This window comes from Paraferrimonas haliotis (assembly GCF_002282895.1).
Lineage (GTDB): Bacteria > Pseudomonadota > Gammaproteobacteria > Enterobacterales > Shewanellaceae > Paraferrimonas > Paraferrimonas haliotis.
In genome coordinates this window covers 230,687-285,385 of the sequence record NZ_NRRB01000004.1, presented here as the reverse complement: position 1 = coordinate 285,385, position 54,699 = coordinate 230,687, and the positions used below count along the sequence as shown (strand labels likewise).

65 protein-coding genes, 7 tRNA genes and 1 pseudogene (2 of these 73 only partly in view) are annotated in these 54,699 nt (G+C 46.4%); 41 read left to right on the top strand and 32 right to left on the bottom strand.

The genetic code is table 11. From position 1 onward, the window contains the following. Positions 1–2,511, top strand: partial view of a TonB-dependent receptor plug domain-containing protein gene (locus tag CLC91_RS10425; RefSeq protein WP_095500392.1) — the 3' portion only. Its footprint begins 90 nt before the window's first position; the window shows 2,511 of its 2,601 coding nt (coding positions 91–2,601); the start codon falls outside the window, past its left edge; it ends in the stop codon at positions 2,509–2,511. 65 nt (positions 2,512–2,576) lie between these two features. On the opposite strand, the gene CLC91_RS10420 is transcribed toward CLC91_RS10425, so the two are convergent. After that, entirely contained in the window at positions 2,577–4,277 is a 1,701-nt protein-coding gene (locus CLC91_RS10420; protein WP_095500391.1) for an ammonia-forming cytochrome c nitrite reductase subunit c552, read from the bottom strand. A 403-nt stretch (positions 4,278–4,680) separates the two neighbouring features. Beyond that, on the bottom strand, positions 4,681–5,862 hold the full coding sequence (locus CLC91_RS10415; protein WP_095500390.1) for an MFS transporter: 1,182 nt from the start codon (positions 5,860–5,862) through the stop codon (positions 4,681–4,683). A gap of 110 nt (positions 5,863–5,972) precedes the next feature. Between CLC91_RS10415 and CLC91_RS10410 the strand changes: the two genes are divergently transcribed. Then, on the top strand, positions 5,973–6,515 hold the full coding sequence (locus CLC91_RS10410; protein ID WP_095500389.1) for a DUF924 family protein: 543 nt from the start codon (positions 5,973–5,975) through the stop codon (positions 6,513–6,515). A 57-nt stretch (positions 6,516–6,572) separates the two neighbouring features. Here CLC91_RS10410 and CLC91_RS10405 read toward each other — a convergent pair. Together CLC91_RS10405 and CLC91_RS10400 are read right to left on the bottom strand one after the other, a co-directional pair. After that, a tRNA-Val gene (locus CLC91_RS10405) sits at positions 6,573–6,649 on the bottom strand. Between the two features lie 99 nt (positions 6,650–6,748). Continuing rightward, on the bottom strand, positions 6,749–8,104 hold the full coding sequence (locus CLC91_RS10400) for an MATE family efflux transporter (protein ID WP_095500388.1): 1,356 nt from the start codon (positions 8,102–8,104) through the stop codon (positions 6,749–6,751). Between the two features lie 95 nt (positions 8,105–8,199). Between CLC91_RS10400 and CLC91_RS10395 the strand changes: the two genes are divergently transcribed. Beyond that, positions 8,200–8,805: a riboflavin synthase subunit alpha gene (locus tag CLC91_RS10395; protein ID WP_095499745.1), complete on the top strand. Its 606-nt coding sequence runs from the start codon at positions 8,200–8,202 to the stop codon at positions 8,803–8,805. On the opposite strand, the gene CLC91_RS10390 is transcribed toward CLC91_RS10395, so the two are convergent. Both CLC91_RS10390 and CLC91_RS10385 read right to left on the bottom strand, forming a co-directional pair. Next, positions 8,802–9,005: a CPXCG motif-containing cysteine-rich protein gene (locus CLC91_RS10390; protein ID WP_095499744.1), complete on the bottom strand. Its 204-nt coding sequence runs from the start codon at positions 9,003–9,005 to the stop codon at positions 8,802–8,804. The genes CLC91_RS10395 and CLC91_RS10390 overlap by 4 nt on opposite strands. Next, entirely contained in the window at positions 9,005–9,748 is a 744-nt protein-coding gene (locus CLC91_RS10385) for a pteridine reductase (protein WP_095499743.1), read from the bottom strand. The genes CLC91_RS10390 and CLC91_RS10385 overlap by 1 nt, the downstream gene beginning before the upstream one ends. A gap of 267 nt (positions 9,749–10,015) precedes the next feature. On the opposite strand from CLC91_RS10385, the gene thrS reads away from it, so the two are divergent. From thrS to rplT, 4 genes are all read left to right on the top strand, one after another. Further along, positions 10,016–11,950, top strand: coding sequence for a threonine--tRNA ligase (gene thrS, locus CLC91_RS10380; protein WP_095499742.1), 1,935 nt, complete (start codon positions 10,016–10,018; stop codon positions 11,948–11,950). A gap of 27 nt (positions 11,951–11,977) precedes the next feature. Continuing rightward, positions 11,978–12,496, top strand: coding sequence for a translation initiation factor IF-3 (infC, locus tag CLC91_RS10375; protein ID WP_095499741.1), 519 nt, complete (start codon positions 11,978–11,980; stop codon positions 12,494–12,496). 84 nt (positions 12,497–12,580) lie between these two features. Further along, positions 12,581–12,778 carry a 50S ribosomal protein L35 gene (gene rpmI / locus CLC91_RS10370; protein WP_095499756.1) on the top strand — a complete coding sequence of 66 codons (198 nt, stop codon included), beginning with the start codon at positions 12,581–12,583 and terminating at the stop codon, positions 12,776–12,778. A 17-nt stretch (positions 12,779–12,795) separates the two neighbouring features. After that, positions 12,796–13,152 carry a 50S ribosomal protein L20 gene (gene rplT, locus CLC91_RS10365; RefSeq protein ID WP_095499740.1) on the top strand — a complete coding sequence of 119 codons (357 nt, stop codon included), beginning with the start codon at positions 12,796–12,798 and terminating at the stop codon, positions 13,150–13,152. A 40-nt stretch (positions 13,153–13,192) separates the two neighbouring features. Here the strand turns inward: rplT and CLC91_RS10360 are convergent, their stop codons facing one another. Beyond that, on the bottom strand, positions 13,193–13,999 hold the full coding sequence (locus CLC91_RS10360) for a DUF1853 family protein (protein ID WP_158220726.1): 807 nt from the start codon (positions 13,997–13,999) through the stop codon (positions 13,193–13,195). A gap of 80 nt (positions 14,000–14,079) precedes the next feature. Between CLC91_RS10360 and CLC91_RS10355 the strand changes: the two genes are divergently transcribed. After that, positions 14,080–14,838, top strand: coding sequence for a Nif3-like dinuclear metal center hexameric protein (locus tag CLC91_RS10355; RefSeq protein ID WP_095500386.1), 759 nt, complete (start codon positions 14,080–14,082; stop codon positions 14,836–14,838). 22 nt (positions 14,839–14,860) lie between these two features. On the opposite strand, the gene CLC91_RS10350 is transcribed toward CLC91_RS10355, so the two are convergent. The 5 genes from CLC91_RS10350 to CLC91_RS10330 all read right to left on the bottom strand — a co-directional run bounded on the left by CLC91_RS10350 (position 14,861) and on the right by CLC91_RS10330 (position 16,954). Beyond that, positions 14,861–15,190 (bottom strand): TusE/DsrC/DsvC family sulfur relay protein, encoded by a 330-nt coding sequence (locus CLC91_RS10350; protein WP_095499737.1) that lies wholly within the window; start codon positions 15,188–15,190, stop codon positions 14,861–14,863. Positions 15,191–15,192: 2 nt separating this feature from the next. Further along, on the bottom strand, positions 15,193–15,477 hold the full coding sequence (tusB, locus tag CLC91_RS10345; protein ID WP_095500385.1) for a sulfurtransferase complex subunit TusB: 285 nt from the start codon (positions 15,475–15,477) through the stop codon (positions 15,193–15,195). After that, positions 15,477–15,833, bottom strand: a complete 357-nt coding sequence (gene tusC / locus CLC91_RS10340) for a sulfurtransferase complex subunit TusC (RefSeq protein ID WP_095500384.1) — start codon at positions 15,831–15,833, stop codon at positions 15,477–15,479. The genes tusB and tusC overlap by 1 nt, the downstream gene beginning before the upstream one ends. An 8-nt stretch (positions 15,834–15,841) precedes the next feature. After that, entirely contained in the window at positions 15,842–16,231 is a 390-nt protein-coding gene (gene tusD / locus CLC91_RS10335) for a sulfurtransferase complex subunit TusD (RefSeq protein WP_095500383.1), read from the bottom strand. A gap of 63 nt (positions 16,232–16,294) precedes the next feature. Further along, on the bottom strand, positions 16,295–16,954 hold the full coding sequence (locus CLC91_RS10330; protein WP_095499733.1) for a Bax inhibitor-1/YccA family protein: 660 nt from the start codon (positions 16,952–16,954) through the stop codon (positions 16,295–16,297). Between the two features lie 221 nt (positions 16,955–17,175). On the opposite strand from CLC91_RS10330, the gene CLC91_RS10325 reads away from it, so the two are divergent. The 7 genes from CLC91_RS10325 (at position 17,176) to CLC91_RS10295 (ending at position 21,009) form a co-directional block, all read left to right on the top strand. Next, positions 17,176–17,266: transfer RNA gene (locus CLC91_RS10325), tRNA-Ser, on the top strand. 153 nt (positions 17,267–17,419) lie between these two features. Beyond that, a tRNA-Ser gene (locus tag CLC91_RS10320) sits at positions 17,420–17,510 on the top strand. A gap of 140 nt (positions 17,511–17,650) precedes the next feature. Next, positions 17,651–18,295 carry a response regulator gene (locus tag CLC91_RS10315; RefSeq protein WP_158220725.1) on the top strand — a complete coding sequence of 215 codons (645 nt, stop codon included), beginning with the start codon at positions 17,651–17,653 and terminating at the stop codon, positions 18,293–18,295. Further along, positions 18,295–20,127, top strand: coding sequence for an excinuclease ABC subunit UvrC (gene uvrC, locus CLC91_RS10310; RefSeq protein ID WP_095500382.1), 1,833 nt, complete (start codon positions 18,295–18,297; stop codon positions 20,125–20,127). Before CLC91_RS10315 ends, uvrC begins: the two co-directional genes overlap by 1 nt. 44 nt (positions 20,128–20,171) lie before the next feature. Beyond that, positions 20,172–20,720 (top strand): CDP-diacylglycerol--glycerol-3-phosphate 3-phosphatidyltransferase, encoded by a 549-nt coding sequence (gene pgsA, locus CLC91_RS10305; protein WP_095499730.1) that lies wholly within the window; start codon positions 20,172–20,174, stop codon positions 20,718–20,720. A gap of 122 nt (positions 20,721–20,842) precedes the next feature. After that, positions 20,843–20,916: transfer RNA gene (locus CLC91_RS10300), tRNA-Cys, on the top strand. 6 nt (positions 20,917–20,922) lie between these two features. Next, positions 20,923–21,009: transfer RNA gene (locus tag CLC91_RS10295), tRNA-Leu, on the top strand. 39 nt (positions 21,010–21,048) lie between these two features. Here CLC91_RS10295 and CLC91_RS10290 read toward each other — a convergent pair. Further along, entirely contained in the window at positions 21,049–21,996 is a 948-nt protein-coding gene (locus tag CLC91_RS10290) for a gluzincin family metallopeptidase (protein ID WP_095499729.1), read from the bottom strand. A 186-nt stretch (positions 21,997–22,182) separates the two neighbouring features. On the opposite strand from CLC91_RS10290, the gene CLC91_RS10285 reads away from it, so the two are divergent. The 8 genes from CLC91_RS10285 (at position 22,183) to CLC91_RS10250 (ending at position 25,665) form a co-directional block, all read left to right on the top strand. Continuing rightward, positions 22,183–22,256 (top strand) — tRNA-Cys (locus CLC91_RS10285). Between the two features lie 6 nt (positions 22,257–22,262). Next, positions 22,263–22,349: transfer RNA gene (locus CLC91_RS10280), tRNA-Leu, on the top strand. Positions 22,350–23,020: 671 nt separating this feature from the next. Continuing rightward, a complete protein-coding gene (locus tag CLC91_RS10275) occupies positions 23,021–23,293 on the top strand; it encodes a hypothetical protein (protein WP_095499728.1) in 273 nt (90 codons plus the stop codon). 103 nt (positions 23,294–23,396) lie between these two features. Continuing rightward, positions 23,397–23,693, top strand: coding sequence for a hypothetical protein (locus tag CLC91_RS15225; RefSeq protein WP_095499727.1), 297 nt, complete (start codon positions 23,397–23,399; stop codon positions 23,691–23,693). A gap of 84 nt (positions 23,694–23,777) precedes the next feature. Continuing rightward, entirely contained in the window at positions 23,778–24,119 is a 342-nt protein-coding gene (locus tag CLC91_RS10265) for a hypothetical protein (protein WP_095499726.1), read from the top strand. A 219-nt stretch (positions 24,120–24,338) separates the two neighbouring features. Beyond that, positions 24,339–24,593 carry a type II toxin-antitoxin system Phd/YefM family antitoxin gene (locus CLC91_RS10260; protein ID WP_095499725.1) on the top strand — a complete coding sequence of 85 codons (255 nt, stop codon included), beginning with the start codon at positions 24,339–24,341 and terminating at the stop codon, positions 24,591–24,593. Beyond that, a complete protein-coding gene (locus CLC91_RS10255) occupies positions 24,586–24,852 on the top strand; it encodes a Txe/YoeB family addiction module toxin (RefSeq protein ID WP_095500381.1) in 267 nt (88 codons plus the stop codon). The genes CLC91_RS10260 and CLC91_RS10255 overlap by 8 nt, the downstream gene beginning before the upstream one ends. Positions 24,853–24,900: 48 nt before the next feature. After that, positions 24,901–25,665, top strand: a complete 765-nt coding sequence (locus CLC91_RS10250; RefSeq protein WP_095500380.1) for a DAPG hydrolase family protein — start codon at positions 24,901–24,903, stop codon at positions 25,663–25,665. Between the two features lie 64 nt (positions 25,666–25,729). Here CLC91_RS10250 and CLC91_RS10245 read toward each other — a convergent pair whose 3' ends face one another. From CLC91_RS10245 to CLC91_RS10230, 4 genes and pseudogenes are all read right to left on the bottom strand, one after another. Then, complete coding sequence (locus CLC91_RS10245) at positions 25,730–26,029, bottom strand: type II toxin-antitoxin system RelE/ParE family toxin (RefSeq protein ID WP_095499015.1); 300 nt, start codon at positions 26,027–26,029, stop codon at positions 25,730–25,732. Beyond that, the gene (locus CLC91_RS10240) at positions 26,026–26,268 is read right to left on the bottom strand and encodes a type II toxin-antitoxin system ParD family antitoxin (RefSeq protein WP_095499016.1); all 243 of its coding nucleotides are present in this window, start codon (positions 26,266–26,268) and stop codon (positions 26,026–26,028) included. The genes CLC91_RS10245 and CLC91_RS10240 overlap by 4 nt, the downstream gene beginning before the upstream one ends. A 99-nt stretch (positions 26,269–26,367) precedes the next feature. Beyond that, positions 26,368–26,660: pseudogene (locus tag CLC91_RS10235) on the bottom strand (type II toxin-antitoxin system RelE family toxin). Beyond that, positions 26,650–26,898 (bottom strand): type II toxin-antitoxin system Phd/YefM family antitoxin, encoded by a 249-nt coding sequence (locus CLC91_RS10230; protein WP_095499017.1) that lies wholly within the window; start codon positions 26,896–26,898, stop codon positions 26,650–26,652. The pseudogene CLC91_RS10235 and the gene CLC91_RS10230 overlap by 11 nt, the downstream one beginning before the upstream one ends. A 195-nt stretch (positions 26,899–27,093) precedes the next feature. Between CLC91_RS10230 and CLC91_RS10220 the strand changes: the two genes are divergently transcribed. The 16 genes from CLC91_RS10220 (at position 27,094) to CLC91_RS10145 (ending at position 39,749) form a co-directional block, all read left to right on the top strand. Next, positions 27,094–27,372 (top strand): hypothetical protein, encoded by a 279-nt coding sequence (locus CLC91_RS10220; protein ID WP_095499019.1) that lies wholly within the window; start codon positions 27,094–27,096, stop codon positions 27,370–27,372. A 336-nt stretch (positions 27,373–27,708) separates the two neighbouring features. Further along, entirely contained in the window at positions 27,709–28,425 is a 717-nt protein-coding gene (locus tag CLC91_RS10210) for a hypothetical protein (protein ID WP_095499021.1), read from the top strand. Positions 28,426–28,463: 38 nt separating this feature from the next. Beyond that, positions 28,464–28,898: a hypothetical protein gene (locus CLC91_RS10205; RefSeq protein ID WP_095499022.1), complete on the top strand. Its 435-nt coding sequence runs from the start codon at positions 28,464–28,466 to the stop codon at positions 28,896–28,898. A 13-nt stretch (positions 28,899–28,911) separates the two neighbouring features. After that, entirely contained in the window at positions 28,912–29,382 is a 471-nt protein-coding gene (locus CLC91_RS10200) for an energy transducer TonB (protein WP_095499023.1), read from the top strand. Positions 29,383–29,423: 41 nt separating this feature from the next. Beyond that, positions 29,424–29,564: a hypothetical protein gene (locus CLC91_RS14980; RefSeq protein WP_158220724.1), complete on the top strand. Its 141-nt coding sequence runs from the start codon at positions 29,424–29,426 to the stop codon at positions 29,562–29,564. Between the two features lie 133 nt (positions 29,565–29,697). Then, complete coding sequence (locus CLC91_RS10195; RefSeq protein WP_095499024.1) at positions 29,698–30,054, top strand: nuclear transport factor 2 family protein; 357 nt, start codon at positions 29,698–29,700, stop codon at positions 30,052–30,054. A 39-nt stretch (positions 30,055–30,093) separates the two neighbouring features. Beyond that, on the top strand, positions 30,094–30,477 hold the full coding sequence (locus tag CLC91_RS10190; protein WP_095499025.1) for a VanZ family protein: 384 nt from the start codon (positions 30,094–30,096) through the stop codon (positions 30,475–30,477). A gap of 153 nt (positions 30,478–30,630) precedes the next feature. After that, positions 30,631–31,410: a Rossmann-fold NAD(P)-binding domain-containing protein gene (locus tag CLC91_RS10185; RefSeq protein ID WP_095500379.1), complete on the top strand. Its 780-nt coding sequence runs from the start codon at positions 30,631–30,633 to the stop codon at positions 31,408–31,410. A 153-nt stretch (positions 31,411–31,563) separates the two neighbouring features. Then, entirely contained in the window at positions 31,564–31,902 is a 339-nt protein-coding gene (locus CLC91_RS10180) for a hypothetical protein (RefSeq protein WP_095500378.1), read from the top strand. A 29-nt stretch (positions 31,903–31,931) separates the two neighbouring features. Continuing rightward, complete coding sequence (locus tag CLC91_RS10175; RefSeq protein WP_095500377.1) at positions 31,932–32,765, top strand: class I SAM-dependent methyltransferase; 834 nt, start codon at positions 31,932–31,934, stop codon at positions 32,763–32,765. 71 nt (positions 32,766–32,836) lie between these two features. Next, on the top strand, positions 32,837–33,382 hold the full coding sequence (locus tag CLC91_RS10170) for a GNAT family N-acetyltransferase (protein WP_095499029.1): 546 nt from the start codon (positions 32,837–32,839) through the stop codon (positions 33,380–33,382). A gap of 28 nt (positions 33,383–33,410) precedes the next feature. Then, positions 33,411–34,013 (top strand): DsbA family protein, encoded by a 603-nt coding sequence (locus CLC91_RS10165; RefSeq protein WP_095499030.1) that lies wholly within the window; start codon positions 33,411–33,413, stop codon positions 34,011–34,013. Between the two features lie 24 nt (positions 34,014–34,037). After that, the gene (locus tag CLC91_RS10160; protein WP_095499031.1) at positions 34,038–34,952 is read left to right on the top strand and encodes a glutaminase; all 915 of its coding nucleotides are present in this window, start codon (positions 34,038–34,040) and stop codon (positions 34,950–34,952) included. Between the two features lie 98 nt (positions 34,953–35,050). Next, positions 35,051–37,171, top strand: a complete 2,121-nt coding sequence (locus CLC91_RS10155; RefSeq protein WP_095500376.1) for a TonB-dependent receptor plug domain-containing protein — start codon at positions 35,051–35,053, stop codon at positions 37,169–37,171. Positions 37,172–37,227: 56 nt separating this feature from the next. Then, entirely contained in the window at positions 37,228–38,448 is a 1,221-nt protein-coding gene (gene gltS / locus CLC91_RS10150) for a sodium/glutamate symporter (protein ID WP_095499033.1), read from the top strand. Between the two features lie 107 nt (positions 38,449–38,555). Next, positions 38,556–39,749, top strand: a complete 1,194-nt coding sequence (locus CLC91_RS10145; protein ID WP_095499034.1) for an amino acid aminotransferase — start codon at positions 38,556–38,558, stop codon at positions 39,747–39,749. A gap of 56 nt (positions 39,750–39,805) precedes the next feature. Here the strand turns inward: CLC91_RS10145 and CLC91_RS10140 are convergent, their stop codons facing one another. From CLC91_RS10140 to potA, 4 genes are read right to left on the bottom strand one after another with little or no spacing between them, the layout of a single operon-like run. Beyond that, complete coding sequence (locus tag CLC91_RS10140; protein ID WP_095499035.1) at positions 39,806–40,843, bottom strand: extracellular solute-binding protein; 1,038 nt, start codon at positions 40,841–40,843, stop codon at positions 39,806–39,808. A gap of 4 nt (positions 40,844–40,847) precedes the next feature. Beyond that, a complete protein-coding gene (gene potC / locus CLC91_RS10135) occupies positions 40,848–41,642 on the bottom strand; it encodes a spermidine/putrescine ABC transporter permease PotC (RefSeq protein WP_095499036.1) in 795 nt (264 codons plus the stop codon). Then, positions 41,642–42,484: a spermidine/putrescine ABC transporter permease PotB gene (gene potB / locus CLC91_RS10130; protein ID WP_095499037.1), complete on the bottom strand. Its 843-nt coding sequence runs from the start codon at positions 42,482–42,484 to the stop codon at positions 41,642–41,644. The genes potC and potB overlap by 1 nt, the downstream gene beginning before the upstream one ends. Continuing rightward, entirely contained in the window at positions 42,477–43,586 is a 1,110-nt protein-coding gene (potA, locus tag CLC91_RS10125) for a spermidine/putrescine ABC transporter ATP-binding protein PotA (protein WP_095500375.1), read from the bottom strand. Before potA ends, potB begins: the two co-directional genes overlap by 8 nt. A gap of 242 nt (positions 43,587–43,828) precedes the next feature. On the opposite strand from potA, the gene CLC91_RS10120 reads away from it, so the two are divergent. Both CLC91_RS10120 and CLC91_RS10115 read left to right on the top strand, forming a co-directional pair. Continuing rightward, the gene (locus CLC91_RS10120; protein WP_095500439.1) at positions 43,829–44,626 is read left to right on the top strand and encodes a glucosaminidase domain-containing protein; all 798 of its coding nucleotides are present in this window, start codon (positions 43,829–43,831) and stop codon (positions 44,624–44,626) included. Between the two features lie 83 nt (positions 44,627–44,709). Continuing rightward, the gene (locus CLC91_RS10115) at positions 44,710–45,342 is read left to right on the top strand and encodes a DUF2987 domain-containing protein (RefSeq protein WP_095499039.1); all 633 of its coding nucleotides are present in this window, start codon (positions 44,710–44,712) and stop codon (positions 45,340–45,342) included. Here the strand turns inward: CLC91_RS10115 and ttcA are convergent. From ttcA to ccoN, 11 genes are all read right to left on the bottom strand, one after another. Beyond that, complete coding sequence (gene ttcA / locus CLC91_RS10110) at positions 45,339–46,268, bottom strand: tRNA 2-thiocytidine(32) synthetase TtcA (protein WP_095499040.1); 930 nt, start codon at positions 46,266–46,268, stop codon at positions 45,339–45,341. The genes CLC91_RS10115 and ttcA overlap by 4 nt on opposite strands. Before the next feature lie 127 nt (positions 46,269–46,395). Next, complete coding sequence (gene uspE / locus CLC91_RS10105) at positions 46,396–47,319, bottom strand: universal stress protein UspE (RefSeq protein WP_095499041.1); 924 nt, start codon at positions 47,317–47,319, stop codon at positions 46,396–46,398. 85 nt (positions 47,320–47,404) lie between these two features. Continuing rightward, entirely contained in the window at positions 47,405–48,148 is a 744-nt protein-coding gene (etrA, locus tag CLC91_RS10100) for an electron transport transcriptional regulator EtrA (RefSeq protein WP_095499042.1), read from the bottom strand. Between the two features lie 58 nt (positions 48,149–48,206). Continuing rightward, positions 48,207–48,887 (bottom strand): sulfite exporter TauE/SafE family protein, encoded by a 681-nt coding sequence (locus CLC91_RS10095; RefSeq protein ID WP_095499043.1) that lies wholly within the window; start codon positions 48,885–48,887, stop codon positions 48,207–48,209. Positions 48,888–48,892: 5 nt separating this feature from the next. Continuing rightward, positions 48,893–49,093, bottom strand: coding sequence for a cbb3-type cytochrome oxidase assembly protein CcoS (gene ccoS, locus CLC91_RS10090; RefSeq protein ID WP_095500374.1), 201 nt, complete (start codon positions 49,091–49,093; stop codon positions 48,893–48,895). A gap of 12 nt (positions 49,094–49,105) precedes the next feature. Further along, the gene (locus tag CLC91_RS10085) at positions 49,106–51,490 is read right to left on the bottom strand and encodes a heavy metal translocating P-type ATPase (RefSeq protein ID WP_095500373.1); all 2,385 of its coding nucleotides are present in this window, start codon (positions 51,488–51,490) and stop codon (positions 49,106–49,108) included. A 3-nt stretch (positions 51,491–51,493) separates the two neighbouring features. Further along, on the bottom strand, positions 51,494–51,973 hold the full coding sequence (locus tag CLC91_RS10080; RefSeq protein WP_095499046.1) for a FixH family protein: 480 nt from the start codon (positions 51,971–51,973) through the stop codon (positions 51,494–51,496). A 57-nt stretch (positions 51,974–52,030) separates the two neighbouring features. Beyond that, positions 52,031–52,972, bottom strand: coding sequence for a cytochrome-c oxidase, cbb3-type subunit III (gene ccoP, locus CLC91_RS10075; protein ID WP_095499047.1), 942 nt, complete (start codon positions 52,970–52,972; stop codon positions 52,031–52,033). Continuing rightward, positions 52,972–53,148, bottom strand: a complete 177-nt coding sequence (locus tag CLC91_RS10070) for a cbb3-type cytochrome oxidase subunit 3 (RefSeq protein WP_095499048.1) — start codon at positions 53,146–53,148, stop codon at positions 52,972–52,974. Before CLC91_RS10070 ends, ccoP begins: the two co-directional genes overlap by 1 nt. Before the next feature lie 16 nt (positions 53,149–53,164). After that, positions 53,165–53,770, bottom strand: coding sequence for a cytochrome-c oxidase, cbb3-type subunit II (ccoO, locus tag CLC91_RS10065; protein ID WP_095499049.1), 606 nt, complete (start codon positions 53,768–53,770; stop codon positions 53,165–53,167). 12 nt (positions 53,771–53,782) lie between these two features. Further along, positions 53,783–54,699, bottom strand: the 3' portion of a protein-coding gene (ccoN, locus tag CLC91_RS10060) for a cytochrome-c oxidase, cbb3-type subunit I (protein ID WP_095499050.1). The gene runs 529 nt beyond the window's last position; 917 of the gene's 1,446 nt are visible here — the last part of the coding sequence; the start codon falls outside the window, past its right edge; its stop codon occupies positions 53,783–53,785.

The following is a 54,699-nucleotide window of genomic DNA, read 5'->3' as shown; positions in this document are numbered from 1 at the left end:
GAATCTGGGGTTAAGTCATCGGTAGAGCGAATAGCGGTAACGGGTTCGCGCATTCAGCGTCAAGATATGGAAACTGCGTCACCAGTAACCGTTATTGATTCCGTAGAGATTAAAGCGGAAGGGCATAATTCAGTAGAAGAAATTCTGCAATCACAACCTGCCATGGCCGGTATGTCCATTGGCAGTACAACCAATAATGGCTCAAACGGTCGCGCTACCGTGAATTTACGGGGCATGGGCGTTAATCGTACCTTAGTGCTGTTGAATGGTCGACGCATGGTGAACTCTGGTGCGGGCGCTGATTCGTCAGTGGATCTTAATACCATCCCAGTTGCCTTGATTAAGCGCGTTGAAATTTTGAAAGATGGGGCTTCTGCGGTTTACGGCTCCGACGCCATTGCCGGTGTGGTGAACATCATTACCAAAGACGATTTTGACGGTTTATCACTGGAAGTGAGTGGAGACACAACCGCGTCAAGTCACCATGTTGATAATCAAACTAAAGGGCAAGGATTTGATGGTCAGAACATCAACCTTTCCGGGTTGTATGGCTTTAACTCAGAGTCCGGTAACATTACTCTAGGCGCTTCTTATCAAGAACGTAAAGGCATTCGCTTATCGGATCGCACTTGGGTAGCACCTGGCGCCAGCTCCTTTATACCGGGGGGCAGCATTACCGGCAGTGGCAGCGATGCTGATGGCAATCCGACCAATCGTACACTTGTTCCTGATTTTGATGATCAGGGTAATTTCATTGGTTATCGCGATAGAGATCCGGCCAATGACGTATACGACTACAACCCAGATACGTGGTTACAAACCCCAAGTAAGCAATATTCGTTTTTTGCCAACTCTAACCACAGTTTAGGTAGTAACTTGCAGCTGCAAACGGACCTGTTATACACCAAACGTCAATCGTTTCAGCGAATGGCGCCGCAGCCGGCCAGTGTTGAACTGGATGTGTGTAAAGCCGATGGCAGTAACGCAGGACGTTGCGTGGATCTCACAGGCATGGGTATTGGTGCAAACGAGCGAGGGCAGGTCACTTATAAAAGACGGATGACGGATGTGGGTCCACGGATTTATGAGCAAGACATCGATACCCTAAGAGCGTCAGCAGCCCTGTCGGGGATGCTTGATATGGGTAGCGGTTACGATTGGGAAGTGTCCTACACCTATGGTCGTAACGATGCCAAAAGCTATGTTCATAATTCGGTGAATGCCAAAAACATGGCAGAGTCAATTTATAACAATCAACAGCATTGGTTTAACGGTGGCCCTCTATCACAAAGCGTGATTGATGACGTATCTTTTACTGAGCGCAATAGCGGTGGCAACCAAATGCACATAGCGTCAGCGGTTATCAGTGGTGACCTGTTTGATACCGATGCCGGCGCCGTTGGCTTTGCATCCGGTATCGAATATCGCCATGAAAGTGGCTTTTTCACGCCAGATGCCGTAATCCAACGCGGTGAGGGTACCGCTGCACAACAAGATGCTACTAAAGGCGATTATAACGTTGCCTCGGGTTACGTTGAGGTGTCTGCGCCAATAACTGAAGCACTAACCGGAGAGTTTGCAATACGCCACGATCATTACAATACCTTTGGTGGAGCAACCACTTGGAAGGCGGGGCTTACCTATGAAGCCAGTGACAGCTTGATGTTTCGAAGTGTTGCGGCTACCGGTTTTCGAGCGCCCAGCGTTGCTGAGCTGTATGGCGGTGGCTCAGGCTCTTATGAATACTTAACCGACCCGTGGGGGCGTGCTCAAGACAGCCAAATTTTGGTACGCCGAGTATCGGATCCTAACTTGAAACCAGAGAAATCACGTTCATTTACCTTAGGTACCGTGTTCTCGCCACAATCGGTTGATGGTTTATCGTTCACTTTGGATTATTGGCAGTTTGACGTTAAAGATGCCATTGCAAGGTTAGATGTTCAGGCGGGACTCGACGCTTGTTATAACGGAGACCAGAATGCATGTGATATCCACCAAATTGGCCCGGATGGCGATCTTCGTACGCTCACCAATCCCTTAACCAACGTCGGCGAGCAAAATACTAAGGGGATCGATTTTAATACTCAATACACCTTTACCAAGAACAATGTGGACTGGTCGATTAATAATGATCTCACGCGGTTACTTGAGTTTAAACAAGACGGAAAAGAGTATACCGGTACTATTGGTCAAACCTACGGCGCTTTTGCTAAATACAAAAACAATTTCCGAGTTACGGCGCGACTTGAAGACTGGTCATTCAATTATTCCAATCGATTCATTGGTGAAATGACGGATTTCAATAGCGGTGATACTGTGGGCTCTATCATGTATCACAATGTCTCTGCCAGTTGGTATGCCACCGATTCCATCGTAGCCAACTTTGGTATTAAGAATCCGACCGACGAACTGCCACGCCATGTCAGTAATGGTAATACCGGTGGCACGGTTCCTGAGGTTTATAACACCATAGGTCGGCAAATATTTGCTGGGGTCAATATCACCTTCTAATTGAATTTTAGGCAATAAAAAGCCGAGGCATAGGCCTCGGCTTTTTCAGTGGTTAAACCTTTTGATTACTTAAGGTCAACAGGCCACTCAGTTTCAACGCGGTTTTCGATGAAATCTGCTTTGGCGTCTTGCATGCCTTTAAGGTCTAGACCGGCAAGAGGCTGTACTTTAGCTTTGCTGTCGTAGTTAGCAGCATCGTAAACGAACGTAGAGTTGTATTTAACTAACAAGGCATCGGCTTCAGCGATGGCATCTACCAAGATACCGTTAGCTTTGTTCAGTAGACGTTTAGCTTCCGCTGGGTTGTGAGCGTGAATACCGTGCGAAGCGGTAGCGCTGTCCCAGAACCATTGTGCGTTACGTACTTTAGTAAGCAAGCTGTTCATTTCGTCAGCTAGCACGTTACCGGCTTGCAGGGCACCTTCGTAGTTAGCTTTTGCTTGACCGATGGTTTTACCTTCAACAAGACCTTCAACGCCGTTTGCAGACCAAATGGCTTGGGCTTTGAAGTGCACTTCGTTCAGCATTGGGTCAACACCGTTAGCGCCGAAGCGAAGGTCGTTGATCTCAGCCTTACGGGCTTTTAAGAGGCTGTCCATGGCATCGGCATCGTGACAACTCTGACAAGAGCTAGGCATTTTGTTCATGTCGAAACGAACGTTGTGCGCAGAGTACTCTTGGCCTTCGCTGTTTTGTGCTTTAGGCATGTGACAAGTGCTACAGCCAAAGTCTAGGTGAGAAGACATGGTGTGAGTTGTACGATCTTCTAAGTTTTCATACTCAGGGTGCTGTGCTTTAAGCATAGCGGCACCAGAGATGGCGTTGGTCCAGTCTTTGAATCCGCGGTAGTCGTAGTAAGCCAACTGTGCTTCGGCGGTGAAACCTTGGTATAGACCGTCGCTACCTTTGTAGTCAACAACGTCAGCGTAGTCGGTATCAACGGCTGGCTTCCAGTAGTCCCATGGGTATTTAACTTTCTTAGAGTCGCTGCCGTCGAAGTAGTATTCTACGTGGCACTGAGCACAGGTTTGGTTGGCTTTTTCAACGTCGCTGGCTGCGGCGAAAGTACGGCCAATTAAGTCAGTTGCACGGTCAGTGTGTGGACGAGATAGGCGTAGAGTGTCGTCGCCCAATTCGTGACAGTCAGCACAACCAATGGTGTTAGCCATTTCGTGGCCCCAGGTTGACCAGCTGTTGTCAGCAAAGTTCGCTTCACCAATTTCATCATACAGACGAGCCGTGTCAGGAGACTTACAAGACCAGCAGCTGGCCGCCATGGCTTCACCTTGAACTGCACCGTTTTCGTCAACCATTGGATGACCGGTACGCAGTGATTTGATGACGTCAGTTAGTGCAAAGTGGTGACCACGAGCTCGGTTATAATCTTTAGCGAAGCCATAACCTGCCCACGCAGTTACTAAGGCAGGGTTAGCGGCTAACAAGTCGTCCAAACCGTCTGCAGGCGTGTTTTCAACAGTTTCCGCCCATGAAGCGTGTTGTGCCGGGAAGTCTTTTGCCCAGTTATCGCTGTTGTAGAAATCAACAGGACCTGTTGACGGTGGAATAACACAGGTGTTGCTGTCTGGATCTAAAACAGTGCCGTCGCCACACTCAACAGGCGGATCGATTGGATTAACTTCACAGATATTTGTATCTGGATTCAAGGTTGAACCGTCGCCACAGGTAACATTGTTACCGTCATCATCATTACAGCCAACTAATACGGCTGATACTGCTATTGCGATAGCGAGTTTTTGTAGTTTCATTTCCCGTTCCCTTACTTAAGGATGCATAGATAAAATTTTATAATTTGTTTCCGTCGCCATGGCTGCAGGAAGACCATAACGACTGGATGGCTAAGATATAACTACGACGGGTTATGCAAATAAATGCATAATATGATGATTGAAGGATACTGTGATCTAGCGCACATCGATGCAGAGTGGACTAACCCTAAAGGGTAGTAGAGCATTCTAAAGTATACCCCTAAAGATATACCGATTAATGGCGATTTAAAACAAAGTGTTAACCTGCTGGCAACCTAGTTAACATACAGGTGATTTTTATAGTGTGATGTCGCATTAATCGCGTAGAACAGTTGCTTTGCAGGGTGTGAACTTGATCACCTTATTTGCGATACTCGTTTTCTAATAATGACTATATATGCATTTACCATTGACTATTATGCATTTCCGATTGAGCGGCTTTTGCTAACGTCAGCGCTATTATCATGACTAATACAATCAAAGTAATACCAATGGACAGTTGTCCATGCATTGGCATCAAGCTCATGATGAGAATAATAACGCCCGCGCCCAAGTTTTGAGCACCGCCAAGCAACGCACCAGCTACACCCGCTTGACGGGGAAACGGCTCAATCGCTTTAGAGGTAAAAGTGGGGAATAGGGCACCTGCAGCAAAGAAGACTAAAATAGAGCCCAACAGCAGACTCAAGGTAGCTACGGTGGAGAATAACGCGGGTATTAGGATAACCAAGCCACCTGACAAAGCGGTTGTGATGGCGATCCGAGAAAGCTTTTTGCGGCTTTTGCAACGGCTGGCGTAATAAGAGCCGGCCAACGAGCCTGGAATGGGTAATATAAACAGTAAACTCACGAGAAACGGGTTGAGGTTTAACACATCGCCATAAAGGATGCCGGCAACCGACTCAAAGGCGACAACCGCACCTAGGGTTGCCATTAAACAACTGCAATACAATACAAATTGTCGACTGGCTAACACGTGCCGATACAAAGACAGTGGATTTTCAAAGTTTCGTTGCTGCACGGGTAACGACTCCTTGAACCGAAACACTACCACCGCGATGACCAGCAAGGACACGCTTAACAACACCCAATAGACCGAGCGCCAACCTAAATAGGCTACACACAGACCACCCATTAAGGGTGCTAGCAATGGGGCGAACATAACAGCCATGGAAATAAAGGCGTTGACGCGAATGAGTTGTTCAGAATTGAAATGATCGCGCGGGATCGAACGGCATAACGCACCGGCCGCAGCGGTTCCAGCACCTTGTACAAAGGTAGCCAACAAGAGCGTATTGATGTTTGTCGCCATTACTGCCAGCAAACAGCCGGTCGCGAACAGCGCCAGTCCAAACAGCAATGGCGGCTTTCTACCAATGCGGTCACTCACCGGGCCATAGATAAATTGCAGTAAACCGTAGGGAATAAGATAAGCCGCCATTAAGGCTTGCAGTTGCTCAGGGTCCACTTGCAGTCCATCGGCCATATCTGGGATGGCAGGGACGAATATGGTTTGGGCCATTTGACCCACACCAATAACAGCAACAATGGTAGCGATAAAGGAGAGGAACTGACGTTGATTCATGATTTGCTATGGCATTAAAACAGGTGGCTATAGTAATGTGAGCTAACGCCAATGCAAGCCTTTAACGGCTAAAACGTGAAAGTAAACGTGACAGTAACTGTGGGAATATAATGGATAAATATCAACAAGTATTCGATTTTTGGTTCAAAGAGCTCGAGCCTAGCCAATGGTTCATCAAGGACGAATCGCTGGATCAAATTATAACTACGCGATTTAAAGACCTGCACCAACAAGCGCTTAATGCAGAGCTAGCCCATTGGCGCGAGCATCCCCACGGTGCGCTGGCGGAAATCATAATGCTGGATCAGTTTTCCCGTAATATCTACCGAAATCAGGCGCAGGCTTTTAGCGCTGATGCCATGGCACTGGTGTTGGCGCAAGTGGCGATAAAACGAGGCTTTGATGTGCGCTTAAGTACTCATGAACGGGCTTTTATGTATATGCCGTTTATGCACAGTGAGTCGCCGGTTATTCACGAGCACGCGGTTGAGCTGTTTTCGCAATCGGGTTTAGAGCAGCAACTAGACTTTGAACTTAAGCATAAAGCCATCATCGACCGCTTTGGTCGCTACCCTCATCGAAATCAGTTGCTTAGTCGGCAATCGAGTGCTCAGGAGTTGGCGTTTTTAGATGAGCCTAACTCGAGCTTTTAAAGGGTTAACATCCCAGAAAGCAAAAAGCCTGCTATATAAGCAGGCTTTTCTAAAATTTGGTACAACCGAGTGGATTCGAACCACCGACCCCCACCATGTCAAGGTGGTGCTCTAACCAACTGAGCTACGGTTGTACTGTGCCGTTAGGCGAGTTGCATAATAGCGAAACCAGCGCTGATGTCAACAGTAATGCATGGGGTTACCGACTTTATGCGCAATAGTTGAGCAAAAGGCTAGGCGTTAAGCCGTTTTAGCTGGTTTTGTAACCACAGCACCCGCGCTCCGAGCAAAGCACCCGCGGTAGTTAAGCCGGTAATAAAGCCCACCCAAAAACCGGCAGCGCCCATGGCCGGGATAAGCCAATCGGTTAGCCCGAGAATGCAACCGGTAGGCAAGCCAACCAGCAGGTAGCTAATAAAGGTGATCACAAAAATGGCGTTCATGTCTTTATAGCCACGCAGCGCGCCCGCGCACACCACTTGTACCGCGTCGGACAGCTGATACAAGGCTGCAAAGAAGAGCAAGCTTGCGGCAATGGCAATGACCTCGGCGTCATTGGTGTATAACGAGGCGATATCTACCCGCAACCACACGGTAATGACACCGGTAACTCCTGCAATGACTAATCCAGTGAATAGCGCGAGTTTGGTAACATAGCGGGCCATGTGCGGTGCGCCTTTACCCATAAAGTAACCCACTCGAATGGAGGCGGCGATACCAATGGACAATGGCAACATAAAAATAATGGAGCTGAAGTTAATGGCAACTTGGTGTCCTGCCACAACCGTTGTGCCTAATGGCGCAATTAATATGGCAACGGCGGCAAATAAGGCCACTTCCATAAACAAGGACATGGCCACGGGTGTCCCGAGTTTGGTTAAATAGCCGATGTAGCGCCAATCCATTCGAGCCATTTGGGTAAATAGCTTTAACTGTTTTAAGCGCTTGTTATAGGCAATGTACAAGCCCATGGCGATGAACATAGCCCAGTAAACCAGTGCTGTGGCCAAGCCGCAACCAGCGCCACCCATGGCTGGCATACCCAAATGGCCGTTAATAAAGATGTAATTAGCGGGAATGTTTACCGCCAAGCCAACAAAGCCAATGATCATCGTAGGTAGCGTATAGGACACGCCTTCAGACGTATTGCGCATGACTTGATAAACGGCATAGGCCGGCGCGCCTAACGCTATCCAGAATACGTAATCACTTGCTAAGGCCGTGAGATCGGTTTCGATGTCCATAAACCCCAGAAGAATTGGGGAAAAGTTTAGCAAAATGACTGCAATAACGGCGCAAATAAGCGCCAAATAGCAACCTTGAACAAAAATGGGGGCGACCTTGTCTCGGCGATTTTCACCGTCGGCATTGGCGACTAAAGGGGTAATGGCCATTAATATGCCGGTTAGAAACATCACAATGGGCAGCCATAAACTTGAACCCACAGCAACCGCAGCCATGTCTAAGGCACTGACTCGACCCGCCATTACGGTGTCGATTAAGCCCATCATGGTTTGGGTTACCTGCGCGATTAAAATGGGCGTTGCCAATTTAATGAGCGTGGTTAACTGTTTGCTAAATTGCGACATGGATTTGTGATACCAAGACAGCACGGCAGTTGAAATTGATGGCAAGCATACAGGATAATCGGGCAATCATGAATCACTGACACACAGAAATTGCCATGTTTACAGGAATTGTTCAGGGAACGGCGCAAATTGTTGCGATTGAGCGACGTCATAACTTTCAAACCCATGTGGTAAGGCTACCGGAAGCTCTGCTGGACGGTCTTAGCATTGGCGCTTCGGTGGCTCATAATGGTTGCTGCTTAACGGTTACCCACATTAACGGCAGCGACGTAAGCTTTGATCTTATGGAGCAAACTCTAGCGCTGACCAATCTTGGCACACTTGAGGTAGGGGATAAGGTAAACGTGGAGCGAGCTGCACGTTTTGGTGATGACATTGGCGGGCACAGCATGTCTGGGCATATCTATACCACCACGGTTATCAGCGACATCGAGCGCTCACCGGATAACTGCCGGGTTTGGTTTGAAATTCCATCGTCGTGCAACAAGTTCTTATTCGACAAAGGCTATGTGGGCATTGATGGCTGCAGTTTAACCATAGCCCAGATCAGCGATACGCATTTTGCCGTAAACTTGATTCCAGAAACCTTGCAGCGCACCAATTTAGGTTGGCGTGAAGTAGGGGACATCATTAACTTAGAAATCGACCCGCAAACTCAAGCGATAGTTGAAACGGTTGAACGGGTGCTGGCTAAGCGTTAGTAAAACTGCTCATCGTCGGCGTCTATGTGTATCTCAAGTGTACGTGACAGTTCGTTAACGTGCAGTTTGCAGTGAATGCTATTACAGCAATTTGGGCAATCCTCGCTGTAGTCTTGATCCCCCATACTGGCGTCTAACTGCATATGAAAATGATGCCCACAATGTGGACAGGAGACGCGCTGATTTCTAAGTTCAAACATTAGGCACCTCGATAACCCACCGCAGTTCTGCCACCATCAACTGCAATGATTTGGCCGCTTATGTAAGGCGCCTCATCCACCAAAAAGGCAATGGTGTTGGCAATGTCTTGTGGATCTCCGCAGCGTGCTAACGGTATTTCTGATAATACGCTATTTTGCGAAGATGGTTGGCTTTGCTCTGGCCACAAAATGGCGCCCGGTGATACTCCATTCACTCGAACCTTAGGTCCAAGTTCCCCAGCGAGCGCCAGCGTAGCGTTGGCCAGCGCTGCCTTAGACATAGAGTATAGAACATGATTGGCCAAAGGTTTTTGGCTATGTATGTCGATGAGGTTAATAATGCAACCGTTGTACTGAGACAGTGCGTTGGCGGCGTAACTGGCTAGCAGAACCGGTGCGAGCGCATTGCTGGCCAGCATTTGCTGCGCGGTGTCCACGCTTAATGTCTTCAGTGGCGTTGGAAAGAATGCGCTGGCGTTGTTAATCAGCACGTCTAAACGACCGTAACAGTCATGCACTTGTTGATATACGCTTTTTAGCGAATCAAGGTCTTCCAAGTTGGCCTGAACCAGCTTAGCACTGTTGGTTCTTGCCTGATTAAAGCGTTCGCACAAAGCCTTGGCCTCATCTTGAGACTTATGATAATGCAGCACAATGTCATAGCCTTTGCCATGCAGGGTTGTTGCGGTGGCAGCGCCTAGGCGTTTGCTGGCTCCGCTGATAAAGGCGACTTTGTTATCCATTATAATCCTCAGTAAATTGCTAATTTTTTGGGCTTTGGTCAGTCTTTAAACCATGCTAGCCAGTTTATCGATCAGTTACCAACAAAACTGTCGCAGGAAGCTAGCATCATCGCCGAAGTTTGGGTATGATTCGCCTTTGTTGCAACGCACTGCCAATGGCAAGCTGTGCCGCCTAGCGTAAAGGCGACGGTTGGCGTTGTTAACCTCACTTTTTGATTAGAATCTATGTGATCCTTGGTAGGGGTCACCACTGGAGAAAGGAATACAATGCCTATTATTACTCTTCCTGACGGCAGTCAGCGCAGTTTCGAAAACGCCGTTTCAACTTACGATGTAGCCGCCGATATCGGTCCTGGTCTTGCTAAAGCCTGTATTGCCGGACGTGTTGATGGCAAGCGTGTCGATGCTCATGATATCATTGAAAACGACGCTGCTTTAGAAATCATTACCGCCAAAGACGAAGACGGTCTTGAGATCATTCGCCATTCTTGTGCGCACCTATTAGGGCACGCCATTAAGCAAATGTTCCCAGAGGTCAAAATGGCCATTGGGCCGACCATTGATAATGGTTTTTACTATGACATCGATTTAGAGCACAAGCTTACACAGGAAGACCTGGATGCGCTGCAAAAGCGCATGCAGCAACTGGCGAAAACCAACTATCAAGTGGTTAAGAAAGTGGTTAGTTGGCAAGAAGCCCGGGACGTGTTCGTTGAGCGTGGTGAAGATTATAAAGTCGAGATTTTGGACGAAAACGTTGCCAAAGACGACAAGCCAGGCTTGTACTATCACGAAGAATACGTCGACATGTGCCGTGGCCCGCACGTGCCGAACATGAAATTCTGCCAGCACTTTAAGCTGATGAATGTAGCCGGGGCGTATTGGCGCGGTAACTCAGATAACAAAATGCTGCAACGCATTTACGGCACCGCATGGGCCGATAAGAAGCAATTAAAAGCCCATTTGGTTCGCTTAGAAGAAGCGGCTAAACGGGATCACCGTAAAATTGGTAAAGCTTTGGACTTGTTCCATTGGCAAGAAGAAGCGCCGGGAATGGTGTTCTGGCACAACGACGGTTGGACAGTTTACAAAGAGCTAGAAGACTTCATGCGTGGCCAATTACGCAAATTTGAGTACGAAGAAGTACGCACGCCTTTGGTCATGGACCGAGTGATGTGGGAGCGAAGCGGTCATTGGGATAAATACCAAGACATGATTTTCGCCACTGAGTCGGAAAAACGCACCTACGCGGTTAAGCCAATGAACTGCCCAGGTCACCTGCAAATCTTTAAGCAAGGCCTTAAGTCTTACCGTGATTTGCCGTATCGCATGGCGGAATTTGGTCTTGTGCACCGTAACGAGCCATCGGGCTCTTTGCACGGATTAATGCGGGTACGCAGCTTTACTCAAGACGATGCCCACGTATTTTGTACCGAAGACCAAATCTTGGATGAAGTAACAAGCTGTATCCAAATGGTGTTCGATACTTATAAAACCTTCGGCTTCGATGAGATTGAGATTAAGTTGTCGACTCGCCCTGAGCACCGTATTGGCTCTGACGAGTTGTGGGACAAGGCCGAGCAAGGCCTAGCCGACGCCCTTAAAGCCAACGACTTAAGCTTTGAAATGCAACCGGGTGAAGGGGCGTTTTACGGTCCTAAAATCGAATTCACTTTGCACGATTGTTTGGATCGTGAATGGCAATGCGGCACCATTCAGTTAGACTTCTCCATGCCTCAACCTGAGCGCTTGGACGTGAGTTATGTGGCCGAAGATAACACCCGTAAAGTGCCGGTTATGATTCACCGTGCCATTTTGGGTTCACTGGAACGTTTCATCGGAATCTTGATTGAAGAGTATGCCGGTCGCTTCCCAACTTGGTTGGCACCAACCCAAGCTGTGGTGATGAATATCACAGATAAACAAGCCGATTACGTCAAAGATGTGGTCAAACAACTGAATGATAGTGGTATTAGAGCAAAATCGGACTTGAGAAATGAGAAGATAGGCTTTAAAATCCGCGAGCATACTTTAAAGCGTGTTCCTTATCTTCTTGTGGTCGGTGACCAAGAAATGGAAAATGGGGAAGTAGCGGTTCGTACTCGTAGCGGTAAAGATCTGGGCAAACTGAAATTAGCCGACTTTAGCCGCGCAGTCAGTAACGAAATTTCGAGCCGTAGTCTTAAGCAACTGGAGGATTAAGTCATAAAAGGCAATAACAAACGACCAATGAAGCAAGCTGAGCACCGTTTAAACGATGAAATTCGTGGGTTAACGGAAGTCCGTCTAAACAATCAAGATGGCGAGGCTGTTGGTATTGTAAGCCTGCGTGAAGCGCAGAATCTAGCTGATGAAGCTGGATTGGATCTGGTAGAAATCAGTCCGAATGCGGAGCCACCGGTTTGCCGTATCATGGATTACGGTAAATTCTTGTTCGAAAAAGCGAAAGCTAAAAAAGAACAGAAGAAAAAGCAAAAGCAGATCCAGGTTAAAGAAGTAAAATTCAGACCTGGAACTGACGAGGGCGATTATCAGGTAAAACTACGCAACCTGAATCGTTTCCTAGAAGGCGGAGACAAAGCGAAGGTAACTTTGCGTTTCCGTGGGCGTGAAATGGCCCACCAAGATCTCGGAATTAAACTGTTAAACAGAATTAAGGACGACTTGGCCGAAATCGCCGTAGTGGAGGCATTCCCGAAAATGGAAGGTCGCCAAGCGGTTATGGTGCTTGCACCTAAGAAGAAATAGTTAGGGCTTTAACAAGTGGCGTTAAGCTTAGGCTTAGTGCCCGCCTTGCTGTTGTTTATTTACTTTTACAATGCGGAGTTTTTCATGCCTAAAATGAAAACCAACCGTGGTGCTGCTAAGCGCTTCAAAAAAACTGCTTCTGGCGGTTTTAAGTGCAAGCAAAGCCACTTACGTCATATTTTGACCAAAAAATCCACTAAGCGTAAGCGCCACTTGCGTGCTAAATCTATGGTTGCGGCCAGCGATGTAGCATCAGTAGCACGTATGCTTCCATTCGCTTAATTTAAGGAGACAGTAGAATGCCAAGAGTTAAGCGTGGTGTAACGGCTCGTGCCCGTCACAAGAAGATTTTAAAGCAAGCTAAAGGTTATTACGGTGCTCGTTCACGCGTTTATCGCGTAGCGGTACAAGCGGTAACTAAAGCCGGTCAATATGCTTACCGTGACCGTCGTCAGAAGAAACGTCAATTCCGTCAACTGTGGATTGCTCGTATCAATGCTGCGGCTCGTCAAAACGGTATGTCTTACAGCCAATTCATCAATGGTCTGAAGAAAGCGTCTATCGAAATCGATCGTAAGATCCTTGCCGATATCGCTGTATTCGATCAGCACGCCTTCGGCGTATTGGTTGGTAAGGCCAAAGAAGCGCTAGCGTAAGCTAAGCCGCTTTTTTAAAGCCAAATTATGAAAAGGAGCCTTAGGGCTCCTTTTTTGTTGGCCAGTGATCCGGAACCACAATGCAATGCTGGCCCTGTGTGTTGATGGCGCGACAAGGCAATCTGGGTGGTGTATCGAGGACAAGGCTTGGGGTTGCTTGCAGCCACTGGGGTTTATCGAAATAACGCAAGTTTAAAGGAGCCTGATGCGCGAAGTACCAAGCGCCGTGCAAATGCTGTTTGTTCAGTTGCGGGTGATCGGTCGGCGGGTAGTGTTCATGATAAAACACCATGCCACGGCTAAACGCGACACTGCGATCTATGCCAATAGCCAATTGTTGCAGCAAGCCTTGAGCTTGGGGTTGTTTTAGCAAAGTGAGTTGATGTGAGCACAAATGCTGGTGTTTGCGGCTCAAACTGTCATTGGCATTCGCCCCTAAATAAACTCGTTCGCCGTTTACATCTATCGCCAAATAGAACTTCACCGCCGCTTCCCAGTGTTGCACTTCGTTGCTTGGCAAATAACGCAGCACAAAATCAACCGCGCCAATGGTGCGCTGCTGGTCGTGAATTTGCTGGTTATAGCTGATGATTTGGTAATTGGGGTCGTGATTGAGCAACCAGTGCAGTAGCCCTTCAAACTGGAACCCTAAACGCAGCGACGGTGATACGCTGGGTGGGGCTATATGGCCTGCTTTTAGTCTATCAAGGGTTCGTTGTGAACAGTCATGAAACTCCTCGGCTTGGTCGGTTGGTAAGGTAAACTCATCGGCAAACGCCATAAGTTCTGGTGTGCTGATCATCCATTCCAATTGCGCAATTTGCTGCTTTAGTAATCCGTCAGCCACATTCCCCTCGTTAACTGCATTTACCCAAGACGGCTTCCAGATTATCATGAGCCAGTAAACAAAAGCTAAGGAAGTTGTGCATGAGTGTTTCAAGAGCCCAATTTGGCCAAACCATTAACGAATTGCTGCGAGTGGATAAGTTTAAAGATTACGGCCCTAATGGATTGCAGGTAGAAGGTGGCGAAACCATCCAGAATTTAGTCACGGGCGTTACTGCCTGCCAAGCCTTGATTGATAAAGCGGTGGCGCTCAATGCCGATGCCATATTGGTTCATCATGGCTTCTTTTGGAAAAACGAGCCGAGCCTTGTGGTGGGGATGAAGCGCCGTCGCCTAAAAGCTTTGCTGGCGAATGATATTAACCTGTTTGGCTATCATTTGCCGCTGGATGCGCATCCTAAGCTTGGCAACAACGCGCAGTTAGCTGAGGTGCTTGGCATCGACAATGCACGCATTTGCCCTGAGGTTGCTCAGGATTTACTGTGGCAAGGCGAGTTGGCACAACCGCTGACCATTGAGCAATTGAGCGCTATAGTAGCCGATAAGCTGCAGCGCCAGCCCTTGGTTCTAAAAGGCGGCGAGCATAAGGTGTCTAAGGTGGCTTGGTGCACCGGCGGCGCGCAAGACTACATTGAGCAGGCGGCTTTGTTGGGCGTGGATGCGTTTATTAGCGGCGAAGCGTCTGAGCGCACGTTTCACAGCGCCCAAGAGCAGGGCATTCACTACTTAGGCGCTGGCCATCACGCTACAGAGCGCTACGGTATTCAGGCGTTAGGCCAATTCTTAAGCCAAGAGTTTGACCTTAACTGGCATCACATTGACATCGATAATCCGGTGTAACCAACGCACTTTGGAATACCGCTTATAAACACTTAGCGGGTTTGGGTAAACCCGCTATTTTTGTGGCTTGCTTGGCCGGACCTTTAGGGAACAACTTAAATAGGTATTTGGAGTTGCCTTTGTCGGGGCCAAATTTTTGCGCCATGGCTTTCACCAGCACGCGAATGGCGGGGCTGGTATTGAACTCTAAGTAAAACTCCCGTACAAAGTTAACCACTTCCCAATGGGCTTCGGTGAGCTCAATGTTTTCTTGCTGAGCTAATACTGGTGCCAGCGCTTGGCTCCAGTCGTTAATATTGAGTAAGTAACCTTGTTTGTCGGTGGCCAGCTGTTGGCCATTAAATTCAATCATATTTACCAGGTAATCACTTTGTTATGGCTGGCGCAAAGCTCAACGAATTGGCTATCGTCAATAAGCTCGGCGTCTATGGTTAATTTGTGTTGTAAACCACGGGCGGTGAGATCATCGCTCATGATTTTTACCGAAAGGCCGCTCAAACGCTGTTTAAGGCTGGGCATGCAGGCGCACACCACAGCGTTTTGCGCCAACACTAGGGTGTCATTGTCGTTCAAATAGGTTAAGCACACATCCAAGCCGTTGCTTTCAGTGTGGGCCGTATTAATGCGATGCAAAATCATTAGAATACGATGACCTCGTCTACGGTGGCCAGTACGGCTTGAATTTGCGGAACATCGGCCAACTGACAATCGATGATTAACTCTTGCTGAGTCAGCTGGCGTTCGTCCATGGCTTGCTGGCACACCAACACCTGCTCTATGTCGTAAAAAGGCAAGGCTTTAAAGGTGGCGATGTAGTCTTTGCTTTCAAGCAAGCTAGGTTGTTGTTTATCTAACAGCTGATAAACGCCATCGGCGACGAAGATGAGCGACACCTGCTGCTCGAAGCTGGCACTTAACAAGGCCACATCAAGTGCCTCGCGGCCACGGCTGCTGCCAAGGCTTGGATCTTTAAACACAATAGCAATTTGTTTCATAGAGCCTCTTAAAACTGCACCAAGCGGTCGCTATCTTCAATGGCCGCTACCAGCTCGCCAAGTCCGGCGGCTACAAACGCAGGATCCATGTTGTGACTCTCCAACTCATTGTCGCTGGCATCCACCTGATTAACAACGCCGCGGCGTAAACCGGCACTGACACAGCTAATAAGGGGAATGCTATGACTGTGGGCCATGTGCTTCCAGCGATTAACTAAGTGCAGCTCATCGGATTGCGGGGAGAGCAGGGCGGTGGTGTTATAGACACCGTCTAAATAAAAAAACACCTGAGTAATTTCATGACCCTGTTTTAGTGCGGCTTCACAAAAGCGCAGCGCTGAATAAGCGTGCTCACTGCCGTAGGGAGGATGATTAACAAGTATGGTAAAGCGTGTCATTAGCTACAAAAAATGGCCCGAAATGGGGCCATTTTAGCATCATTCTAAAAAGAGTGAACGAGTTTAATCGTCGCCACCCATACCCATTAAGTGCAGTAAGCTCATGAACAGGTTGATGAAGTTTAGGTATAAAGAAACGGTTGCGCGAATGTAGTTGGTTTCGCCACCGTTTACGATGCGGCTGGTATCAAACAAAATGAAGCCGGTCATTAGTAAGGCAATGCCTGCATTTAAAGCTAAGAACAATGGCGCGCTGCCAATGAAAATGTTTGCGATAACCGCCAACACCATCACAATCAAACCGGCAAATAAGAAGCCGCGCATGAACGAGAAGTCTTTCTTAGTGGTAATGACATACAAGGATAGGCCAATGAAAATAGCGGCGGTCATGCCCAGCGCTTGCATAATCAGCATAGGGCCATTAGCCATGCCGGCGTAATGGTTCAGGATCCAGCCGAGCGAGGCTCCTTGGGCACCGGTAAATGCGAAAATCCAAAGCAAGCCACTTGCGCCTTCTGCTTTGCGCAAGGTTACGAATAATAAAATAAATGAACCGATTGATAAGCCGAGTCCCATCATTGGTGTGATGCCAATCGCCATTGATATGCCGGCAGTGAAGGCACTGAATAGCAAGGTCATAGACAAAAGCATGTAGGTGTTGCGTAACACGCGGTTAATTTCCAGCGTACGTCCTTGTGTGCTTATAGCAGAAGGATTAGCCATGTTGATCTCCGTTTATCTATCTAGTTATTTATTAGTGCGAAAAACATCCAATAAGTTCCGCATTTCAAATTGTGCAAATTCGTTGTTCATATTACAAGGTTTCTGACATTAATGGTGAACAAATGCGAGATTAGCGTAACAAAATGGGTTTAAAGGCCGCTTTTTTAAACAAAGGCTACTTTACAAGCGTGTATGAAGGCGATAATATGCGCCCCTGTTACGGAGAGATGGCTGAGTGGTTGAAAGCACCGGTCTTGAAAACCGGCATAGGTTTGTAGCCTATCTAGGGTTCAAATCCCTATCTCTCCGCCACACTCAAGAAAACCTGCTTAGTTAAGCAGGTTTTTTTATGCCTGTTTGTTGGATAATCTAGCGCGATTGAACAAGTGTTGAGCAAACAGATATAAAAACTGCATTTGCCTCTTTACAGCGCTTAGCAAGCTGATTAATATTCGCCCCAACAACGGAGAGATGGCTGAGTGGTTGAAAGCACCGGTCTTGAAAACCGGCATAGGTTTGTAGCCTATCTAGGGTTCAAATCCCTATCTCTCCGCCACCTAAAGAAAGCCCGCTTACGATTAAGCGGGCTTTTTTGCTTTCAGTCGTGCTGATATTTCTTTTTAGCGACTACTTACGTCAATTTCTGTGGCATAATCGACCCATAATTTCTTATAACAAGTGTTCCAGGGTGTGTCAGTGATAAAGGTGTTTTTGGTAGACGATCACGACATTGTTCGTGTAGGCGTTCGTCGAATCCTTGAAGACGAGCCGAGTATTGACGTTATTGGAGAGTGTAGCAGCGGCGAGCAAGCCATTGCTTGGGCCACTGCCAACGACGCCGACGTGGTGCTGATGGACCTTAACATGCCCGGTATTGGCGGTATTGAAGCCACGGCAAAGATTGTTGAGCGCAACCCGGAACAACGAGTCATTGTGTTAACCGCCTTGCATGGGCCAGAAGTAAAACAATTGACAGACCGAGTTGGTGCCTATGGTTTGCTGTCAAAAAACTTACCGGCTGAACAAATGATCCAAGCGATCCATAAAGTAGCGTGTGGGCAGCGATTAGGCGGTGAAGAAAAATCGGAACAGCCGGTTTTTAATTTAGAGAAACGACGTCGTTTCTCGACCCTATCTAAGCGCGAATTGCAAATCGTGTTGTTAATGACCACAGGTCTGGACAGTCTGGCCATTGCTGAATGTTTGCAAGTCAGTCGTAAAACCATTAATAGTTTTCGTTATCGTATTCATAGCAAGCTCGAAGCCAGCAGCGATGAAGAAGTGGTAGCGTTAGCCATTAAACAGGGGCTGGTTGAGGGAACACCTCCAGTCACTCATTAATGCCTGATTCGTTCGACGCTAAAGCGTTCTTAAAAAATACCACCCACCAAAGTGGCGTTTATCGCATGTATAACAGCGACGATGTTGTTATTTATGTCGGTAAAGCCAAAGATTTAAAAAAACGTCTTAGCAGTTACTTTCAGAAAACACTGACTAATGCCAAAACCATCGCCTTGGTAAGTAACATTGCTAAAATTGATGTTACCGTGGTTCACAGTGAAACCGATGCACTAATACTCGAAAACGACTACATCAAGCAATACATGCCTAAGTACAACGTTTTGCTTAGGGATGATAAGTCTTACCCGTATATTTTGATAACCGATCATCAACACCCCCGAATAGCCTATCATCGCGGTGCCAAAAAGATTAAAGGCCAATATTTTGGGCCTTATCCTAACGGCTCTGCGGTGCGTGAAAGTTTGCATTTGATGCAAAAGCTGTTTCCTATACGTCAATGTGAAGACAGCTTTTACAGAGCCCGTTCTCGGCCGTGTTTGCAGTATCAAATTGGGCGCTGTTTAGGCCCGTGCGTTAATAAGGTGAGCGACAGCGACTACGACGAGCAAGTGAAATTGGCAAGTTTATTCTTGCAAGGTAAAAACCAATCCATTATTCGTCAGTTGGTGGCGAAAATGGAGCAAGCGGCGACGGCGTTTGCTTATGAACAAGCGGCTCAATATCGAGACCAAATCAGTGCGCTAACCAAAGTCAGCGAACAACAAGAGGTGAATCAAAAACAAGGGGAGATGGACGTTATCGGCATCCATTTCGAACGTGGTTTGGCTTGCTTTTACTTGCTGTTTATTCGAGGTGGAAAAATTTTGGGCAGTCGCAGCTACTTTCCAAAGATCCCATCAAATACCGAATTGTCGGAAGTGTTGTCGGGTTTTCTATTGCAGTTTTATTTAAACGAGCAGCAACGCACCGACTTACCCAAGGAAATTGTGCTCTCAGAAGCGTTTGCAGAGGCTGATGCCTTGGCGAGCTTGCTATCAACGCGCTCTGGCAGTCGGGTTGAGATAAAGCATCAGGTGCGTGCAGAGCGGGCTAAGTTTCAGCGGTTGGCCACCACCAACGCTCGCACCGCGGTTATTACTCGATTAGCCCATAAGAACACAGTGAACCAACGCTTTAATCTGCTGGAACAAACCCTTGAGCTGAACAGTAAAATTCAGCGAATGGAGTGCTTTGATATTAGCCACACCCAAGGGGAGGCCACAGTCGCGTCTTGCGTGGTGTTTAATCGAGAAGGGCCGGCTACCGGCGAATATCGCCGTTTTAACATTAAAGGCGTAACCCCAGGTGATGACTACGCTGCTATGGCGCAGGTACTTAAGCGCAGATTGACCCGCATAGCTAAAGGTGGCGTGCTACCCGACGTGCTGGTGATCGACGGTGGATTAGGGCAGTTGAAGGCGGCGGAATCGATTGTTAGCGAGCTCATGCCCGAATCAGAACAAAGGCCCTTGCTGCTGGGGATCGCTAAAGGCGAGAGCCGCAAGCCTGGGCTTGAAACCATTATCATGGGTGAGAGTCACGACCGCTTTAACTTAGAGGGAGACTCGCCGGCGTTGCATCTGTTACAACACATTCGCGATGAGTCGCATCGTTTTGCCATTGGCGGTCATCGAGCCAAGCGTCAAAAAGCTCGCAGAGTGTCGAGCTTGGAGCAGATTGACGGCATTGGTCCAAAACGGAGAAAGGCGTTGCTTCAATACATGGGAGGGCTGCAACAAGTTAAATCAGCCAGTGTTGCACAATTAGCCAAAATACCGGGAATTAGCCCTGAAATGGCTAAAACCATACATGACTCGTTGCGAGACTCATAAAATTCAGGCAAGATTCACGCTGCTACTTATTTTACGGTTGTCTAATGATCCTCAATATACCCATAGCGCTAACCTTATTTCGATTCATACTCATTCCAGTGTTTGTAGGGGTGTTTTATCTTCCGTTTGAGTCAGCGTATTTCGCTGCCGCGCTCATTTTTGTATTGGCTTCATTTACCGACTACCTTGATGGCTATCTGGCAAGACGCCTTAACCAGTCCACCGAATTTGGGGCGTTTTTAGATCCCGTGGCGGACAAAGTGATGGTTGCAACGGCTTTAGTCTTGTTGGTTGACCATTATTCGGTGTGGTGGATTACCTTGCCAGCGCTGATTATGATTTGTCGAGAGATAGTTATTTCGGCATTGCGGGAATGGATGGCTGAGCTTGGCAAACGCGGTCGCGTGGCCGTGTCTCGATTAGGCAAATACAAAACCGCAGTGCAAATGGTAGCCATTACCGGATTAATTTGGCAACACAACAGTCTCATTATTAATCTTGCAGTACTATGTTTGTACGCGGCGACGATACTTACGTTAACCTCTATGTGGGTCTATATCGCCGCTGCTTGGAAAGATTTGATACGCAAATAGCCTGAAATCTGCTTCAGTCGATTAAAAAGGCTGCAGTTGATATAAAACATCGCATTTGACGGTTGACACTAAGCAATATGTAGGTAGAATTCGTCGGGCGTTGAGGCAAGCCTCTCCGCTTTGGCGCGATGGCAGAATGGCTATGCTGCGGATTGCAAATCCGTCGATCTCGGTTCGACTCCGGGTCGCGCCTCCACTCAATGCCCGGGTGGTGAAATTGGTAGACACAAGGGATTTAAAATCCCTCGAGGATTTCCTCGTGCCGGTTCAAGTCCGGCCCTGGGCACCATATTAGAAAAGGCCACCTTCGGGTGGCCTTTTTGCTATCTCACTCCCATTGCGATTCGATTTGATACAAACGCTGGCGCCGCATGCGGTACTCTTCATCCTTGTTTAAGCTTACTTTGCCGTCGTTAATAGTGACTCCAAAATACGCTAAGGTTTTAATGGGTAGGTTGAGGCGACGACGCTGTTGATGGTCTCGGTAGAGCGCTTTGACATCGTCTCTATCAGCGGCAATGGCTTTAATGAGCTGTTCTCCACTTACTCGCATACCAGAATAACGACAACAATCGTTGTAAGCACGAATGCGCCTGAGTAAGCCAGCATCGCCTTGCTGTTGTAACAAGGCTTCCAGCTCTAAATAAAATGCGGCTCCAGACCAGTAGACGCGCATAAAGCTTCGAGTTTGATGAAGTTTGGGGCTCAGACGTTGCAGCGACAAGTGATCGTTGCGGTTGTCCTTGCTGCCACGAACAAAGCCATTATAAAGCGCCTGCCAACCTTGTTGTTCGCTAAGTTGACCCGAGCCAATACGGAGCATTTGCTGGTAGTAACTGGCTAAGCCTTCGGATAACCAAATGTCTTGATAGCCAGGGTAGGGGATCATTAAATGAGCGATTTCATGGTAACCGGTCCAATTCGTTTGCAAGGCTTTCTCGCCATGACGTAAATCTACGGTAAAGCGAATACCTTCAACGCGGCCGCGTTTAATTTCAGCCCAAGGGATCGGCTCTCTGGCGCCTGTGGTTTTAGATACGGTAAATTGCACACGATCGAGAGGAAAACGACCTAGTGCGTGAGCCACCGAGTCAACTAAACCTTGAAGCCATTGCTCTATCTGTTGTTGCTCAGCTGTCGATGTGGCTTGTTGATAACGAATGTCGATTTGTACCTTATCGTTAGCGAGCGCGCTTTGGATTAATAAGCCTATTAATAGCGCAGACGAGAGCAATAGAGTACGGATGAATCGAAATTGTTGGTTGGGCTTTTTCATAGTAATGCATACGTAACCGTTCGCTGCGATGGATCGCTATCGACACAGATAATGTGCCATGGTTAGCATTATGCTTTTAGAGTTAGATAAAAAAACAGCAAACGCACTCGATTCAAGCAACGGGCAGTTGACAGAGATCCGATTCCAAGTAGAATGCGTCCTCGTTAAGTTAAAGCTTAACACAAAGGCGCGATGGCAGAATGGCTATGCTGCGGATTGCAAATCCGTCGATCTCGGTTCGACTCCGGGTCGCGCCTCCACTCAATGCCCGGGTGGTGAAATTGGTAGACACAAGGGATTTAAAATCCCTCGAGGATTTCCTCGTGCCGGTTCAAGTCCGGCCCTGGGCACCATATTAGAAAAAGCCACCTTCGGGTGGCTTTTTTGCGCCTATAGCCATCGGTCAAAAAAGCTGTTAGGTTAATCAAAGTTAAGGAAAAATCTGCAAACAACGGACGTTACTCGTGATTCGGGCGGGCGGAAGCGTGGCTAAAATCGTTTATGGCATTATTGTTTAATGACTTTACAATTGCATTAGCACGGCTTTTCTCGCAACGATATTGCTCTCCAAAAACATGCGTATCGATTGAAATTGTATCCGAAATGGCATGCCCCGTTAGACTCCTTTACAACCTAAAATTTGACTCCACTATATGCAGTTCGCAATGTAGCGATGACCCATTGCCGGTGTGTGTGTTAAAACTCATTTGTAACACCTTGTCATTGCTAATATTCAGAAAAACAAAGAGAGAATGGTAAGGCATGATTACAAACACGGAACATCGCCCAAAAGTATGATTTAATAGGATGTTTCTTAACGCCTAAGCAGCGTTAACTGCCAAGCCAGCTCATTTATAACAACCAAGGCTCATGAAATATGGGCAGATAAAAGAGAGCCAAGTGGCTTTTTACTAAGGGGTAGAGGAAGTTACGTGGGAAAATCGACCCATCGAGACGGGCTTTACAAAGAATTCAATATAATAAGCTGTTATACCTTAGGAAGAATTTGAGAGTAGAGGAAACTATGAGCACATTCGAAGATCGTGGAAATGAAATTCGAGCTTTATCAAAAGCTTTAGTTCTAGATTTTATGCAATCTAATCCATTGTGTCAGCCTACAGCAGAGGGCATGAAACTTGCCGCAATATTTAGAGCATGTGGTTTTGATTGGGGAGATTACCCTAAAACAACCTCATCAAATCAACAATACTGGGTATCAGCTATTGTTCAAGAATTGGCCTCTGAGGGTAAAATTATTCGTGTCTCAGAGTCAGGCCCCTGGCGTCTAACAGAATAGGTATAACAAGGTGCAGCAACGGTCTGTCAAACCTGTCACTTTTTGTGCGTTCCGCACAAAAATCGCCAGCTTCGCCAGCCGCTGTGCACGGCGTTAAGTGTCTATGGAAATCGAAGAAATATCTAAAGTAGAGATACTCGACAATGAAGAGATGCATATTGTTCTTGCTAGTGGCGGCAAGCCTGGATACCAAATGATTTATAGAGAGGCGTCGGAGGTATACTGGGACAATGAGCGCAAGTCATTCAAGGCGCCAGCGCCTAGAAAGTGGAGTTATGCAGATTGGTTTCATCACATAGTAAAAGTTACTCATAGTTGTAGCATTAAGCTAGTACTAGTGAATTCAACGCAATGGGTTAATGTACCCAGTGAAGTAAAGGCAGGCATCTGTGCCAAGTAAAACACTTAACAAGGCGGTCAATGGCGCCTTCGGCTGGACGACCCACTGCGTGGTCCGCTCACTACCTTGGCGTTAAGTGTCTATATGAATTACGACGAGTATATTGAAGAGGTGAGAAAATATTCAAGCGATGAAGTAATTGCTCGTTTAGCTTCACACCTCAAAAATTGGAAGTCTGATAATACGAATGTGATAGAGCTGGCTGATTCAATAGAAAAATTTTTCGGTAACTCATGGATATCCAATGAAGAAACCCATAGCCATCTTTATAGGCTCTGGGCTAGTTTCAAAACTGCTGCAATTTCAGGTATCGGCGGCATGACCGTAAATGAAAGACTTTATTGGTTTTGTCTATTCGAGCGTTATGAAAATGCCTCCGAAGTAGAGCAACAGGTAATTTATGCAAAATTGTGCGCAAACACTTAACAAGTCAATCAACTTCGCTTCAGCCCTCTGGGCTTCCGCAGGACTGCCTACACTTTGCGTCTTTTGCAATGGCTTCGCCATTTTATCGCAAAAGTCACAAAGTCCAGTCAGCCTGTTATTGAGGCGTTAGCTGCCTCAAGTTATATTATGTTCCGTTAACTGTACATGTCGTTCGGCAGACACTATACTTGTCTCGTTTAATGTACATGTAGAGTTACTATGAAAATCATATCTTTTACAGAAGCTAGGAACGGTCTAAAGGCCGTTCTTGACAGGGTTGTCAACGATGCGGACACAACCGTAATAACGCGAAGAGATTCAGAGGATGCCGTTGTAATGTCATTAGACTACTACAACAGTCTGATGGAGACTGTCTATTTGCTTCGCTCTCCCGAGAACGCTGAGCACTTGAGTCGTTCAATCGCGCAATACCGCGTTGGACAGACAGTTGCGAGAGAGCTAGTTGATGAGTAGTCAGCGTCTTCTTTCTTGGACTGACGAAGCTTGGTCTGACTACGTTTACTGGCAATCTCAGGATAAAAAGACTCTCAAGCGAATCAATAAACTCATAAACGACGTCCGACGTTCGCCGTTTGATGGGATCGGAAAGCCCGAAGCATTAAAGGAAAATTTGTCTGGTTTTTGGTCCCGTCGAATCGATGATACAAACCGATTAGTTTATGCTGTAGATGATCAGGCTATAGCTATTATTTCGTGTCGTTATCACTACTAGAATACGCTCTTCGTAGCACAGCTAACAAGGTAGTTAAAAGGGGCATCAATGATACTAGATAAATACAAGTTACCACTAAAGCCAGTGCCTGAAGTGGTTGAGCTAGCGTTATCACATGGAGTTCAGCAGTCGGAATTCCCAAAGGTCACATCGGCTAATGAAATTTTAGATAATTGGGAGGAGCTAAAGAATAAGGCTTTTCGCTCCAAGTCTGGAAAAGTTCTAGTCACCTGCGAAACACTGATGCCTGAAGTATCAGCTGACATGATTGACTGGTGGTTTGGCTGGCATCTTCCATATTCGGAACGTTATCAATTATGGCACCCTAATGCTCACCAAAAGGCCAAAGTGAAAGATAATAGATCGAAACTCACTAACAGTAGGGCGCAGTACATCGGTAACACCTCATTTGTTAATGAGTATATTGGTAAGAGCCTCCACCGCTTGGCAATTAGCTTCTTTGAACCGCAACGAATTGGCTTAGTTGACGCCTACAGTCATGGTTCTACTGCAATATGTGGTGTCACTGCTAACCGTTTACTGAATACTGATGCTGGTTACCTAGTCCACTACATTCACCCAACCGATGATGGATGTATAATGAGAAGTATGTTTTGGCTAGGAGAGTTCAAACCGAGAATGCCATTGGTTAGTAACCTCGTATCTCGTATTTCAAATACACTTTTCTTCCGTAAAAAAATCGTCAGTGATCAAATGGCGGTTGATTTGCTGCGTCACTGCTCTGAAGAAATGAATCACCTCGTAAAGTTCTTACCTACTTTATATCGCGATATGCAAAAGGAGCACGGCTAACAAACCAATCAAGTACGCTCCCGTTGGTCGCCGGACTCGCTCCGCTCGCCGCTTACTGGTAGCGTTATGCGCCAAAGATAGGATTGACGTCCATACTCTTGTGCAGAATTCTGATGATTTGAATTTGCTGACTGCCAATTTGTTTGTAAAAAATGACGTGACTGCTTTGAGGAAATTTTCGATAGCCGTGCCGAATATCGTTACACGCTTTGCCTATGTCAGGATTCTCTGCAAGGAGCCAAAAAGACTCATCGAATTGCTTTAAGTAAACATTACGTTGCTCTCGCCCCCATCTTCGAGAAGTAAACCGAGCAATATCCTTTAGGTCTGACTTAGCTTGAAGGGTGAGTTGGAACGGCTTCATATAGCATCTTCGGCATCTAGTTCATGGATAAGTGAATCAAGGTCATAGTCGACTGTTCCGCTTTCTTCGCCTTCTACCAATAGTTGACGCAAAGTGTTGAGCTTAGTTTCCTGATTTTCTAGCAAGCGCAGCGCTGAACGTATAACTTCGCTCGCGGAACCATAGCGGCCGCTCTGTAGTTGGCTCGCTATGAAGCTATCGAAATGATCGCCAAGAGTAATGCTAGTGTTTTTTGCCATGATGGGACTCCGGATGATACCTAGTAGTACCTAATTATGGTATCGATCCTTAATTGTTGCAAGTGCCACACAACAAGTCAGTAAAGGGGGGGGCAGCAATCAGTCATCTAACCTTTTCATGGCTTTACGGTAAACATCGCTACGTTCGCGCTTTCCAACTGCTAAGACGGTTACAATGATGACATCGTCTTCAACTTTGTAGACGAGACGGTAGCCCGAGTGATGCAACTAAATTTTATACATGTTGCCAGCTCCAGATAGTTTTGAAACCGGAACATGTGGGTTATCTAAGCGATCGATTAGCTTTTTCTTAAATTGTTGTTGCAGAGTAGAACCAAGCTTTTTTTTCACTCTTTGAGGGCGCTCTTTTTAAAGTCGAGTTTATAGGTCATCAATACTTACCGAAATGCTCTCTTCAGATTCACGCTCTTTGGCTATAGCGAGTAGTTCAAGATCTTCGAGTCTGTCCATCATCATTTCGTACGCTTCGGCAGGTACGCAATAAAATGCTGGTTCATTTCGGTTTAATACAGCAACAGGTTCGCCGTAAGCACTAGTTGCAACTTTCATAGGGTTAGCTTTCAACTCAGTAATGCTTGCAGCAACATCGGCTAAAATTCTAGCGGTCATGTAATAGGTCTCTTAAGTGGTCTTTATGTTGGTCATTTTAGCCTCAACCAAGCGGTATAACAATTTGCTTAAGAGTGATTCGCAACGCGTGGCATTTTTACTATGCGTCGGTTTATGTGTTTAAGGTATTATGCGGAGGCCAAGGTATTGCTTTGCTCACACCTTAGCTTAGCGTTCGCCACCATAGAGAAAAAGATGATTACTAAAACTACGAAAGACCTTAAAGAAGAACTGGAACGAGTTTTGGCAGCAAGTGGACAATTCGATGCCGACTCGATTGCATACACTTTAGATACTCTAGATAAACACCTAGAAAATCCTGATTATGAAATATGGTCGATTCACACAAACGAGCAAGAGGAATTTAGAGAGTTGTACAAAGTGGCATATAAACATTGTCCTAAAACCATTGATACCTTTAAAGCAGGGTATAAAGGTACAGCAAACAACAACGAAATAACAAAGAGAAATTAGCATGAATGAAGCGCTTATACTTCCGGTTATCTGCATATTAGCGGGTTCCTTCTTCGTTGTAAGAAATGTCTTACATATGACGAATGGGGCGAGACTCAGACGTTATCTTAGCACCAGCCCAAAGGCGAGATTGCTGGTAAACAAGTATGGGGTTGAAGAAACCGCAGCAATTTCAAGAAAATACCTTCTTCCCATTGGCGTCCTAGTCGGGCTGATTATTTTGTTGGTTGGTCTTAGAGCGCTCTTCGTAATCTTTAGTGCTTAAGTCGGCATATACAACAAGTAAAGTTACCTGGCACATTGGAGAAGTCAGGTCGAGTTAAAGAAAGGAGTTCTATGCTTTATTTATTTTTAGGGTATGCCGTTGTTGGGCTATACATTATTCTCGGTATTCCATTAGAGGATACGCTAACGAGTGGTCAATATGCTTTATTAATCTGCGTTTCAGTCGTCATGGACTTTCTTCGGATTCTTCCTTACTTAGCTGGTCGATATTTTTCACAGCAGCCCAAACTTCACTGGGCAACAATGTTGTTCTTCGGCGTTGTGATTGGGGTTTTCACACGCGTTATATTGCCAAAACTTGGCATTGTGCCTATCGACTTGTATTGGTATTGGCTCATGCCTTCGGCACTGTTTTTCGCTGTTGCCTTTATACCCAAAAGCTTTGAGTTCTGGAGAGTAAGGGTTGTGGAGTCAAAGCCTTCAGAGCCGTCGGAAAATGAAAACCCTGTCGACGCTTTTAAAGCGAATGAGCAATTCTTCAAGTGTCCAACGTGTGAACATAAAATAGGGTTATTTTCTAAAACCGCCAACTCTTGGGGGAAGAGGAAAGTATGTCCGCAGTGTAACCAACCGTTCGAGGCATTTATCAAACTGAAAACGTTTACGATTTTAATACTACCGACTTTGGCTTTAAATTTAATATTTCTAAGGCCGCTTGTTGTTTCCCTAGGCATAAATGGCGGCATCAGTAATGGACTTTTAAGCGGTATTCTTGTTTTGCTATCAATGCGATATCGAAGAGTCAGAAACGCTAATGTTACCGAGTAAGTAATTAACCCAAAATAATAAAAAACCAAGGAGTAAAGATGTCTCCCACCTCATTGTTCAGATTCATATTAATTGCCAGTTTAATGGCCTCAATCACCTCAGTGGTTGCGGGTATCAGTTTGTTAGATACGCTGCCTCAAATTTTACAAGACTATATGGCACAACTCGAATCACAGGAAATGTCGAAAGGAAAGGCATTATTTCTTCTATTGCTCGTGCCAACAGTTTTATTGTTATTGCTGATATCAACTATTGGATTATGGAAGTTTAAATCGTGGGCCAGAACCTTATACGTCATTCTGCTAGTGGCGTTTATTCCGCTCTATCCAGCATCAGGGCCAGTGGTCATGACGAGTCTGGAAGCCATGTTTAGAGATATTGCATTAGTTTTAGAAGGTGTCTTGTTGGCATTGATGTATACAGGGGAGGTCAATCAAAAATTTGTTTCCACCACAACTAATGAAAACAGCTAAAAAGGAGTTTTGAATGAATCGATATATTTTGCCCATTATAGGTGCTGTTGCTTTAGTCGGTTGTAAAAGTACGCCCAGCGACCAATATCAAGATGTGCAATTAACTGAAGCAGAATTGCTTTCCAAGAAATGGGAAAAACTTGAACGGTTTCCGCCTATGTATCCGATTGAAGAAGCGAGAGCCGGCAAAGAAGGCTGCGCATCTGTTGAGTATGTTATTACACCCGATTACCAAATCGAAGATGTTAAAGTCGTTTACTCAACGAGTAAATACTTTGCAAAACAAGCGAAGCTCAACGTGACTAAGTGGAAATGGTCTGACTTACCGCAAGGTATCATTCAAGCCCCAGTTAAGACTAATACCCAATTCCAGTTCTGTTTAGAGACTGGCGATGGCCACTGCTCGCAACCTAAACCGGTTAACAACGAACAATGCGTTGGTGAGGACGTTGTTTATTCAGTTGGGTATAGCATGAAACGCTAGTGGCGCAGTTTACAAATTGTAATCGTAACAAGGAGAACATAATGGAAGCTATGGGAATTCTCGGGTTTATTTTTGGTTTAGCAGGATTATCTATCGCGACAACAGCGAAAAAAGACATCGCGAAGCTCACATCAGAACTTGAAGAGCTTAAAGCATCATTGGAAAGCCAGGATAAATCCTAACAAGGCTGATGCTCGCTAAAAGATTAGAGCAAGATAAAGCTTAAACTGCTTGCAGCTAACGGTCTTTCTTTGCAAAAGCATTCGCTAATTTTGCCCATTCGAGCGAAGCCATTTTCTGAGGAGGTAGTGCGCTATGGAACCAAAAAGCTTGGTTAAACTTTGGGTTGATGCCTTTAATGACGCAGATGTTGAGCGGCTTGTTGGCTTTTATTCCGATGACGCCATAAACCACCAAGTAGCCAACGAACCAGTTAAAGGTATTAATGCTATCCGTGCAATGTTTGAAGCAGATTTTTCTTCCGCAGAGATGGTTTGTATCGTAGAGAACATCTTTCAAGATGGTGAATGGGCGATTCTAGAGTGGCGAGACCCTCTTGGTTTACGAGGGTGTGGTTTTTTTCACATTCAAAATAACGAAATAGTATTTCAACGGGGGTATTGGGATAAGTTGTCTTTTTTAAAGCAACAGGGTCTTCCAATACCCAATTAATAGTGGCTGTATAGAGTCTAGAAAAACACTGCAGGTGTTATGCATAAACTGCTAGTAGCAATAACAGCAAGCTTCTTTCTGTTCATTATCTGGATCATCTACCTCGCCAATACTGGTCAAAGTAGCGTGTTCTTTGATCTTGTACGTCAAATTCCTTACGGCGACAAACTCGGGCATTTTAGCCTGTTCGGGTTACTGACACTCAGTTTTAATGTTGCCTGTAAGTTTAAGACATTTGTGCTAGGCGAGCTCAAGGTATTTTGGGGTAGTGCTGTTGTTTTAGTGTTTGTGAGTGCAGAAGAGCTAAGCCAGCACTTTATGCCGAGCAGAACGCTCGATATATACGACTACGCCGCTAATGTAACGGGAATTATTGTTTTTAGTTGGCTTTCGAGTGTTATGGCTAGGCGAACATCGACATGATGAGTGGGTAGACGCTTCCCTATGAAAGAGCCGTTTATATCGTACTAAATAAACACGATAATGGCTGAGGGTAAGTAAAACGGCTACACATTCGCTTTAAGAAATGGTTGCTGCCGACAATAGATCAAACCAAAAATTGAGAAGTTTAAATAGATGAATCAGACAATATCGGTGTGCGTGCTTGGCGCGACCGGAACCATTGGCATAGCGCTCACGAGTCACCTAATCGCCAAAGGTGTAAAGGTCAATGCGGTTGTCAAGGATGCGAACAAGCTTAATAGGTTGTTGCTACAACGCAATATTGACAACACAAACGAATGTTTAACCGTATACACAATGGATTTGTTCGCAGGCAATGGTGAACTTGCTAATGGGTTGGCAAAGCCGCTTGACGGGTGCTGTGCGGTATTCAATTGCGCCTCGCCCAAGCTCTCTTGGAAACCTTGGTCTAAGATTAATCGCACCTGGCAACATCCCATCACTTCGCTAACCAAAACCCTTGTTGCACTTGGCAGCGAGCAAGTTATAAAGCCACATATTGTTAGCTTTTGTGGGCCCGATTATTTCGATGGCTACAACACAAACTTGTATTTCTATCAACGATGGTTTTCTAAAACGTCAAGGGTGTTGTTTCCAGCACTGCAAGACAACTATGATGAAGCGTTATTTTTGTCTAACGCCAGTTATCCTAACTGGACGGTGTTCCGGTGCGGTGGCATAAAGCCGGACGACGCCAAGCAAGGCACCATAAGCCTCGGTAAAGCAAGTAATGTGGCCATAGACTTTGTGCAAGATAAAAGTAATTACCGTGCAGGCAAAGGCTACTCTTTGTATGCACATGACTTAGGAGCCTATATCGCTGAGTTAATGGCAACTAAATCAATGGCGAGCGTTTCGCAAAAGATGCCATACGCGTTTAACCTAGTGTTTTAAGAGCTAATACAGTATTACTAAAGGCTCGCTTAATGCCGGCTCAGCTAACAAAAGACACAATATAATCATGGAGGATTTACCTTGCGTATTTTTATAACCTTACTATTGGCATACACGCTTTCGGGATGCGCGAGCATTCAGGTCGACTAGCCGATGTTAATTAACCTCGACACGACCCAGTTAACCTTAGAATCACAAAAAGACTTGCCTGAAGAAAAAGGTTGGTTGTCATCCATTCCTGCAAGGACCGAGTATACTTTAGCGTTATCACCCGAAGCCATTCGTGACTTTTACGAGCTACAAAAATCAATGCACTTAGAAACCCCGAAAGAGATTAACTTTTCGGTGGTAACTAAATTCGAGCCTATCGACGAACTGCCTGAAGATACGACCATGTCGATATTTCTTAAGCTAGAGAAAGATTCGAGCTTTATTACACTCTTTGATAGAGCAAAGTTAGAATTCAAACAAGGTAGTAAATCATTGTCATAGCAACGACCGTGAATCGCAGTGGAGACAATATGTTTAAACAGCTACTAGAGATAAATCAGCGTCCAAAGTCATTTGAGTTTTATACGGCGGATGAGCTTTGGACCAACGAGCACACATCAAAGCAAATGCTTGAGTACCATTTAAATGGCGCAATTGATGTGTCGTCTAAAAACAGCGCCTTTATAGACAAGGCGGTTGATTGGATGGCAACCCACTTTCAAGTTCAACAAGGTACCGCAATTGCGGATTTTGGCTGTGGTCCAGGGCTTTATACCACGAAACTTGCGGAAAAAGGCGCAGTCGTTACCGGAATCGATTTCTCAAAGCGCTCGTTAAGTTATGCCAAACAGGTGGCGGCTGATAAAGGGCTGAATATTGATTACATTCAGGCAAACTACCTTGATTTCGAAACCAATGAAAAATTCGATCTCATTACCATGATCATGTACGACTATTGTGCGTTAAGCCCACAGCAACGAAATACGATGCTGAAAAAGTTTAAAAGCATGCTAAAACCAAACGGCTCGATACTGTTTGACGTGTATTCGTTAAATGCGTTTGCGCAAAAAAGTGAATCATCAGCTTACGAGTTAAATCAACTCAATGGTTTTTGGTCAGCCGACGACTATTACTGTTTCGTGAATACCTTTAAATACGAACAAGAAAAGGTCATGCTGGATAAGTACACCATAATAGAAAGCGCGCAAACTCGCACCGTATACAACTGGCTGCAATACTTTGACGAGCGCTCACTGCGCAATGAAATCGAAAGCGCTGGGCTTAGCATTAAACAGCATTATGGCGATGTTGCCGGCAGCGCTTATTGCACTGAGGCGAGTGAGTTTGCCGTTGTTGTAGGATAAAGCCAAGGGTAGCGACCACCATAATGGTTTGGCATACCCCAACTTAAACGAAAAATAGTGTAGGATTTTCAATGCACGCAATTAAACTGACTTCAACGCACTGCATTATTCGACCGTTTCAATTAAAGGACTTGGAGTGTTTTGCCGAGTATCGAGGTCAAGAGTCGGTTGCCCGTTATCAGAGTTGGTCAAATTACAGCTACCAAGACGCTGTTAAGCTGTTTGAAGCCATGGACTATTCCACCTTTGGTAGTATAGGGCAGTGGTATCAACTGGCCATAGTTGCCAAGAAAGGCGACAGTTTACTTGGCGATTTAGCGATACATTTTGTTGATGAGCAACAACTGGAAATTGGCTTTACTGTGGCGCCCCAGTTTCAGGGGCAAGGCATCGCAAGCGAGGCGGTATCGGCGTTATTAGCCTATGTATTTACCCATTTAAAGATACACAGAGTGACAGCGACAACCGATGTGAATAATGTGGCGTCTTACAAGTTGTTGGAAAAACTTAAGTTTCGTCGTGAAGCGCACTTCATTCAAAACATATTTTTCAAAGGCAAATGGGGCGATGAGTATCAATACGCTTTATTGCGTAGCGAAAGTGTTTCGCGAAAGTAATTCGCGATTGTAACCGGGTAGGTAACCGATGAACCTTATTTATGTTATGGATCCAATGTGCAGTTGGTGTTACGCCTTTCAACCGCAATTAGAAGCCTTCTTAACAGCGCAACCCCAGGCTAAGGTTAGCTGGATTATGGGCGGCTTGGCGCCAGATACCAGCGAGCCCATGCCTCAACAACAACGACAGGCCATTGCCGGTTATTGGCGAGTTATCGAGCAAAAAACCTCGGTGACCTTTAACCACGACTTTTGGTCAAAAAACATCCCATTTCGGTCAACTTATCCAGCTTGCAGAGCGGTTATTGCCGCTGAGCAGCTACGAAGCAATAGCTCGTTAGCTATGGTTAAGGCCATACAAAAAGCTTACTATCAAGAGGCTCAAAACCCATCGCTAGCGGACACCTTAGTTGAATGTGCGGTGTCCATTGGATTGGATAGTACCGAGTTTACCGAAGTATTAAATTCGCCACTCACACAGCAATCGTTTGAACAGCATCTTAGCCTTAGCCAACAATTGCAGGTTCAGGGTTTTCCCGCATTGTTTTATATTGATGGTCAGCAGCGCGCTTATCCATTAACCTATGGCTATTGTGAGGCCAGTGCGCTTGACGCCGCATTGCCTAGCTAACTGATTACACATGAGAGTGGTTCTTTGCAAGAAATAGTAAATGACATTGCCAATTCGATGGCTCGCGAAACAGAACGTGGTCAAGTAGCCGACTACATTCCAGAACTGGCGGCAATCGATCCAAACCAGTTTGCGATATCCATCGCTTTGCCTAATGGAGAGGTTTATAGTGCCGGCTGTGCGCAAAAGCCGTTCTCAATTCAGAGTATTTCTAAAGTCTTTAGCTTAACCTTGGCACTAGGGAAAATTGGCGACAACATTTGGAATCGAGTTGGACGCGAGCCCTCAGGCGACCCGTTTAATTCGATTGTTCAGTTAGAGCATGAGCATGGCATTCCTCGGAACCCGTTTATTAATGCCGGTGCCATAGCGGTTGTCGATGCCATTATGATGGGCCACCAACCTAAAGAATCCCTTGCCGAAATCATACAGTTTGTGCGCTACATTGCCGATGACAACAGCATAGGTATCGACGAGAAGGTGGCGCTGTCTGAGTTAGCGACTACCCATCGTAATGCGTCATTGGCGCATTTTATGAAGTCATTTGGCAACATTGAGCACGATATCGATAAACTGCTTGGGGTTTATTGCCACCAATGCTCTATTGCCATGTCCTGTGAACAGTTGGCGAAATCCGGGCTGTTTTTGGTGTCAGATGGCATGAACGAGTCCTCTGGTTACCGAGTGGTTTCAGCACAACGAGCACGCCGTATTAATTCGCTCATGTTAATGTGCGGCCACTACGATGGCTCGGGTGAGTTCGCTTACCGAGTAGGCTTACCGGGCAAAAGTGGCGTTGGTGGCGGTATCTTAGCCATTGCACCGGGCAAAGCCTCGATTGCTGTTTGGTCCCCAGGGCTGGATAAAATTGGCAACAGCAAATTAGGTACGTTAGCGCTTGAGCGATTAGTTGAGCACACCGGCTGGTCTGTTTTTTAGGTGAGAGAATCGACATTTTAGTTAAAACTCTATAGTTGCCCAACCACAAATCGGTTACATTGCGTCACAATGTTTTTTCGTAGGCGCAACAACACATCATGGCAACCTTTCATTTCAAATTTTCACTGATCAGTGCCGGGGTATGCGCGGCACTCTCCATGCTTCCTATGTCTGTCGTGGAAGCCTCAGAGCATGAACACGAGCACGCAAAAGAGTCGGCAATCGAACGCGAGCACGACGAACACCAACATGAAGGTCATGATGACGATCATCATGACGACGAGCATGGGCATCATGACGAGGATCACGGTCACGACCATCATGGCCACCACGATCACCACAATGAATCCATTGAAAAAATTCAAGTACGCGCTAATCGCTTAGGGCGGGTTGTTAATGACGCGGCAACTCGCATCGAAATCATTAACGGCGAAGAGATCCAAGAAAAGGCGTTAATGCGTCCCGGTAATATATCCATGTTGGTTGCCGAAACGGGTGGGGTGCGTGTGCAAACCACCTCGCCGGCACTTGGAAGCGCCAACATTCGTCTGCAAAGCTTATATGGCCGTTACACTCAACTGCTCAGTGATGGTTTGCCTTTGTACGGTGGCCAAGCGTCTTCTATTGGGCTTTTACAAATTCCACCAACGGATCTGGCCAACGTTGAAATTATTAAAGGTTCAGCGTCATCAATGTATGGCGGTTCGGCGCTTGGCGGCGTGATTAACTTAATTTCTCGCCAGCCTGGTGATGAGTTTGAAGGCGAGATCTTAGCCAATGCTACTTCTAAAGATGGTCAAGATGTAACGGGTTACTTCGCCAGCCCGCTTACAGAGCAATTTAGCGGCTCGGTTACCGCCGGTTTGCATCGTCAAACGGCGCAAGATCTCGACAATGACGGCTGGATAGATCTCGCAGGGTATGAGCGCGCCACTGTTAGACCGAGAATGTACTGGAGCAACGACGACGGTGCTAATCTCTACGTGACCCTTGGTGCCATGACCGAATCACGAAAAGGCGGTACGCTCGATGGTTTTACCGTTCCTGATGGCACAGAGTTTAAACAAAACGCCGATACGAAACGTTCAGATCTGGGCTTTGCCTTTGATCAATCCTTAACCAATGACATGACCCTAAGCTTCAGGGGCTCGGCCATGCTGCAAGATGACGAGCATCAGTACGGTTCGCTGCTGGAGGTGGACAGTCATAAGAGCTATTTGATTGAGTCGAGCGTTTCTGGCTACCAAGACCACATTGACTGGGTAGCTGGTATTGCCTATCAATCAGAGGTATTTGATTCCGAAACCTTTTCTGAGTTTGACTACACCTATCAAGTGCCAGGACTTTTTGCTCAGGTCGATTATGAGTTGGATTACGATCTATCGGCCTCGGTAAGTGCTAGGGCGGATTGGCATAACGAATATGGTAGCCAAATTAGTCCGCGCGTTTCAATGCTTTATCATCCTGACAATTGGTCGATACGAGGCTCTTATGGCCTTGGCTTTTTTGCGCCAACCCCGTTTGTTGAAGAGATTGATGCGGCGGGACTGTCACGCTTAGAGCCTTTGCAAGATCTTAAAGCAGAAAAAGCCACCACCGCGTCCCTTGACGGCACCTACACGCTAAACAGCATTGAAACCGGGTTAACCTTGTTTGCGACAAACATTGATGGCGCGACCGAGCTGGAAACCATAGCGGGCGTGCCCAGTGACGCTGACAAGCAAGTGCGACTGGTAAACTCGCCGGGCGAAACACGCATTCGTGGTGCTGAGGTGCTCATACGTTACCGCTGGCACGACGTTAAGGTTACCGGTAGTTATTTGTATACCGACTCCAGCAAACCCGAGCTTGCAAGCAATGAGCGCGTTCAATTGGCGCTTACACCAAAACACAGTGCCGGCGCGGTCATCATGTGGGAGCAACATGGTAAGGGGCTGTTGGGTTTTGAAGCCTATTACACCGGCAGTCAGCGGCTCGAGGACAACCCATACCTTAACGAAGGTAAACCTTATTGGCATCTTGGCTTGCTTGGGCAAATTACCTTTGGCCGCGTGAGTTTGTTTGTTAATGCCGAAAACTTGCTGGACATTCGCCAAACCAAAGAGCACCCGCTTGTGCTACCAGCGCGCGCTCCCAGCGGTACTTGGACCACGGATATTTGGTCACGAAACGATGGCTTTATTGTGAATGCCGGGGTGAGGGTACAATTTGGAGTTTAATAGTTGCCAATAGCACGCTATGTTAAATAGGTACTGTTAATTTATAAGGATCATCAATGATACAAGTAGCCGCCGCCGAATCACTCCTTGTTGCTATGTGTGTGTTGTTTGTAGGCTACTTTATTAGCCGGCGCAGTGCCTTTTTAAAGAACTATAACATTCCAGTTCCCATTATCGGTGGCCTGATCATGGCGGTGCTTATCACCGCCTTGCACATGCAAGGGATCACCATCGCCTTCGATTTACCCCTAAAAGACACCTTAATGTTGATGTTTTTTGCGTCGGTTGGGCTGGCGGCAAACTTCAAGCTGTTGGCCAAAGGCGGCGCAAAGGTGTTTTTATTTTTAGGCGTTGCCACGGTTTATATTGTTATTCAAAACACCATAGGGGTATCGGTGGCCAGCGCCTTTGGTTTAGACCCCTTGCTTGGGTTGGTTGCTGGCTCTATTACCTTAAGCGGTGGTCATGGCACTGGGGCTGCCTGGGCGCAAACCTTCAGTGAGACCTATGGTATAGAAACGCTGGAACTAGCCATGGCGGCGGCCACGTTTGGCTTGGTTATGGGGGGGATGATAGGCGGCCCAGTGGCGCAAAAACTGATCAAGAAACATCAATTGCGCTCAAGCTATGAAATGCCAACACCAGGAAACCACCATATCGACAATCCGGATGTGGTGACCTACATTGATACCGAAGAAGATAGGATCACTGCCAAGTCCACCATTCAAACCTTGTTCGTGTTATTGCTGTGTGTGGTGTTTGCAGGCCATGCGAAAGAATGGGTAGACGCCTTTGAAATTTCTTGGCTAAAAATCCCCAACTTTGTATACGCCTTGTTTATAGGTGTTGTTATAACCAACCTGTGCGATTTTACCAATTCTTATAAAATTAATAAGGAAACGCTGGATGCGTTGGGCACCATATCGCTTAATCTGTTTTTAGCCATGGCTTTGATGAGCTTAAAGCTTTGGGAGCTGTTGGATTTGGCGCTACCACTGCTGGCCATATTACTGGTGCAAACCGTAGTTTTAGCGCTGTTTTGCTATTGGGTGACTTTTCGGGTTATGGGCAGCAACTACGATGCAGCCATTATGGCGGGCGGTCATTGTGGCTTTGGAATGGGGGCAACGCCTACTGCGGTGATGAATATGGGTACCTTGGTCACCCGTTATGGGCCGTCGCCGCAAGCCTTCGTTGTAGTGCCTATCGTTGGGGCATTCTTCATCGACATCGCTAACTTGATTGTGCTGCAAACCTTTATTGGCTTTATTAGATAATTTCTTTTCACAATGAGCGGCTATCAATAGGATTGCCGCTTTTTTTTTGTTATAACTCATCTCATATTGTCGCACCGATTTCTGGTTACTATTAAGGACTGCTGTACATGTTGTTTTCAGCCATCGAACAAGCCCCTGCCGATCCCATTCTTGGACTTACCGACGCCTTTAAAGCCGACGCTCGTTCTAACAAGATTAACTTGGGCGTTGGTATTTATAAAAACGAAGCAGGGCAGACGCCCGTGCTGGACTCGGTTAAGAAAGCAGAAGCGTTACTGCTAGAAACGCAAACCTCTAAGAGCTATTTGGGCATAGAGGGCGTAGCGGAATACAGCGCTTTAGTACAAGACTTGCTGTTTGGTGAAAGCAGCGACATAAGGCAGTCTAACCGCTTATTTACCGCACAAGCGCCCGGCGGTACAGGCTCGCTACGAGTGGCGGCCGAGTTTTTAGTGAACGTTGCTAACGTCAGCACCATTTGGGTTAGTAACCCGACTTGGGCGAATCACAATGCGATCTTTACGGCGGCGGGTCTGACGGTAAAGAGTTATCGCTATTACGACAAGCAAAACCACGGTCTCGACTTTGACGGCATGTTGGCAGATTTATCTCAGGTTGAAGCAAACGACGTCGTACTTGTGCACGGTTGTTGTCATAACCCAACCGGAATCGATTTAAACCTTGAGCAATGGCAGCAATTAGCCAACTTATGCAAGCAACAACAGGCCATGCCGCTGTTTGATTTCGCCTACCAAGGCTTTGCCAACGGCGTAGAAGAAGATGCCGCTGGCTTACGGTTAGTCGCCAGTATTGTTCCAGAGTTGATGGTGGCGAACTCGTTCTCGAAAAACTTTGGCTTGTACAATGAGCGCATTGGCGGCATTACGTTGCTTTCTGAAAGCACAGACAGTGGCCAGCGTGCCTTTAGCCAAGTGAAAAAGACCATTCGTGCCATCTACTCCAATCCACCCGCGCACGGTGCCTTGATTGTGGCGACGATACTTGCAAATCCAGAGCTGAAACAATTGTGGATCGAAGAAGTGAAACAAATGCGTGAGCGCATTCATAAAATGCGTACCTTGTTTGTCAGCAAGCTTGCCGATGCCGGTATCACTCAAGACTTCAGTTTTATCGAACGTCAAAATGGTATGTTCAGCTTCTCCGGCTTAAGCGTCGAACAAGTCGACCGCTTAAAACAAGAGTTTGGCATTTATATTGTGGGTAGTGGTCGCATTAGTGTTGCGGGAATGACGCGGTCAAACATGGACGACTTAGTTGCCGGTATTAAAGCCGTTTTATAATCTTTGTCGACTTCAAAAATTCGAAAGCCCCTTGTTAGGGGCTTTTTTTAGATGAGTTACTTACCGGCTTTTAGCAGTTGCCAATATTTATCATAAATGAGCTCTGCTTCGCCAATGTCATCTTGAAACTCACCGGCTTCGATAACCTCAGCTGGCGGATAGACGATAGGGTCGTTAGCTAGCTCTTTAGGCATTAAGGCTTTGGCCGACTTGTTGGGCGTTGGGTAGCCAATTTCCTCAGCAACTCGCGCTGCGATTTCTGGACGCAATAAGAAGTTGATGAGCTTATGGGCGCCTTCAACGTTTTTAGCGCCAGAAGGAATGGCAATGTTGTCCACCCACAAAATTGGACCTTCTTTTGGATAGACTAAGGTGATGGCGTCATCTTCTTGGTGAGCGGCATAGGCGGAACCATTCCACAGCATGCCAATGCTGGTTTCACCGGCCAAATAAGGCAGTGATGGGGTATCAGAATTGTAAACCAACACGTTTTTAACCAAAGGCTTTAGGGTTTCGTAGGCTTGCTTGATCTCTTCTGGGTCGGTGCTGTTTCCTGAATGACCATTAACCACTAACGCCATGTGAAACACTTCGCGCACATCGTTCATTAACAAGATGGAATTGGCGAAGTCTTCATTCCATAAATCTTTCCAGCTGGTAATGGTACTCGGGTCTATGTCATCACTGTTTACACCGATGCCGGTTGCGCCCCAAATGTAAGGCAAGCTGTATTGATTGTCTGGGTCGTAGGGTTGATCCAACAACGCCGGATCCAAGTGAGAAATGTTGCTTAGTTTGCTTTTGTCCAGCTTTTGCAACAGCCCTTCATCGGCCATTTTACTGACGAAATAGGTGGAGGGAACCACTAGATCATAGCCTTCGCCTTTGAGTAATTTTACCTTGGCGTACATGGCTTCGTTGCTGTCGTAGGTGGTATAAACCACTTTAATACCGGTTTCTGCAGTAAACTCTTCTAATAGACCCGGTGGGATGTATTCAGACCAGTTGTAAAAATACACAGTGTCCTTATTAGCTTGCGCCGATAAAGAGATAAGAAGTGCACTCATTGTGATGAATAAGCGTTTAACCATCATAGTTTTACTTTCCGTTGCTTAATGTTGTAGTAGGGCGCTTTACGCGCAAAATCAGTTGTGAGAATAAGACCAAAGTTAACGATAAGACTAGCATAACCGTCGCCAGCGCATTAACTTCCGGGGACACCCCAACTTTGACCATTGAATAGATTTTTATGGGCAGAATTTCGTAGCTAGGACCGGTTACAAAAGTGCTAACAATGACGTCGTCTAATGACAGCGTGAATGATAATAACCAACCGGCGGCAACTGCTGGCAAGGCTAAAGGCATCAGTATTTGACTGAATATTTGCCATTCGTTGGCCCCTAAGTCTTTTGCAGATTCGATCATTTTAGGGTCGAAATCGCTTAAGCGCGCACTCACACTAATAACAACAAACGGCAGGCAAAAGGTAATATGCGCCAATAGCAAGGATACGAACCCCAACGAAATGCCGGCGGCAATAAACAGCGCCAATAGAGATATTGCCAAAATAATGTCTGGGGAACTCATCACCACGAATAAACTGCCGGATAACAGCTTCTTTCCTCTAAAGCGATAGCGAAACAAAGCCACCGAGGTGAGCGTGCCGATAATGGTTGATATGGTAGCGGCCAACAACCCTATGGTTAACGAATTAATAGCGGCATCCATAAGTGCAGCATTGTTAAACAATGTGTCGTACCATTGCGTGGTAAAACCGCGCCACTTAATGCCAAACTTGTGTTGGTTAAACGAGTTACCCACCAGCACAAAAATAGGTAGGTATAAAAACAAGAATAAGATGAACAAATAAAACGCTCGGGACAGTTTAGCCATTAGGCACTCCTCCCGGTTCGTTTATGAACGTAGTAATACCCCAACAGCATGAGCGCCATAATAACGGTCAACGTAACGCTGGCAGCACTTCCGAAAGGCCAGTCGCGAGTTATCAATATTTGGTCGCGAATCATATTCCCTATCAGTGGATTCTTTGAACCACCTAACAAATCTGATAAATAGAACATGCCCATGGCGGGTAGGAACACCATTAACACACCGGCAATAATGCCTGGCGTAGTTAATGGAAGCATGATGTCTTTGAAATAGGCCCAACGACTAGCGCCCAAATCCCGAGCCGCTTCGCTGTAGCTTGTGGGCAATTTTTCGATGGCGGAATACAAAGGCAAAATCATGAAGGGCAAAAGAATGTATACCAGTCCAATGATCACAGCGGTTTCGGTATACATGAGCCGCATGGGTGTTTCGATGATGCCTAAATTAAGCAGCGCCCAGTTTAATAGACCTTTGGTGCCAAGAATGACTTTTAACGCGTAAACTCGAATTAACGAATTAGTCCAAAAGGGCACGATAATTAAAAACAATAAAACAGCACGGCCGGTTGGCCCAAACCGGGTGATGATCCATGCCGCAGGATAGCCAAACACTAAGCAAAGTAACGTAGCAATGCCGGCAAGGGTGATTGAATGCCATAGAATGTGAGCATAGAGAGGGTCAGCAAGTCGCAGATAGTTATCTAATTGCCAGGGTAGCGAGACAAAGCTGTTGGGATCACGGCTTAAAAAGCTGGTAGCAATCACCATAATATTCGGGATCACCACAAATAAGCTCAGCCAAATAACCGCTAAGCTTAAACTTATCCACTTGAAGTAATCACGCATCTTGTTCAAGCAGAACCACCTCCCAACCAGGTACCCAAGACACTTCTACCCGTTGACCTATGGAGTGATCCGTATCTGGGTCGTCTTCGTTGAAAAACTCACTCACTTGCAGAATTTGACCCGAGTCCAGCTCAATGGTGGAGTCGAGCGTCATGCCTTTATAAATGCGGTCAATTACCTTACCAACCAATAACTCAGAGCTTTGTTGGCTTGAGATTTCATTGATTCGTAGGTCTTCCGGTCGTAAAAGGGTGCTTACAACGGTATTAACGTCAAGGCTTAGCTCGGTTCGAATTTCAAAGTGTTTGCCATCAATGCAGCCTTGATAAACACCATCGCTTAGCTGTCGTTCAATTTTAGTTCTAAACAAATTGGTTTCGCCTATAAATTCAGCGACGAACAAATTATCCGGTGTTTCATAAACTTCTTTAGGGGAACCAATCTGTTGTATTTTGCCTTCTTTAAGCACCACAATTCGATCCGACATCGACAAAGCTTCTTCTTGATCATGGGTTACAAACACGAACGTGATGTTGAGTTGTCGTTGCAGTCGTTTTAATTCCAGCTGCATTTGCTTGCGTAACTTAAAGTCCAGCGCGCTTAGAGATTCATCCAACAACAACACTTTTGGCTTATTAACCACCGCTCTGGCAATGGCCACACGTTGTTGTTGTCCACCGGAGAGTTCACTTGGTTTAGCATGGGCGTAGTCGCTTAATCGCACCATGGCAAGTGCTTCATTGGCGCGCTCTAGTCGTTCTTGCTTTGGGATCTTGGCCATCTTCAAACCAAAACAGACGTTATCAAGCACACTCATATGGGGAAACAAGGCGTAACTTTGAAAAACAGTATTTACCCGTCGGCGCTCAGCAGGAATATGAGTGATGTCTTTACCATCTAATGTAATACGCCCAGCATCGGCGCTTTCTAAACCAGCTATTAGTCGAAGCAGAGTCGTTTTACCGCAACCTGAGGGACCCAACAGCGTTAGAAACTCGCCATCGTTTACCGTTAACGATAGGTCTTCAATGATCTGGCGCTTGTTATAGCTCTTGGCAATATTCGTCAGAGTCACGATAGCGCGTTGCGATGAAGTACTCATGAAGCAGCGATTTCCTTTGGCTGGTTAGTGGTTCAAAAGGTGACGTATTTTAGGGCTTATTGGCAATAATCAAAAGCCAACTTTGTTGTTTTTGTTCACTAATTTTCGCTTTTGTTTAGACTAGCAGCTATTTTTTAAACAGTAAAAACAGAATCGGATTGTTCAGCCGAAACTGTGGTAATATTGCGCCGATAGATCAGTTACTAGTTAAGTTGTTAATTGGGGCAACGGGAGAAAATTTTTTGAAAAGTGGTCGTGTGGGTAAGCTTACCCTTTCAATGGGATTAGCCATTAGTTTAATCATTGTCGTTATGTTGGTGTTGTCGCCGCAACGACCAGATACTGACGACACTAAGGTGTTGGCTTTAAACCCGGACATAGAACATTCCATCCCTGACTTTTCTGCCATCGCCGATGTAACAGAGAAGAAAAAAGCGTTTTTTGACTATTTACGCCCCATGATCGCAAGGCAAAACGAATTCATTCGAATCGACCGCGATTTCTTGTTAAGCCAGTTAGAGTTGCTAACCAATGGCGAAAGCCTGTCGAGCGTGAGCATTGAACGCATACAAGGTATTGCCGATAACTACCAATATAACTTTCGCCAAATCAGCAGCAAGGCATTGACTAACTTACTGATGAGAGTGGATCTCGTGCCAGCTGATATGATTTTGATTCAAGCCGCAAATGAAACCGGGTGGGGCAGTAGCCGATTTGCTAATGAAGGTAATAACTTTTTTGGCCAGTGGTGTTTTCGTAAAGGTTGTGGTTTGGTTCCGCAATCTCGCAGCAGTGGTTTAAACCACGAAGTGGCGGTTTATAAAACGGTGGAAGATTCGGTAGCGTCGTACTTAAAAAACCTAAATACCAATGCTGCCTATTTAGAGTTTCGACAATTGCGGGCAGGCTTGCGCAGCGCTGGTGAAGAGCTTAATGCCGATACCTTGATTCATGGGTTAATCAATTATTCTGAGCGACAACAGGAATACATTGACGAATTATTGCAAATGTTGCGTCACAACCGTCAATTACTGGGTTAGTATACGCCATGAAACGCGGTACTAACGCCGCGTTAATCTATGTATAATCACCGTCCTAAAAAAACGTCTAGAGCACTTACTTAATGAAAGCAGTCTTAGCCCTACTGGCTATGTTAGTTCCCAGTATTACCTTTGCAGATACCATCGCCTTAGAATACGGCGGTTTTTATGACCGCTTAAACAGCTTAAAGAAAGCAGAAGTAAACTTAATTGACGTGAAATTCTTTGTGCGACCGGCTGCACAGGATTCCTGTGAAATTAGTTCGTTAACCCTGATAAACAAAAAGCACAGACAATCTTTAATGGTAGGACACGATGGCTCGTTAATGGTGCCTTTTGACCGTCGACTAAAATCGGATAGAGCTTTGTTAGAAGTGGATGTTGATGGCACTGAGACCAGTTGTAATCTCGCCATTTCAATTCAATCGAAACCTGCACTAAGTAGCGATGTTAGTGGCGATTGGTTAATGTCGGTTTATCAGCAATTAGATAAGGTTTACGACCGCTTTGCTGGGTTTCCTATGCGTTATTTTAGGGATCCATTAACCGGCGTTACGTTGCACAATGAGTCTGACGAAGCCATTGTTATAACCGGTCTAGCGACCGTTTCAAGCATAGCAGCGCATTCAACCTTGCAGTTGTCTTCACAACAACTGGCTCAGGTTGAGTCACTCAGTGTGGTGCCGCAGCACTTTAAAATTACCGCGTGGTTTTAAGGCTTAAATTGTTGGACAACATCAATGCGTTGGCTGTTGTCCAAATTAATGTGGCCTGAATTATCGATATCAAGGTAGTCAAAGGCCGGTAGCTCAGATTCTGCAACCGGACCGCTGGGTTTGGCATGTTCATCGCGCACTAACGCACTGAAATCAAATAGATTGCGATCCACCAATTGCGAAGGTGCTATGTTTTGCAATGCTGTGAAAATGGTTTCAACGCGACCAGGAAATTGCTTGTCCCATTGAGTCAGCATTTGCTTAACCATTTTTCTTTTTAAATTCTCTTGAGAGCCGCACAGATTACACGGAATAATTGGGAATTGTTTAAATTCCGCGTACTCTAGGATGTCTTTTTCTCGGCTGTAGGCTAACGGTCTTATTACCACGTTAGCGCCATCATCTGATCTCAACTTAGGTGGCATGGACTTTAATTTACCGCCATAAAACATATTGAGGAAGAACGTTTCGATGATGTCGTCGCGGTGATGGCCTAAAGCGATTTTTGTCGCGCCAATTTTTTGAGCAAAGCCATACAGCGTGCCGCGGCGTAATCTAGAGCATAAGGAGCAGGTGGTTTTACCTTCTGGAACTTTTTCCTTAACCACAGAGTAAGTGTCTTTCTCTAGAATATGATAAGGGATGTCTAAACCATTGAGATAGGCTGGTAATACATCCTCTGGAAAACCTGGCTGCTTTTGATCCAAATTTACCGCCACTAATTTAAAATCGATGGGAGCGGCTTTTTGTAGATTGGATAAGATCTCCAGCATGGTGTAACTGTCTTTACCGCCGGATAAACACACCATGACCAAGTCACCGTCTTCAATCATGTTGAAATCTTGAATGGCATTACCCATTTCACGTCGCAAGCGTTTTTGTAACTTGTTCATGCGCGTTTTTTGTTTCTGAGAAAGTTCTTCCACGGGGGTGCCTTGTGTGTTGTCTAGCCGGATTATTCAGGGCGCGTATTATTCCAGCAAACTGGATTGGGGTAAAGGGGAGAGGGCGGCAAAACCCTAAGGTTTTACCGCAGCTGTGACGTGCTTAAGATTACTCTTGGACCAAAGGTGACACGTAACCTTCTGGTTTGATGGCCAATAAATCGCAGTCGAGACTGTCAATAACGTGCTCGGCTGTATTGCCAATTAAAGCGGCCGAGATGCCGGTGCGCCCCGCGGTGCCAAGAATAACAAGCTCGGCGTCCAAACGTTTTGCGACCGCGGGAATCACTTCTTCCGCTAAGCCTTCTTCTATATGACAGCAACTAGGGTCGATATCAAACTCTTGAGCCAAATCATGGACTCGAGATTGATGTTGGCTGTGGATAGAAGCGTTGTACGCCGCCGCGTCAAAATCGGGCAACTCAATCACTATATTAACTGGCGTGCTGGGGAAGCCGTTGACCAAATGCACTTGCGCATCAATTTCTTTGGCAAGCTTTTTAGCCGTGGTGATGATGGTGCGATTCAGCTTATGGTTGGCCTCGTTCTCGTCGGAGACGTTAATGGCGCACACCACTTTACCGTTGACTGGCCACTCGTGCTCTTTAACCAATAAAACCGGCACTGGCGCTTTACGCAGTAAATGCCAATCGGTTGGTGTGAATACAATAGACTTCAACATGTCGTGCTCGTGAGTGGCTTTAATGATCATGTCAAAGCCATTGGCCATCACTTCGTTAATAATGCTTTCGAAGGGGCGGTTGTGCCAAATGACTTTAACCTCAACATTGCTAGCCACAGGGGCAATGAGCTCTTGTAACCACTGTTTACGATCGGCAACCACCCCGTCACGCATGGCTTCACGCTCTTCACCGGATAACATAGAGGTCATGTCGTAGGAAAAGTCGTAAATGGTTAGAAATGCAGTGATTTGAGCACCGGTCTTGGCAGATAACTCCAGCGCTCGACCGAGTGCCGGTTGACTTTCTTTGGTGGGATCGATGACCACTAACAGTTTTTTATAGTCCTTCATTATGTGCACTCCAAAATGAAATGGTTATCTAATATATAGAGCCAATATGCTTAGTTTACCCTGAACTATATCAATAAAATGGCCGTTATTTTGCAATTCCTGCCAGTTCGGTGAGGCCATCGATATCGATTATCGTTATGTACTTGCCTTTTACTTCAATTAAGCCGGTTTTTTGAAAGCGTCCTAGCAGTCTGGAAATGGTTTCAACCGTGAGTCCAAGGTAGTTGCCGATGTCGCCTCGAGTCATGCTTAAGCGAAACTCTTTAGAAGAAAACCCGCGACTGCCAAACCGATTGGCAAGATTAACGATAAACGAAGACAAACGTTCTTCGGCGTTTTTCTTAGACAACAACAAAATCATCTCTTGATCGACGCTAATTTCATTACTCATTAGTCGCATAATTTGTTGTCTAAGCTTTGGCATACTGCCAGATAGCTCGTCCAGCATGTCGTAGGGCACTTCACACACCATAGACGTTTCTAAAGCTTGGGCAAAACTTTGATGTTGGTTTGCGTGGATCCCGTCAAAGCCGATGACATCGCCTGCTAAATGAAAGCCTGTGATTTGCTCATCGCCTTGCTCAGTAATGGTGAAGCTTTTAATAGTACCGCTTCGAATGGCGTACAAAGCCTTAAGGCCATCGCCAGTTTTAAACAGTTGCTCACCTTTTTGGATGGGTTTTTTGCGCTCAATAATGTTATCAAGCTTATCTAATTCGGTGTTATCCAGCGTAAAAGGAATGCATAACGGCCCCATAGAGCAGTCGTGACAATGAATGGCACAACCTTGCACAAGCGGGCGTTTTTTAATCAGACTGTCTGCTGACATTGGATCTCTCATAATGGATAACGACATCTCTAATGGTAAACGAAAAAAGCATTGGCTGCTAGCGCATCTGTTGCAGCGCAACCACCAGTGTGTGAGTGGCGTATGCAAACAGCAGTAAGGCACTTAAGCGCCGTACTTTGGTGTTTTGTACCCAGGCTTTTAAGCGTTCAGCGCTTACGCCTATGGCTAATAGGGCTGGCAGTGTTCCCACGCCAAAAGCGGCCATTAACAGCGCTCCCTGCTGGACATCTGCACTGGCTAATGACCAAGTCAGCATGCTGTAAACCAGTCCACAAGGTAACCAACCCCAAACCATGCCCGCTAAAAAGGCTTGAAATGGGTTTTCCACCGACAACAAGCGTTGTGCCAGCGGTTGAATGGAGCGCCATACACCTTGGCCTAGGCGTTCAATGGCCATAAGCCATTGATTAATACCGGCAATGTATAACGCGGTGAGCATCATTAACAGCGCTGCCAATACGCGTAACCACACTAAGTGTGCGTTCAGTTGAGTGACCTTAGCTAGGGTTAATGTAAAGGCTGCGATCAAGGCACCAATGAGCGCATAGCTCACTATGCGTCCAAGATTATAGCCAACCAACAACTGAAAACGTTGCGCTGGGGTTGCGCCTTTTATGGCCATGCTCATGGCGGCCATTAAACCGCCGCACATGCCAAAGCAATGTCCGGCGCCTAATAGGCCAACGACAAACGCCGCGTAGGGCGTTAATTCGGTCATGAGAGCTAGTGGCTTTTTGGTTTATCGGATTCGGACTTAGATGCGTCAGTCTTAGTTTTTGGCTGCGGCTCGTCATCGAAAAGGATGGAAACACTTTGACGCTCTAGATCTTCAAATTGGTCAGAACGCACCGCCCAAAAGAAAATCGATACCGCAACGATCACAAACAGCATGGCGATGGGAATGAGTACGTAAATAATGCTCAAGTTCTGTTCCTTTTATGCGTGTTTTCTTAACAGGCGGACGCTATTACCAACAACCAGCAACGAGCTTGCGGACATGCCTAACGCCGCAATATACGGTGGCACCAGTCCGGCCATGGCCAGGGGTAAAATGGTGATGTTGTACCCCAATGCCCACATTAAATTTTGTTTAATTGTACGTTGGGTTTGGGTTGCAATACAAATGGCTTGGGTAAGCCCTAATAAACTGTCGCCCAGCAAAATGAGATCGGCTTTACTTTTCGACATGGCAGCGCCACTGCCCATTGCTAACGATAAGTCGGCGCCGGCTAATACGGGCGCATCGTTAATACCATCGCCAAACATGGCGTAGCGTTTACCGTTTTGTTGCAACGATTGAATCAGTTCCAGTTTTTGCTGCGGCGTCAGTTCACCATGATAATGGCGAACGTTTAACTGAGTTGCCATTGCTTTAACGGTTTGAAGGTTATCGCCGCTGGCAATGTGCACGTCGAGACCCATTTGTTGCAACAACTGAATGCTTTGTTGGGCGTCTTTGCGCATTTCATCACTTAGGTCAAAGCGTGCAATTAATTGTTCGTCGGCCATTAGCCAAATGCTTTGCTTGCCGGCAATGGGTGTTTGCTTTGTGAATTTATGACTGCCTAAGTGAAAACGCTGGTTATTGACGGTGGCACTAATGCCGTTGCCAACGTGACTTTCAATAGCTGTAGCGATGAGTGAAGACTGCTGGTATTGGCTAAACGCCTGAGCAATTGGGTGAGTAGAGCCTTGTTCTAACGCGGAGGCGATCGCCAACGCTTGCTGCTCGTTCGTTTCGGCAAACAGTGTTACTGCTTCAACGTTAAAATGGCCGTGGGTGAGGGTGCCGGTTTTATCGAAAATAACGCCATCAAGGGAAGTTAACCGCTCAAACACGTCTTTGCGCCGGCTCAGGATTCCGGCCATTTGCAAACGCGCGGTACCACTGGTTACAGCAGTTGGCGTCGCTAGCGATAAAGCACATGGGCAGGTGGCAACCAATACCGCTAACGCCACCCAAAAGGCGTGCGAAGGCTCGATGTAGCTCCAAATGGCGTAACTTAATGCGCCTGCAATCAAAACGCCGGGAATAAAGTAACGAGCCAGCTTATCTGCCAACATAGCCACTTTGGGCTTAGCACTGGCGGCTTCGTCTTGGAGGCGTATGATTTGCGACACTAATTGTTGGCTACCCGTTGCAGTTACGGTTAGGGTTAACGGTTGTTCGACGTTAATGGTACCGGCATATAATGGATCGCCAAGTTGCTTTTCTACGGGCATGTGCTCACCGGTAAGCATGGACTCATTGATGCTGGTGTGGCCTTCAAGCAATTCTCCGTCTACGGGAATGGTGTCGCCATCGGCTACCAAAACTTTATCGCCTACTTTTAATGAACGGGCACTGACGGTACTGATGCCATCGTCGCGGATGAGTTGAGCACTAAGCGGTACCAATTTGTGCAAGTTAGAGGCGCTTTCAGCCGCTTTTTGTCGGGCCTTTTGCTCAAAGAAACGCCCTATGAGCAAAAAGAAGGTAAACATGGAAACCGATTCGAAATACACCTCTCCGGTACCATTTACCGTGGCGACACAACTGGCAATGTAAGCGGTGATGATGGCGATGGACACCGGCGTATCCATGTTAACTCGGCCGCTCCATAGAGCTCGAAAGGCCGAGAAGTAAAACGGTTGAGCGGAGTACAAGACTACGGGTGCAGCAAAGATCATGCTAACCCAGCGGAAATAGTCGATGTACTCTTGATCCATGTGGAAAAAGTTATTGGCATAAAGCGCCAGAGCAAACATCATCACTTGCATGGTGGCGATGCCGGCGAGTCCTAAACGCACCAAAAAGCGACGGCTGTTGCGTTTGTTTTGAACTTCAGCGTCGTTAACCACAAACGGTGATGCGCTGTAACCAATTTTATGAATAACCGCAAAGATTTCGGATAAGGCTAATTGTTCAGCGTTCCATTTTAAAACGGCACGTTCGGTGGTGCTGTTAACCGCAATGTGATTAACGCCTTTAAGCTGACGAACTTTTTGCTCAATGAGCCAGGCGCACGCAGCACAGGTAATACCTTCTATGGTAATGGTGGCACTGGTTAACTCACCGTCAACCTCAACGAATTCTTGTTGGACATCATCGATGTCGAACGCTTCAAAGCGTTTTAGTTGCTCGGGGACGAGATCAGCCTGACGAGCACCTTGTTTAGTACGAAACTTATAGTAATTGGTTAATCCTGCATCGAGAATGGCTTTACAAACGGCTTCGCATCCAGCGCAACACAAGGTTTGAATTTGACCATTAACTTCGGCTTGAAACTCACCATCCTTGGCAACAACTTCACCGCAATGAAAACAACTGCTGTGACTCATAAATTAGTTAAACCGAATGGGCTCTTGTCTTGGAAGGTGGATGCGTTTTTGTAAACGCCAACGGCTATCGTAGCTGTCTAACTGGACTTCCCAATTACCACTGAAATCTTTGTCTGTCTGCAAGCGATAAATACCGGAGCCATCGGCGGTTAACAATACGTTCTTGTCACGCGCTTCGAGAGTAGGGTGGTAGAAGTTTACTGAGAGTGCGCCTTCATAAGGCGTACCTGCAACTTGCTCGATGAGCACTTCGCCGGCTTCAAATGACATGGCGAATTCGAGACCTAAGGCTTTCGCCTCGTCGATTTTGGCAAGATCCAGGTTAATGGCTTTGCCTTTTTTATAATAATCTTCAGCGACCAATGAGTCTTTGTTATCAACCGCTATCTTAACTAAGTACAGACTGGAGATAACCGCGGAAGCGGGAATACCAATCAACACCCATGGCCAGAACTGCTTGTACCAAGGCGTATTTTCGTTCATATCATTTCCTGTGATTATAAAAAAAGGGCTCCGTGTAGGAGCCCTTATCGACTCAACTTATTGGTTGAGGCTGTATACGTAGGACGAAATCACGTGAACTTTTTCTTCACCTAATACGTCTTTCCACGCTGGCATTACGCCACTGCGACCTTTAATGATGGAGTGCTCAATTGCTTTACGACTGCCGCCGTAGACCCACGCGTCATCGGTCAGGTTAGGGGCACCCATAAACTTATTACCGGTTCCGTCCATACCGTGACAAGCAAAACACCCTTTCATAAAGGCTTTTTGGCCTTCAGCTGCTTTCGCTGCGTCATGATCGCGACCCGATAAGCTGATTACGTACTCAGCCAACGCCGGCACTTCTTCATCGGTTATTGGCAAACCACCTTTTGGCGGCATCATGCCTTTACGACCGTTCATCAGCGTGGTTTTGATTTCAGCGCCGGTTCCACCCCAAATCCAATTGCCATCAGCAATGTTAGGGAAGCCGGTGGCACCTTTAGCATCGGAACCATGGCATTGAGCACAGTTTTGCAAGTACAAACGACGACCAACCTTGATGGCTTCCTCGTCGTTAGCCAGCTCTTCAACCGATTTTTCAGCGTAAGCGGCAAAGATAGGCCCAAAGACTTTTTGAGCTTCGTCTTCTTCGCTTTGGTACTGATTAACCACTACGGTTAATGGCTTAACACCGTTTTCGGTTTCAGCAATCACGTTATGCTCGGACGACGCCCAGCCTAATGCGTTGCCAAACGCAACCAAACCCGGGTACAAAGCCAAATAGCCTAAGCCGTAAATAATGGTCGCGATGAACATGTAGGTCCACCATTTAGGCAACGGGTTGTTCAATTCTTCGATACCATCGAATTCATGACCCATTGACTCGCCTTCTTTAACGCCTGTGTCATTGCGTAAACAGTAGTAAATTAAGAATGCACTTAACCCGATTACGCCTAATGTAATGATGGCAATCCACCAACTCCAAAATACACTCATTATCTAGTTTCTCCTGAATCTTTCGATTCCACGTCCTTTTGTTCGTCAGAGAAGACCAAATTCGCGGCTTCTTCAAAGGACTTCTTTTGGCGGGAGCTATACGCCCACGCTACTATGCCCAAAAAGGCAATCATTAGAACGAGTGTTAAAATCCCTTGAAACGTACCGTAATCCATGTGGTCCTCCTAAGGCTTATTTAAGCGCATGGCCAAGTGATTGAAGATAAGCAATTAAGGCTTCCATTTCGGTTTTGCCTTTAACTGCTTGCTCAGCGCCATCGATGTCAGCTTGCTCGTAAGGAACGCCCAGGGTACGCAAGGCTGATAGTTTTCTACCAGTAATCTTGCCGTCTAGAACGTTGTCTTCCAACCAAGGATATCCAGGCATATTCGACTCAGGCACTACTGCACGAGGGTCGATTAAATGGACACGATGCCATTCATCTGAGTAACGTCCACCTACACGAGCCAAGTCAGGACCGGTGCGTTTTGAGCCCCATTGGAAAGGGTGATCCCAAACCGATTCACCAGCAACCGAGTAGTGACCATAGCGTTCAGTTTCTGCACGCATAGGTCGGATCATTTGACTGTGGCAGCCAAAACAACCTTCGCGGATGTAGATGTCACGACCTTCAACTTCTAATGCTGTATACGGACGTAAGTTAGCAACTGGCTCAGTGGTGTCCTTTTGGAACATCAAAGGAACAATTTGAACCAGACCACCGAAGCTAATTGCGATAACGATAAGTACCGCCATTAAGCCAATGTTCTTTTCTACTAATTCGTGATTCAATTTCATGTTATCTACTCCTTACGCCGCTTTCATTTCAGCTGTATCAGCTTCGGCTTGCAAAGAGTTTGCAGGCGCTTTAATGGTGCGATAAACGTTGTAGGCCATTAAGAACATACCCGCTAAGAAGAAGGCACCGCCAACAAAACGAACGAAGTAGAATGGGTATGACGCTTGCAAGCTTTCAACAAAGCTGTAGGTCAGGGTGCCATCGGCGTTAACCGCGCGCCACATAAGACCTTGCATTACACCGGAAATCCACATAGCAACAATGTATAACACGGTACCAATGGTGGCTAACCAGAAGTGGGTGTTAATCAAAGAAATGCTGTACATGCGACCTTGATTGAACAAGTTTGGAATCAAGTGATAAATGGCACCGATAGACACCATCGCAACCCAACCAAGTGCACCAGAGTGTACGTGGCCAACGGTCCAATCTGTGTAGTGAGATAGAGCGTTAACGGTCTTAATCGACATCATTGGGCCTTCGAAGGTAGACATACCATAGAAGGACAGCGATACCACTAGGAATCGTAAGATTGGGTCGGTACGCAATTTATGCCAGGCGCCGGATAAGGTCATGATACCGTTGATCATGCCACCCCAAGAAGGAGCAAACAGAATCAGCGACATCACCATACCCAAAGATTGTGTCCAATCCGGCAGTGCGGTGTAGTGCAAGTGGTGCGGTCCCGCCCAAATGTACAGCGAGATAAGCGCCCAGAAATGCACGATGGACAAACGGTAAGAATAAACAGGACGACCGGCTTGTTTCGGTACGAAGTAGTACATCATACCTAGGAAGCCCGCAGTTAATAGGAAGCCTACTGCGTTATGACCGTACCACCACTGCACCATGGCGTCGACGGCGCCTGAATAGGCCGAGTAAGATTTCATTGCACTGACAGGCATTGCCATTGAGTTAACAATGTGCA

Excerpts from the sequence above, each read along its gene's own strand:
- CLC91_RS10290 (WP_095499729.1), bottom strand. The coding sequence starts at position 21,996 with ATGAAAAAGCCCAACCAACAATTTCGATTCATCCGTACTCTATTGCTC.
- CLC91_RS10420 (WP_095500391.1), bottom strand. The coding sequence starts at position 4,277 with ATGAAACTACAAAAACTCGCTATCGCAATAGCAGTATCAGCCGTATTA.
- CLC91_RS10275 (WP_095499728.1), top strand. The coding sequence starts at position 23,021 with ATGAGCACATTCGAAGATCGTGGAAATGAAATTCGAGCTTTATCAAAA.
- CLC91_RS10165 (WP_095499030.1), top strand. The coding sequence starts at position 33,411 with ATGAACCTTATTTATGTTATGGATCCAATGTGCAGTTGGTGTTACGCC.
- CLC91_RS10395 (WP_095499745.1), top strand. The coding sequence starts at position 8,200 with ATGTTTACAGGAATTGTTCAGGGAACGGCGCAAATTGTTGCGATTGAG.
- CLC91_RS10240 (WP_095499016.1), bottom strand. The coding sequence starts at position 26,268 with ATGGCAAAAAACACTAGCATTACTCTTGGCGATCATTTCGATAGCTTC.
- CLC91_RS10330 (WP_095499733.1), bottom strand. The coding sequence starts at position 16,954 with ATGGCTAATCCTTCTGCTATAAGCACACAAGGACGTACGCTGGAAATT.
- CLC91_RS10250 (WP_095500380.1), top strand. The coding sequence starts at position 24,901 with ATGATACTAGATAAATACAAGTTACCACTAAAGCCAGTGCCTGAAGTG.
- CLC91_RS10350 (WP_095499737.1), bottom strand. The coding sequence starts at position 15,190 with ATGATTGAATTTAATGGCCAACAGCTGGCCACCGACAAACAAGGTTAC.
- CLC91_RS10180 (WP_095500378.1), top strand. The coding sequence starts at position 31,564 with ATGTTAATTAACCTCGACACGACCCAGTTAACCTTAGAATCACAAAAA.
- CLC91_RS10385 (WP_095499743.1), bottom strand. The coding sequence starts at position 9,748 with ATGGATAACAAAGTCGCCTTTATCAGCGGAGCCAGCAAACGCCTAGGC.
- CLC91_RS10080 (WP_095499046.1), bottom strand. The coding sequence starts at position 51,973 with ATGAACGAAAATACGCCTTGGTACAAGCAGTTCTGGCCATGGGTGTTG.
- CLC91_RS10220 (WP_095499019.1), top strand. The coding sequence starts at position 27,094 with ATGATTACTAAAACTACGAAAGACCTTAAAGAAGAACTGGAACGAGTT.
- CLC91_RS10245 (WP_095499015.1), bottom strand. The coding sequence starts at position 26,029 with ATGAAGCCGTTCCAACTCACCCTTCAAGCTAAGTCAGACCTAAAGGAT.
- CLC91_RS10115 (WP_095499039.1), top strand. The coding sequence starts at position 44,710 with ATGAAAGCAGTCTTAGCCCTACTGGCTATGTTAGTTCCCAGTATTACC.
- rplT (WP_095499740.1), top strand. The coding sequence starts at position 12,796 with ATGCCAAGAGTTAAGCGTGGTGTAACGGCTCGTGCCCGTCACAAGAAG.
- CLC91_RS10230 (WP_095499017.1), bottom strand. The coding sequence starts at position 26,898 with ATGACCGCTAGAATTTTAGCCGATGTTGCTGCAAGCATTACTGAGTTG.
- CLC91_RS10400 (WP_095500388.1), bottom strand. The coding sequence starts at position 8,104 with ATGTCGCAATTTAGCAAACAGTTAACCACGCTCATTAAATTGGCAACG.
- infC (WP_095499741.1), top strand. The coding sequence starts at position 11,978 with ATGAAGCAAGCTGAGCACCGTTTAAACGATGAAATTCGTGGGTTAACG.
- CLC91_RS10170 (WP_095499029.1), top strand. The coding sequence starts at position 32,837 with ATGCACGCAATTAAACTGACTTCAACGCACTGCATTATTCGACCGTTT.
- CLC91_RS14980 (WP_158220724.1), top strand. The coding sequence starts at position 29,424 with ATGGAAGCTATGGGAATTCTCGGGTTTATTTTTGGTTTAGCAGGATTA.
- potB (WP_095499037.1), bottom strand. The coding sequence starts at position 42,484 with ATGCGTGATTACTTCAAGTGGATAAGTTTAAGCTTAGCGGTTATTTGG.
- CLC91_RS10185 (WP_095500379.1), top strand. The coding sequence starts at position 30,631 with ATGAATCAGACAATATCGGTGTGCGTGCTTGGCGCGACCGGAACCATT.
- ccoO (WP_095499049.1), bottom strand. The coding sequence starts at position 53,770 with ATGAAATTGAATCACGAATTAGTAGAAAAGAACATTGGCTTAATGGCG.
- CLC91_RS15225 (WP_095499727.1), top strand. The coding sequence starts at position 23,397 with ATGGAAATCGAAGAAATATCTAAAGTAGAGATACTCGACAATGAAGAG.
- CLC91_RS10200 (WP_095499023.1), top strand. The coding sequence starts at position 28,912 with ATGAATCGATATATTTTGCCCATTATAGGTGCTGTTGCTTTAGTCGGT.
- tusC (WP_095500384.1), bottom strand. The coding sequence starts at position 15,833 with ATGAAACAAATTGCTATTGTGTTTAAAGATCCAAGCCTTGGCAGCAGC.
- CLC91_RS10390 (WP_095499744.1), bottom strand. The coding sequence starts at position 9,005 with ATGTTTGAACTTAGAAATCAGCGCGTCTCCTGTCCACATTGTGGGCAT.
- CLC91_RS10415 (WP_095500390.1), bottom strand. The coding sequence starts at position 5,862 with ATGAATCAACGTCAGTTCCTCTCCTTTATCGCTACCATTGTTGCTGTT.
- rpmI (WP_095499756.1), top strand. The coding sequence starts at position 12,581 with ATGCCTAAAATGAAAACCAACCGTGGTGCTGCTAAGCGCTTCAAAAAA.
- CLC91_RS10205 (WP_095499022.1), top strand. The coding sequence starts at position 28,464 with ATGTCTCCCACCTCATTGTTCAGATTCATATTAATTGCCAGTTTAATG.
- potA (WP_095500375.1), bottom strand. The coding sequence starts at position 43,586 with ATGAGTACTTCATCGCAACGCGCTATCGTGACTCTGACGAATATTGCC.
- CLC91_RS10095 (WP_095499043.1), bottom strand. The coding sequence starts at position 48,887 with ATGACCGAATTAACGCCCTACGCGGCGTTTGTCGTTGGCCTATTAGGC.
- pgsA (WP_095499730.1), top strand. The coding sequence starts at position 20,172 with ATGATCCTCAATATACCCATAGCGCTAACCTTATTTCGATTCATACTC.
- uspE (WP_095499041.1), bottom strand. The coding sequence starts at position 47,319 with ATGAAGGACTATAAAAAACTGTTAGTGGTCATCGATCCCACCAAAGAA.
- CLC91_RS10355 (WP_095500386.1), top strand. The coding sequence starts at position 14,080 with ATGAGTGTTTCAAGAGCCCAATTTGGCCAAACCATTAACGAATTGCTG.
- CLC91_RS10255 (WP_095500381.1), top strand. The coding sequence starts at position 24,586 with ATGAGTAGTCAGCGTCTTCTTTCTTGGACTGACGAAGCTTGGTCTGAC.
- CLC91_RS10260 (WP_095499725.1), top strand. The coding sequence starts at position 24,339 with ATGAAAATCATATCTTTTACAGAAGCTAGGAACGGTCTAAAGGCCGTT.
- CLC91_RS10210 (WP_095499021.1), top strand. The coding sequence starts at position 27,709 with ATGCTTTATTTATTTTTAGGGTATGCCGTTGTTGGGCTATACATTATT.
- CLC91_RS10190 (WP_095499025.1), top strand. The coding sequence starts at position 30,094 with ATGCATAAACTGCTAGTAGCAATAACAGCAAGCTTCTTTCTGTTCATT.
- CLC91_RS10265 (WP_095499726.1), top strand. The coding sequence starts at position 23,778 with ATGAATTACGACGAGTATATTGAAGAGGTGAGAAAATATTCAAGCGAT.
- CLC91_RS10085 (WP_095500373.1), bottom strand. The coding sequence starts at position 51,490 with ATGAGTCACAGCAGTTGTTTTCATTGCGGTGAAGTTGTTGCCAAGGAT.
- CLC91_RS10145 (WP_095499034.1), top strand. The coding sequence starts at position 38,556 with ATGTTGTTTTCAGCCATCGAACAAGCCCCTGCCGATCCCATTCTTGGA.
- ccoP (WP_095499047.1), bottom strand. The coding sequence starts at position 52,972 with ATGAGTGTATTTTGGAGTTGGTGGATTGCCATCATTACATTAGGCGTA.
- CLC91_RS10140 (WP_095499035.1), bottom strand. The coding sequence starts at position 40,843 with ATGATGGTTAAACGCTTATTCATCACAATGAGTGCACTTCTTATCTCT.
- etrA (WP_095499042.1), bottom strand. The coding sequence starts at position 48,148 with ATGTCAGCAGACAGTCTGATTAAAAAACGCCCGCTTGTGCAAGGTTGT.
- uvrC (WP_095500382.1), top strand. The coding sequence starts at position 18,295 with ATGCCTGATTCGTTCGACGCTAAAGCGTTCTTAAAAAATACCACCCAC.
- gltS (WP_095499033.1), top strand. The coding sequence starts at position 37,228 with ATGATACAAGTAGCCGCCGCCGAATCACTCCTTGTTGCTATGTGTGTG.
- CLC91_RS10155 (WP_095500376.1), top strand. The coding sequence starts at position 35,051 with ATGGCAACCTTTCATTTCAAATTTTCACTGATCAGTGCCGGGGTATGC.
- thrS (WP_095499742.1), top strand. The coding sequence starts at position 10,016 with ATGCCTATTATTACTCTTCCTGACGGCAGTCAGCGCAGTTTCGAAAAC.
- CLC91_RS10195 (WP_095499024.1), top strand. The coding sequence starts at position 29,698 with ATGGAACCAAAAAGCTTGGTTAAACTTTGGGTTGATGCCTTTAATGAC.
- potC (WP_095499036.1), bottom strand. The coding sequence starts at position 41,642 with ATGGCTAAACTGTCCCGAGCGTTTTATTTGTTCATCTTATTCTTGTTT.
- CLC91_RS10070 (WP_095499048.1), bottom strand. The coding sequence starts at position 53,148 with ATGGATTACGGTACGTTTCAAGGGATTTTAACACTCGTTCTAATGATT.
- tusB (WP_095500385.1), bottom strand. The coding sequence starts at position 15,477 with ATGATTTTGCATCGCATTAATACGGCCCACACTGAAAGCAACGGCTTG.
- tusD (WP_095500383.1), bottom strand. The coding sequence starts at position 16,231 with ATGACACGCTTTACCATACTTGTTAATCATCCTCCCTACGGCAGTGAG.
- CLC91_RS10175 (WP_095500377.1), top strand. The coding sequence starts at position 31,932 with ATGTTTAAACAGCTACTAGAGATAAATCAGCGTCCAAAGTCATTTGAG.
- CLC91_RS10410 (WP_095500389.1), top strand. The coding sequence starts at position 5,973 with ATGGATAAATATCAACAAGTATTCGATTTTTGGTTCAAAGAGCTCGAG.